The organism is Nocardioides palaemonis, assembly GCF_018275325.1.
Taxonomy (GTDB): Bacteria; Actinomycetota; Actinomycetes; order Propionibacteriales; family Nocardioidaceae; genus Nocardioides; species Nocardioides palaemonis.
In genome coordinates, this window is the sequence record NZ_JAGVQR010000001.1 from 562,596 (window position 1) to 619,080 (window position 56,485).

50 protein-coding genes, 1 tRNA gene and 1 pseudogene (2 of these 52 only partly in view) are annotated in these 56,485 nt (G+C 73.2%); 29 read left to right on the forward strand and 23 right to left on the reverse strand.

What is annotated here, in order from left to right; genetic code table 11:
- The 4 genes from KDN32_RS02660 to KDN32_RS02675 all read left to right on the forward strand — a co-directional run.
- A protein-coding gene (locus tag KDN32_RS02660) for a serine hydrolase domain-containing protein (protein WP_211730568.1) crosses the window boundary here: on the forward strand, positions 1-605 show its 3' portion. The gene continues 436 nt to the left of window position 1, outside the view; 605 of the gene's 1,041 nt are visible here — the last part of the coding sequence; the start codon falls outside the window, past its left edge; its stop codon occupies positions 603-605.
- A complete protein-coding gene (locus KDN32_RS02665) occupies positions 602-1,198 on the forward strand; it encodes a hypothetical protein (RefSeq protein ID WP_307853642.1) in 597 nt (198 codons plus the stop codon). Before KDN32_RS02660 ends, KDN32_RS02665 begins: the two co-directional genes overlap by 4 nt.
- Before the next feature lie 133 nt (positions 1,199-1,331).
- Complete coding sequence (locus KDN32_RS02670; RefSeq protein ID WP_211730569.1) at positions 1,332-1,775, forward strand: type II toxin-antitoxin system PemK/MazF family toxin; 444 nt, start codon at positions 1,332-1,334, stop codon at positions 1,773-1,775.
- A gap of 9 nt (positions 1,776-1,784) precedes the next feature.
- Positions 1,785-3,182: an ABC transporter substrate-binding protein gene (locus KDN32_RS02675; RefSeq protein ID WP_211730570.1), complete on the forward strand. Its 1,398-nt coding sequence runs from the start codon at positions 1,785-1,787 to the stop codon at positions 3,180-3,182.
- Between the two features lie 3 nt (positions 3,183-3,185).
- Here the strand turns inward: KDN32_RS02675 and KDN32_RS02680 are convergent, their stop codons facing one another.
- Together KDN32_RS02680 and KDN32_RS02685 are read right to left on the reverse strand one after the other, a co-directional pair.
- On the reverse strand, positions 3,186-4,487 hold the full coding sequence (locus KDN32_RS02680; RefSeq protein ID WP_211730571.1) for an HRDC domain-containing protein: 1,302 nt from the start codon (positions 4,485-4,487) through the stop codon (positions 3,186-3,188).
- Positions 4,488-4,490: 3 nt separating this feature from the next.
- The gene (locus tag KDN32_RS02685) at positions 4,491-5,111 is read right to left on the reverse strand and encodes a DUF3000 domain-containing protein (RefSeq protein ID WP_211730572.1); all 621 of its coding nucleotides are present in this window, start codon (positions 5,109-5,111) and stop codon (positions 4,491-4,493) included.
- Positions 5,112-5,281: 170 nt separating this feature from the next.
- Between KDN32_RS02685 and hemE the strand changes: the two genes are divergently transcribed.
- Positions 5,282-6,238, forward strand: coding sequence for a uroporphyrinogen decarboxylase (gene hemE / locus KDN32_RS02690; protein ID WP_249216545.1), 957 nt, complete (start codon positions 5,282-5,284; stop codon positions 6,236-6,238).
- On the opposite strand, the gene KDN32_RS02695 is transcribed toward hemE, so the two are convergent.
- Positions 6,204-7,238 (reverse strand): LysR family transcriptional regulator, encoded by a 1,035-nt coding sequence (locus KDN32_RS02695; RefSeq protein ID WP_211730574.1) that lies wholly within the window; start codon positions 7,236-7,238, stop codon positions 6,204-6,206. The genes hemE and KDN32_RS02695 overlap by 35 nt on opposite strands.
- A gap of 155 nt (positions 7,239-7,393) precedes the next feature.
- Here KDN32_RS02695 and KDN32_RS02700 point away from each other — a divergent pair, with 155 nt between their 5' ends.
- From KDN32_RS02700 to KDN32_RS02730, 8 genes and pseudogenes are all read left to right on the forward strand, one after another.
- Complete coding sequence (locus KDN32_RS02700; RefSeq protein WP_211730575.1) at positions 7,394-8,740, forward strand: acyl-CoA dehydrogenase family protein; 1,347 nt, start codon at positions 7,394-7,396, stop codon at positions 8,738-8,740.
- A 222-nt stretch (positions 8,741-8,962) separates the two neighbouring features.
- Positions 8,963-9,220: pseudogene (locus KDN32_RS23165) on the forward strand (dimethylsulfone monooxygenase SfnG); the annotation flags it as partial.
- 109 nt (positions 9,221-9,329) lie between these two features.
- On the forward strand, positions 9,330-10,076 hold the full coding sequence (locus KDN32_RS02705) for an LLM class flavin-dependent oxidoreductase (RefSeq protein ID WP_307853645.1): 747 nt from the start codon (positions 9,330-9,332) through the stop codon (positions 10,074-10,076).
- Entirely contained in the window at positions 10,073-11,293 is a 1,221-nt protein-coding gene (locus KDN32_RS02710) for an SfnB family sulfur acquisition oxidoreductase (protein ID WP_307853647.1), read from the forward strand. The genes KDN32_RS02705 and KDN32_RS02710 overlap by 4 nt, the downstream gene beginning before the upstream one ends.
- Before the next feature lie 28 nt (positions 11,294-11,321).
- On the forward strand, positions 11,322-12,464 hold the full coding sequence (locus KDN32_RS02715; protein ID WP_211730576.1) for an LLM class flavin-dependent oxidoreductase: 1,143 nt from the start codon (positions 11,322-11,324) through the stop codon (positions 12,462-12,464).
- Entirely contained in the window at positions 12,461-12,976 is a 516-nt protein-coding gene (locus KDN32_RS02720) for an NADPH-dependent FMN reductase (protein ID WP_211730577.1), read from the forward strand. The genes KDN32_RS02715 and KDN32_RS02720 overlap by 4 nt, the downstream gene beginning before the upstream one ends.
- Positions 12,973-13,575 carry a flavin reductase family protein gene (locus tag KDN32_RS02725; protein WP_211730578.1) on the forward strand — a complete coding sequence of 201 codons (603 nt, stop codon included), beginning with the start codon at positions 12,973-12,975 and terminating at the stop codon, positions 13,573-13,575. The genes KDN32_RS02720 and KDN32_RS02725 overlap by 4 nt, the downstream gene beginning before the upstream one ends.
- A complete protein-coding gene (locus KDN32_RS02730) occupies positions 13,572-14,912 on the forward strand; it encodes an MFS transporter (protein ID WP_211730579.1) in 1,341 nt (446 codons plus the stop codon). The genes KDN32_RS02725 and KDN32_RS02730 overlap by 4 nt, the downstream gene beginning before the upstream one ends.
- Before the next feature lie 84 nt (positions 14,913-14,996).
- On the opposite strand, the gene KDN32_RS02735 is transcribed toward KDN32_RS02730, so the two are convergent.
- Positions 14,997-15,956 carry a DUF4349 domain-containing protein gene (locus KDN32_RS02735; protein ID WP_211730580.1) on the reverse strand — a complete coding sequence of 320 codons (960 nt, stop codon included), beginning with the start codon at positions 15,954-15,956 and terminating at the stop codon, positions 14,997-14,999.
- A 60-nt stretch (positions 15,957-16,016) separates the two neighbouring features.
- Positions 16,017-17,042 (reverse strand): NYN domain-containing protein, encoded by a 1,026-nt coding sequence (locus tag KDN32_RS02740; protein ID WP_211730581.1) that lies wholly within the window; start codon positions 17,040-17,042, stop codon positions 16,017-16,019.
- A 55-nt stretch (positions 17,043-17,097) separates the two neighbouring features.
- Between KDN32_RS02740 and KDN32_RS02745 the strand changes: the two genes are divergently transcribed.
- The 3 genes from KDN32_RS02745 (at position 17,098) to KDN32_RS02755 (ending at position 20,060) form a co-directional block, all read left to right on the forward strand.
- Complete coding sequence (locus KDN32_RS02745) at positions 17,098-18,447, forward strand: protoporphyrinogen/coproporphyrinogen oxidase (RefSeq protein WP_211730582.1); 1,350 nt, start codon at positions 17,098-17,100, stop codon at positions 18,445-18,447.
- 4 nt (positions 18,448-18,451) lie between these two features.
- The gene (gene hemQ / locus KDN32_RS02750; RefSeq protein ID WP_211730583.1) at positions 18,452-19,171 is read left to right on the forward strand and encodes a hydrogen peroxide-dependent heme synthase; all 720 of its coding nucleotides are present in this window, start codon (positions 18,452-18,454) and stop codon (positions 19,169-19,171) included.
- Positions 19,172-19,235: 64 nt separating this feature from the next.
- Complete coding sequence (locus tag KDN32_RS02755; protein WP_211730584.1) at positions 19,236-20,060, forward strand: hypothetical protein; 825 nt, start codon at positions 19,236-19,238, stop codon at positions 20,058-20,060.
- 94 nt (positions 20,061-20,154) lie between these two features.
- On the opposite strand, the gene msrB is transcribed toward KDN32_RS02755, so the two are convergent.
- Positions 20,155-20,553, reverse strand: a complete 399-nt coding sequence (gene msrB, locus KDN32_RS02760; RefSeq protein WP_211730585.1) for a peptide-methionine (R)-S-oxide reductase MsrB — start codon at positions 20,551-20,553, stop codon at positions 20,155-20,157.
- 59 nt (positions 20,554-20,612) lie between these two features.
- Here msrB and curA point away from each other — a divergent pair, with 59 nt between their 5' ends.
- Complete coding sequence (gene curA, locus KDN32_RS02765) at positions 20,613-21,629, forward strand: NADPH-dependent curcumin/dihydrocurcumin reductase (RefSeq protein WP_211730586.1); 1,017 nt, start codon at positions 20,613-20,615, stop codon at positions 21,627-21,629.
- A gap of 20 nt (positions 21,630-21,649) precedes the next feature.
- Positions 21,650-22,735 carry a DNA polymerase domain-containing protein gene (locus KDN32_RS02770; RefSeq protein WP_211730587.1) on the forward strand — a complete coding sequence of 362 codons (1,086 nt, stop codon included), beginning with the start codon at positions 21,650-21,652 and terminating at the stop codon, positions 22,733-22,735.
- A 136-nt stretch (positions 22,736-22,871) separates the two neighbouring features.
- Here the strand turns inward: KDN32_RS02770 and KDN32_RS02775 are convergent, their stop codons facing one another.
- On the reverse strand, positions 22,872-25,625 hold the full coding sequence (locus KDN32_RS02775; RefSeq protein WP_211730588.1) for a stealth family protein: 2,754 nt from the start codon (positions 25,623-25,625) through the stop codon (positions 22,872-22,874).
- An 87-nt stretch (positions 25,626-25,712) separates the two neighbouring features.
- Here KDN32_RS02775 and KDN32_RS02780 point away from each other — a divergent pair, with 87 nt between their 5' ends.
- Positions 25,713-26,798 carry a sulfotransferase family protein gene (locus KDN32_RS02780; RefSeq protein ID WP_211730589.1) on the forward strand — a complete coding sequence of 362 codons (1,086 nt, stop codon included), beginning with the start codon at positions 25,713-25,715 and terminating at the stop codon, positions 26,796-26,798.
- A gap of 417 nt (positions 26,799-27,215) precedes the next feature.
- Here the strand turns inward: KDN32_RS02780 and KDN32_RS02785 are convergent, their stop codons facing one another.
- From KDN32_RS02785 to KDN32_RS02800, 4 genes are read right to left on the reverse strand one after another with little or no spacing between them, the layout of a single operon-like run.
- Positions 27,216-27,788 (reverse strand): hypothetical protein, encoded by a 573-nt coding sequence (locus KDN32_RS02785; RefSeq protein WP_211730590.1) that lies wholly within the window; start codon positions 27,786-27,788, stop codon positions 27,216-27,218.
- On the reverse strand, positions 27,785-28,918 hold the full coding sequence (locus KDN32_RS02790) for an ATP-dependent DNA ligase (protein ID WP_211730591.1): 1,134 nt from the start codon (positions 28,916-28,918) through the stop codon (positions 27,785-27,787). Before KDN32_RS02790 ends, KDN32_RS02785 begins: the two co-directional genes overlap by 4 nt.
- Before the next feature lie 35 nt (positions 28,919-28,953).
- A complete protein-coding gene (codB, locus tag KDN32_RS02795; protein WP_211730592.1) occupies positions 28,954-30,231 on the reverse strand; it encodes a cytosine permease in 1,278 nt (425 codons plus the stop codon).
- The gene (locus KDN32_RS02800) at positions 30,228-30,686 is read right to left on the reverse strand and encodes a nucleoside deaminase (RefSeq protein ID WP_211730593.1); all 459 of its coding nucleotides are present in this window, start codon (positions 30,684-30,686) and stop codon (positions 30,228-30,230) included. Before KDN32_RS02800 ends, codB begins: the two co-directional genes overlap by 4 nt.
- Positions 30,687-30,836: 150 nt before the next feature.
- Here KDN32_RS02800 and KDN32_RS02805 point away from each other — a divergent pair, with 150 nt between their 5' ends.
- A complete protein-coding gene (locus tag KDN32_RS02805) occupies positions 30,837-32,363 on the forward strand; it encodes a PucR family transcriptional regulator (RefSeq protein WP_211730594.1) in 1,527 nt (508 codons plus the stop codon).
- A 6-nt stretch (positions 32,364-32,369) separates the two neighbouring features.
- Here the strand turns inward: KDN32_RS02805 and KDN32_RS02810 are convergent, their stop codons facing one another.
- From KDN32_RS02810 to KDN32_RS02825, 4 genes are read right to left on the reverse strand one after another with little or no spacing between them, the layout of a single operon-like run.
- The gene (locus tag KDN32_RS02810) at positions 32,370-33,071 is read right to left on the reverse strand and encodes an ABC transporter permease (RefSeq protein ID WP_211730595.1); all 702 of its coding nucleotides are present in this window, start codon (positions 33,069-33,071) and stop codon (positions 32,370-32,372) included.
- Positions 33,068-33,979 (reverse strand): ABC transporter ATP-binding protein, encoded by a 912-nt coding sequence (locus KDN32_RS02815; protein WP_211730596.1) that lies wholly within the window; start codon positions 33,977-33,979, stop codon positions 33,068-33,070. Before KDN32_RS02815 ends, KDN32_RS02810 begins: the two co-directional genes overlap by 4 nt.
- Complete coding sequence (locus tag KDN32_RS02820; RefSeq protein WP_211730597.1) at positions 33,976-34,857, reverse strand: ABC transporter permease; 882 nt, start codon at positions 34,855-34,857, stop codon at positions 33,976-33,978. Before KDN32_RS02820 ends, KDN32_RS02815 begins: the two co-directional genes overlap by 4 nt.
- Complete coding sequence (locus KDN32_RS02825; protein ID WP_211732338.1) at positions 34,850-35,788, reverse strand: ABC transporter ATP-binding protein; 939 nt, start codon at positions 35,786-35,788, stop codon at positions 34,850-34,852. The genes KDN32_RS02820 and KDN32_RS02825 overlap by 8 nt, the downstream gene beginning before the upstream one ends.
- Positions 35,789-35,971: 183 nt before the next feature.
- Here KDN32_RS02825 and KDN32_RS02830 point away from each other — a divergent pair, with 183 nt between their 5' ends.
- The 5 genes from KDN32_RS02830 to KDN32_RS02850 all read left to right on the forward strand — a co-directional run bounded on the left by KDN32_RS02830 (position 35,972) and on the right by KDN32_RS02850 (position 38,448).
- Complete coding sequence (locus KDN32_RS02830) at positions 35,972-36,700, forward strand: hypothetical protein (RefSeq protein ID WP_211730598.1); 729 nt, start codon at positions 35,972-35,974, stop codon at positions 36,698-36,700.
- Positions 36,701-36,794: 94 nt separating this feature from the next.
- Positions 36,795-36,873: transfer RNA gene (locus tag KDN32_RS02835), tRNA-Gln, on the forward strand.
- 108 nt (positions 36,874-36,981) lie between these two features.
- Entirely contained in the window at positions 36,982-37,281 is a 300-nt protein-coding gene (locus tag KDN32_RS02840; protein WP_211730599.1) for a hypothetical protein, read from the forward strand.
- Positions 37,278-37,760, forward strand: a complete 483-nt coding sequence (locus tag KDN32_RS02845; protein WP_211730600.1) for a TspO/MBR family protein — start codon at positions 37,278-37,280, stop codon at positions 37,758-37,760. The genes KDN32_RS02840 and KDN32_RS02845 overlap by 4 nt, the downstream gene beginning before the upstream one ends.
- A 91-nt stretch (positions 37,761-37,851) precedes the next feature.
- Complete coding sequence (locus KDN32_RS02850; protein WP_211730601.1) at positions 37,852-38,448, forward strand: nucleoside/nucleotide kinase family protein; 597 nt, start codon at positions 37,852-37,854, stop codon at positions 38,446-38,448.
- On the opposite strand, the gene KDN32_RS02855 is transcribed toward KDN32_RS02850, so the two are convergent.
- The 4 genes from KDN32_RS02855 to KDN32_RS02870 form a co-directional block, all read right to left on the reverse strand.
- Positions 38,432-39,328 carry an alpha/beta fold hydrolase gene (locus KDN32_RS02855; RefSeq protein WP_211730602.1) on the reverse strand — a complete coding sequence of 299 codons (897 nt, stop codon included), beginning with the start codon at positions 39,326-39,328 and terminating at the stop codon, positions 38,432-38,434. The genes KDN32_RS02850 and KDN32_RS02855 overlap by 17 nt on opposite strands.
- Positions 39,325-40,164, reverse strand: a complete 840-nt coding sequence (locus tag KDN32_RS02860; protein WP_211730603.1) for an SDR family NAD(P)-dependent oxidoreductase — start codon at positions 40,162-40,164, stop codon at positions 39,325-39,327. The genes KDN32_RS02855 and KDN32_RS02860 overlap by 4 nt, the downstream gene beginning before the upstream one ends.
- On the reverse strand, positions 40,161-41,645 hold the full coding sequence (locus KDN32_RS02865) for a flavin-containing monooxygenase (protein ID WP_211730604.1): 1,485 nt from the start codon (positions 41,643-41,645) through the stop codon (positions 40,161-40,163). Before KDN32_RS02865 ends, KDN32_RS02860 begins: the two co-directional genes overlap by 4 nt.
- A 79-nt stretch (positions 41,646-41,724) precedes the next feature.
- The gene (locus tag KDN32_RS02870) at positions 41,725-42,363 is read right to left on the reverse strand and encodes a TetR/AcrR family transcriptional regulator (protein WP_211730605.1); all 639 of its coding nucleotides are present in this window, start codon (positions 42,361-42,363) and stop codon (positions 41,725-41,727) included.
- 62 nt (positions 42,364-42,425) lie between these two features.
- On the opposite strand from KDN32_RS02870, the gene glmU reads away from it, so the two are divergent.
- Together glmU and KDN32_RS02880 are read left to right on the forward strand one after the other, a co-directional pair.
- Positions 42,426-43,871, forward strand: a complete 1,446-nt coding sequence (gene glmU, locus KDN32_RS02875) for a bifunctional UDP-N-acetylglucosamine diphosphorylase/glucosamine-1-phosphate N-acetyltransferase GlmU (protein WP_211730606.1) — start codon at positions 42,426-42,428, stop codon at positions 43,869-43,871.
- Between the two features lie 120 nt (positions 43,872-43,991).
- Complete coding sequence (locus KDN32_RS02880; protein WP_211730607.1) at positions 43,992-44,963, forward strand: ribose-phosphate diphosphokinase; 972 nt, start codon at positions 43,992-43,994, stop codon at positions 44,961-44,963.
- Positions 44,964-45,147: 184 nt separating this feature from the next.
- Here KDN32_RS02880 and pepN read toward each other — a convergent pair whose 3' ends face one another.
- Positions 45,148-47,556, reverse strand: coding sequence for an aminopeptidase N (gene pepN, locus KDN32_RS02885; protein WP_211730608.1), 2,409 nt, complete (start codon positions 47,554-47,556; stop codon positions 45,148-45,150).
- Between the two features lie 289 nt (positions 47,557-47,845).
- Between pepN and KDN32_RS02890 the strand changes: the two genes are divergently transcribed.
- Both KDN32_RS02890 and pth read left to right on the forward strand, forming a co-directional pair.
- Positions 47,846-48,538 (forward strand): 50S ribosomal protein L25/general stress protein Ctc, encoded by a 693-nt coding sequence (locus KDN32_RS02890; RefSeq protein WP_211730609.1) that lies wholly within the window; start codon positions 47,846-47,848, stop codon positions 48,536-48,538.
- Between the two features lie 103 nt (positions 48,539-48,641).
- The gene (gene pth / locus KDN32_RS02895; RefSeq protein WP_307853652.1) at positions 48,642-49,244 is read left to right on the forward strand and encodes an aminoacyl-tRNA hydrolase; all 603 of its coding nucleotides are present in this window, start codon (positions 48,642-48,644) and stop codon (positions 49,242-49,244) included.
- A 10-nt stretch (positions 49,245-49,254) separates the two neighbouring features.
- On the opposite strand, the gene KDN32_RS02900 is transcribed toward pth, so the two are convergent.
- The 3 genes from KDN32_RS02900 to KDN32_RS02910 form a co-directional block, all read right to left on the reverse strand.
- Positions 49,255-51,318 carry an RCC1 domain-containing protein gene (locus tag KDN32_RS02900; protein WP_211730611.1) on the reverse strand — a complete coding sequence of 688 codons (2,064 nt, stop codon included), beginning with the start codon at positions 51,316-51,318 and terminating at the stop codon, positions 49,255-49,257.
- 1 nt (position 51,319) lies between these two features.
- Positions 51,320-56,137, reverse strand: a complete 4,818-nt coding sequence (locus tag KDN32_RS02905) for a PKD domain-containing protein (protein WP_211730612.1) — start codon at positions 56,135-56,137, stop codon at positions 51,320-51,322.
- A gap of 118 nt (positions 56,138-56,255) precedes the next feature.
- Positions 56,256-56,485, reverse strand: partial view of a sulfite exporter TauE/SafE family protein gene (locus tag KDN32_RS02910; RefSeq protein WP_211730613.1) — the 3' portion only. The gene runs 802 nt beyond the window's last position; only the last 230 of its 1,032 coding nucleotides appear in the window; its start codon lies beyond the right edge, outside the window — the gene reads right to left on this strand; its stop codon occupies positions 56,256-56,258.

The following is a 56,485-nucleotide window of genomic DNA, read 5'->3' on the forward strand; positions in this document are numbered from 1 at the left end:
GTCGGGCCCAGAAGTTCGCGCCGGGCACGGCGTTCTCCTACTGCAACCAGGGCTTCGTCGTGCTCGCGCTGCTCGCCGAGCGTTCGTCGGGGACCGCCTTCCACGACCTGGTCCGGGACCGCGTGCTCGAGCCCGCCGGCCTCGCGGCGACCGCGTACCTCCGCTCGGACGCCCTCCCCGCGGACGCCGTCCTAGGCAGGGTCCTGCTCGACGGCGAGGAGCGGTCCAACGTCTTCCACCTGCCGGTGCGCGGTGGCGGCGACGGCGGGGCCTTCACCACCGTCGACGACGTGCACGCACTCTGGGCGGCGCTCCACGCGGGCCGGGTCGTCCCGCCCGCGACGGTCGACGACATGCTCCGCCCGCGCACGGCGCCCGACGGCAACGGGAGGTCCTACGGCCTCGGCGTCTGGCTGTGGCCCGCCGACGGCATGGCCCAGCTGGTCGGGCAGGACGCCGGGGTCTCGTTCACCTCCGTCCACGATCCCCGCCGTGACGCGGTGTGGACCGTCATCGCCGACCGGTCCGGGGCGGCCTGGCCGGTCCAGGAGATCGTCATGGATCACGTCGAGACGATGGTCGGGCCGCCTAGGCTGGACGGGTGACCGGACGCCAGCACCACCGCCCGATGACCCCCGGGGACGCCTTCTTCGACGAGATCGTCGGCGGGGCCGACCCCGCCCAGCTGCGCGAGGCCGGCGACCTCGCCGCCACGGTGCTGGTGCGCGGGGCGCGGGAGGCCCACGACCCCGCGCTGGTCGAGCGGGTCGTCCACCTCGCCGAGACCGAGGGCCTCGAGACGCTCGCCGAGGTCTGGTCGGGCGCGCCCGCGGACACGCTGGCGGGCAGCCTGTGGCGGCTGTTCCTGCTGCGCTCGTGGGTCCACGCCGACCCCGAGCGGGTGTCACGGGAGTACGAGGCCGGCCAGCGCCGGGTCGACGTCGCGCGCGTCGTCGCGGGCGTCGCCGACCCGCCCGGACCGGCCGAGCTCCGCCAGATGGTCGACCAGGTGCTGCGCGGGATCGCCACCGGCGACTTCGCCGTGACGCTGTTCCGCGCGGCGGCGTTCGCACGCATCGTCGCGGCCGGCCGCGCAGCCCTCGGGCAGGCCAGCCACGAGGAGATCTCCCGGATGCTGGTGCTCTCCGAGCAGCTCGAGGCGGCCGGGCACGGGGAAATCGCGGACACGCTCGCGTGAGTGATTAAAATGCTCACGTGCGCCGGGCCGTGGCAGCCCCGGGTTCCAAGATCAGCCGCTACGAGCGGCCACGCGCCGTGAGGCGCTCCCGGTCCGGCGCACTTCACCCCTCCCGGGCACATAGGCTCGGAGCATGAGCCTCCGTCGACGCGTCACGCGGCTGCTGTCGCCCGCCCGCCGCTCGTCCGTGCCGGACGAGGTGAGCGCCCGCTACGCCCCCGAGGCCGACGGCGAGCCGGACCCGGGCGAGGTCGTCTGGGCCTGGGTGCCCTACGAGGACGACCCCCGGCAGGGCAAGGACCGCCCGGTGCTGGTGCTCGACACCGCGGGCGACGGCTGGACCGGCCTGATGCTCACCAGCAAGGACCACGACCGCGACGCCGCCGACGAGGCCCGGTGGGGCCGGCACTGGATGGACGTCGGCACCGGCGGGTGGGACCGGCAGCGCCGGCCCAGCGAGGTCCGGCTCGACCGGCTGGTCTACCTCGAGCGCGACGGCGTACGCCGCGAGGGAGCGGCCCTGGACCGGGACGTGTTCGAGGCGGTCGTCGAGGCGGTGCGTGGACTGCCCCGTTAGGGTTCGTCCGTGCGTCCCGCGTCTCCCCGTCGTGCTGCCCTGGCCTGCTGTGCCCTGATCGTCGCCGCGGCCACCGCTGCCTGCTCCGGTGCGGACGAGCCGCAGCCCCAGCCGACGAAGCCGCCGACCCAGACCGGCAAGCCGTCGGACAAGCCGCGCCAGATCACCTTCGGTGCCTACGGCACCAAGGAGGAGGTCGCCGCGTTCCAGAGCGTCGTCGACTCCTTCAACGCCGCCTCCAGCACCCGCGAGGTGACGCTGCAGTCGTGGCCCGACCACGAGTCGGCGCTCAAGGACGTGCTGGCCGGCAACGCCCCGGACGCGTTCCTCACCTCCCGCATCGACCTCGACCAGCTGGTGGAGGCGCAGGCGATCAAGCCGGTCAGCCTGCTGCTCGACGAGCGCGGCGTCGACTTCGGTGACCGGTTCTCCCGCGACGCCGTCGACGCCTTCGCGATGGACTCCGAGCTGCAGTGCATGGCCTACTCGGTGTCCCCGATGGTCATCTACTACAACACCGACCTCGTCGACTTCGACAAGATGGAGCGGCGCGACTACGACGTCCCGACGCCCAACAGCGAGGGCGTGCGCGAGCGGTGGACCCTCGCGGAGTTCGGTGCGGCGGCCCGGTTCGCCTCGCGCCGCGGCGACAAGCGCGGCGTGTGGATCGACCCGACGCTGCAGGGTCTCGCGCCCTTCATCTACTCCGGCGACGGCCAGGTCTTCGACGACGACCGCGAGCCCACGTCGCTGGCGTTCTCCGACGACTCGACCCGCGCGGCGCTCGACCAGACGCTCCAGATCCTGCGCGACCCGACCCTGACGCCGACCAACGCCCAGCTCGCGCGCGCGACCCCCGTGCAGCTGTTCAAGCGCGGCGAGCTCGCGATGATCGCTGGCTTCCGCAACCTCGTCCCCGAGCTGCGCGACGCCGAGGACCTCGACTTCGACGTCCTCCCGATGCCGACCATCGACAGCCGCGCGACCGTCGGCGACATCAGTGGGCTGTGCCTGTCCGCGGACTCCAAGGTCCAGGGCGACGCGGCCGACTTCATCGCCTACGCCGTCTCCGACTCGGCCATCTCGACGGTCGCCTCCACCGGCTACATCGTCCCGGCCAACACCGAGGTCGCCTCCTCCTCGGAGTTCCTCGCGCCCCAGCTCGAGCCGGCCCACGCCGGCATCTACAACGACTCCATCCGCTACATGGTGGTGCCGCCGTTCATCGACCAGCGCGAGGAGCTCGTCGAGGCGGTCACGCCGCTGCTCGAGCGGCTGGTCACCGCGCCCGGCACCCTCGACCTCGACGAGACGACCCAGGAGATCGACGACGCGTCGCGGCTGATCCTGTCGCCGGAGGAGACCGAGTCCCCGACCGAGTCGCCGACGGAGTCTCCCTCGGAGTGAGGTTCAGCCGTCGGCCGGGTCGGCGTCCGCGCCGAGGATCGCGCCGACGAGCGCGCCGGTGACCAGGCCGGTCTGCCACTGCCGGGCGCCGTACGAGGCGAGCTGGGCGCGGACGGCGTCGGCGAGGGCGGCCGGCTCGCGGGTGGCGGGCGGGGTCCACATGAGGCGGCGCAGGAAGTCGGGGGTCAGCAGGTTCTCGACCGGGAGGTGGTGGACCTCGGCGAGGTTGAGCATCGACTCGCGCGCCGCCTTGAACCGGCGGTCGGCGACGGGCTCGCGGTCGGCCCACGTGCGGGGGTGCGGGGGTCCGTCGCCGCGCGGGGCGCGCGCCGGCAGGTCGGCCTCCGGCATCTCCCGGACCCGCTGGAGGGCGTCGACCCAGGTCGAGGCGTAGCGGCTCGCCCCGCGGCCGTGGAAGCCCTGCGTGGCGAGGAGCGAACGCCGGTCGGTGGGCATCGCGGTCGCCGCGACGACGATCGCCGAGTCGGGGAGGATCCGTCCGGGCGTGACGTCGCGTTCGGCGGCGATCGCGTCGCGGGCCTCCCAGAGCGCGCGGGCCGCGCCGAGCGAGCGGCGCCCGCGCAGGCGGTGCACCCCGGACGTGCGTCGCCACGCCTCCTGGCGGACGGCGGGCTCGAAGCCGAGCAGGTGGTCGAACTCCTGGCGCGCCCACTCGGCCTTGCCGGCCTCCTCGAGCTCGGCGGCCATGTGGTCGCGGAGCTCGACCAGCACCTCGACGTCGAGCGCGGCGTACTCCAGCCACGGCTTGGGCAGCGGGCGCGTCGACCAGTCGGCGGCGGAGTGCTCCTTGCGCATCCGCTGGCCGAGGACGGTCTCGACGAGGGTGGCGAGCCCGACGCGGGGGTAGCCCAGCAGTCGGCCCGCGAGCTCGGTGTCGAACAGGCTGGTCGGGACCAGGCCGACCTCGCGCAGGCAGGGGAGGTCCTGGGTCGCGGCGTGCAGGATCCACTCGGTGCCCTCGAGCGCCTCCTGGAGGGGGACGAGCGTGGTGAGCGGGATCGGGTCGACCAGCCAGGTGCCGGCGCCCTCACGGCGCAGCTGGATCAGGTAGGCCCGGTTGGAGTAGCGGTAGCCCGAGGCGCGCTCGGCGTCGATCGCGACCGGCCCGGTCGCGCCGGCCAGGGCGGCGCACGCCTCGGCGAGCGCGGCGTCGGTCTCGACCACCTCGGGCAGGCCGTCGCGCAGCTCGAGCAGCGGCGCGGGGGGCGCCTCCTCGGTGGCGCCGTCCCCGGGCTGGGCCTCGGGCTGGTCCTCGGGGGTGGGGGAGTCGTCGGTGAGGGCCATCGCTCAGGTGCCGCGCTGTCCGCGTCGGCTCGGGATGGCCGTGACGCCCTCGGGCACGGGCGGCAGGCCGACCGCGGTGCACATCAGCTCGCCCCACGCCTCGACGTGGGCGGTCATGTCGACGCCGCCGTCATCGTCGACCTCCGGGGTCCACGAGGCCCGGATCTCGACCTGGGCGCTGCGCGGCTCGTCGGCCATCCCGCCGAAGCTCTCGGTGGTCACGCAGGTGACGCTGCCCGAGGCGGTGTGGAACGACGCGCCGTGGGCGTCGAGGGCCTCGGTCAGCCAGGACCAGCCGACCGCGGCGAGCATCGGGTCGGCGCCGAGCTCGGGGTCGATGTCGGCGCGGGCGTAGGCGACGCAGCGGAACGTGCCGTCCCAGGCGTCGTTGCCGGCGGGGTCGTGCAGCAGGATCAGCCGGCCGGTCCCGACGTCGTCCTCGTCGACGGTGACGTCACCGCTCAGCGCGGACGACCAGGGGGCGATCCGCTGCGGTGCCGGCATCTCCTCGCAGAAGACCTCGGGGCGCAGGGCAGCCCGCCGCATCGACTCCACAGCCGCGCGGAACTCCGCAGGCCCAGCCCCGGCAGACGTGCCCGGGTGGGTCTCGTGACGGGCCACCATGGCCCCAGAGTAGGTCAGCGGGCCGCGATGCCGATGTGTCGCCACGCCGTCTGACCTGCGAGGATTCGACCGTGACCGACGCCGTTCCCGCCCCCCGTCCCGGCCTCGAGACGAGCCCCTTCCTCGCCGCCGCGCGCGGCGAGGAGCCGTCGCACACCCCCGTGTGGTTCATGCGGCAGGCCGGTCGGTCGCTGCCGGAGTACCTCGAGGTCCGCGAGGGCATCGGCATGCTGGAGTCCTGCATGGACGCCGACCTGGTCACCGAGATCACCCTCCAGCCGGTGCGCCGCTACGGCGTCGACGCGGCGATCTTCTTCTCCGACATCGTGCTGCCGCTCAAGGCGGTCGGCGTCGACCTCGACATCAAGCCGGGTGTCGGTCCGGTCGTCGCGTCCCCGGTCCGGACGCTGGCGGACGTCGAGGCGATCCCCGACCTGACCCCCGAGCACGTCCCCTACATCACGCAGGCCGTGCGCCAGCTCGTCGCCGAGCTCGGCGCGACGCCCCTGATCGGCTTCGCCGGCGCGCCCTTCACGGTCGCGTCCTACCTCGTCGAGGGCGGTCCCTCCAAGGAGCACGCGAGGACGAAGGCGATGATGTTCGGCGCCCCCGAGGTCTGGGACGCGCTGATGCGCAAGATCGCGGGCATCGCCGCGGCCTACCTCCGGATCCAGGTCGAGGCCGGCGCGTCAGCGGTCCAGCTGTTCGACTCGTGGGCCGGCGCGCTCACCCCGGCCGACTACCGCGCCTCGGTCATGCCCCACTCCGCGCGCGTGCTGGCCGCGGCCGGCGAGCTCGGTGTGCCGCGCATCCACTTCGGCGTCGGCACCACCAACCTGCTCGGCCTGATGGGCGAGGCGGGTGCCGACGTGGTCGGCGTCGACTGGCGTACGCCGCTCGAGCACGCGATCCCGCTCGTCGGCGACCGGGTGGTGCAGGGCAACCTCGACCCGACGCTCGTCTTCGCGCCCACCGAGGTGATGACCGCCCGCGCGGCCGAGGTGATCGAGGCGGGTCGCGCCGCGAAGGGTCACATCTTCAACCTCGGCCACGGCGTGATCCCCTCGACCGACCCCGGTCAGCTCGAGGCGCTCACCGACTTCGTGCACGGCTACCGATCGGCGTGACCGTCGGCAGGTCGCCGGTCGCCGTCGGCGCGGCGGCCACCGCGTCCTCGAGCCGGTCGTCGATCCGCTCGTCGGGCAGGTCCGCGGCCAGGTCGACCCCCGCGAGGTAGGCCCGCGCCCGCCGCACGAGCGCGGTCTGCAGGTCGCGCACGGCCTCGGGGGTCCGGTCGGAGCGGCGGCGCAGCATCACCAGGGTGACCGTGGTGTGGTCGGTGCTGATCGGGCGGGTGGTGAGCACGCCCGCCTTCACCAGCGGGTCGGCGGTGATCGAGAAGTCCGGCAGGACCGAGATCCCGAGGCCCGCCGCCACCATCGCCTTGCCCATCTCCGCGCCGTCGGTGGCGTAGGTCGTCGCGGGCAGGTCGGAGCCGAAGAGGCGCAGGGCGTGGCGGTGCATGACGTAGCCGGGTCGCATCAGGACGTGGGGCTCCGCGCGCAGCTCGTCGACGCTGACCACCGAGCGGGTGGCGAGCGGGTGGTCGGCGCGCAGGCAGGCGACCGGGGTCCCCTCGATGAGGCGGTCGGCGACCAGGGTGGTCTCCACCTCGTCGCCGGGGAGCAGGTTGACCAGGCCGAGGTCGAGCACGCACTCGGTGAGGCCCTGCGCGATGTCGGCCTGGCGGCTGTTGACGACCTCGACGCCGCCCGACCCGTGACGCGCGTGCAGGTCGCGCAGGGCCGGGGCGAGCAGGCTGGACGACGCGGTGCTGACGGTGCCGATGCGCAGGTCGCGACGGCGTACGGACTGCTGGCCGGCGGCCTCGCGCAGCCGGTCGACGGCGCCGAGCACCTCGGTCATGAACTCCTGCAGGTCGAGACCCTGCCGGCTGATCCGCGACCCCGTGCGACGCCGGTCGAGCAGCGTCGTGCCGAGCTCCTTCTCGAGCTTGGTCACCGCCTCGCTGAGCGCGGGCTGGGAGATGTGCATGGCCTCGCTCGCCCGCCGCAGTGATCCGTGCTCGGTCACCGCCGCGAGGTACTCCAGCTGTTCGATCCGCACCGTGGGCTCCTGGTCTCTCGCTGTCCCCGCCCGCGCAGCGGCGCACGGGGTGAAGGTCGGGTGGTCGGTAGAACCTGTCGCCGCGGATACCGGTGCGACGACGCCGACCACTTAAAGTCTACAAAGTCACTATACAAACCGGGAGGATTTCCACCATGACCACCCTGCGTGTCCGGCCCACCTTCGGCCGGACCGAGACCCCGTCCGCCGCTGCCGACCACCCCACGGCTGCCGGTCCGGGCGGCACCGATCACCTCCTCGCCGAGTGGCGCCCCGTCCTCGACGCCGTCGCCGAGGGCGCCGTCCAGCGCGAGGTCGACGGGACGCTGCCGTTCGAGGCCGTGGCGCTGCTCAAGCGCGAGGGCTTCGGCGCCGTGCGGGTCCCCGTCTCCCACGGCGGCGCCGGCCTCGGGCTCGTCGACGTCGCGCGGCTGTGGATCGAGCTGGCCGCCGTCGACGCCAACCTCCCGCAGGCCTTCCGCGGCCACTTCGCCCTCGTCGAGGACCGGCTGTGGCACCACGCGCGCACCAGTGACCAGCGCACCTGGTTCGACCGGTTCGTGCGCGGCGAGATGGTCGGCAACGCCTGGTCCGAGGTCGGCTCGGACATCGACCTGCCGCGCACCGTGCTGTCGCCGCGGGCCGACGGCTCCTACCGCCTCGACGGCACGAAGTACTACACGACCGGCAGCATCTACGCCGAGTGGGCCGACGTCCACGCCCGCCTGCGCGAGCCCGGCCGGCCCGACGAGGTCGAGGACGCCACCGCGATCGCGATGGTCGACCTCCGCGACCCGGGCGTCCGGGTCAGCGACGACTGGAACGGCTTCGGCCAGAAGGGCACCGGCAGCGGCACCGCCACCTTCGACGCCGTGGGCGTCCCCGCCGACCACGTGCTGCCCTTCGAGGAGCGCTTCCCCTACCAGACCGCGTTCTACCAGCTCAACCTGCTCGCGACCCTGACCGGCATCGCGAGGTCGGCGCTGGCCGACGTCGTCGAGGCCGTGCAGAAGCGGACCCGGAACTTCTCCCACGCCAACGCCCCGCGGGTGCGCGACGACGCGCAGGTCCTCGCCCGTGTCGGCGAGATCGCCGCGGCGGTCTACGCCGCCGAGGCCGCGACGCTCCGGGTCGCGGCCAGCATCCAGGCCGTCGCCGACGCCGTACTGGCCGACGCCGGTGAGATCGCGCGCCTCGTCGAGGTCAGCGAGATCGAGTCGTCGACCGCCCAGGTCGTCGTGTCCGAGCTGGTGCTGCGCGCCACGTCCGACCTCTTCGACGCGCTCGGCGCCTCGGCGACCGCGCGCCCGCTCGCGCTCGACCGCCACTGGCGCAACGCGCGCACCGTCGCCTCGCACAACCCGCGCATCCTCAAGGCGCGCGTCGTCGGTGCGTACGTCGTCAACGGCACGCCGCCGCCCTACGCCTGGTCGATCGGCGGCACCCGCCGTCGCCAGGACTGGGACGGGACGACGCCGCCGGCGAGCGGCAGCGACACCTGATCCGACCCTGGTCCGACCGGTCACGCACCGGCTCCGCAAGGAGGGGGTGGGAGGCGCCGCCTGTCCGAGACCTGTCACCGGGGGGTGACAGGTCAGGGCTGCAGGCTCTGCCTCCCACCCCCTCGACATGTCCGGTGGGCCGCGTGCCGAGATCTCGGTTCGGCTCCTGCTACCTTTGTCTACAAGATCGATAGAGATTAAAGATCACTCCGAGGAGAACCCATGAGCACGTCCCCCTCCGCCACCCGCGAGCCGCTGCAGTTCGCCTACTGGGTGCCCAACGTCTCGGGCGGCCTCGTCATCTCCGACATCGAGCAGCGCACGAGCTGGGACTACGACTACAACAAGCGCCTGGCCCGCACCGCGGAGCAGAACGGCTTCGACTACGCCCTCACCCAGGTCCGCTACACCGCCTCCTACGGCGCCGCCAACCAGCACGAGGCGACCAGCTTCAGCCTCGCCCTGCTGCTCGCCACCGAGCGGCTCAAGGTGATCTCGGCCGTCCACCCCTACATGTGGCACCCCGGCGTGCTCGCGAATCATCGCCACCGCCGACCACCTGAGCAACGGCCGCGCCGCGATCAACGTCGTGTCGGGCTGGTTCAAGGACGAGGCCACCAGCATGGGCGTGCGCTGGCTCGAGCACGGCGAGCGCTACCGGATGGCCGAGGAGTTCATCTCCTACGTCCGCGAGATCTGGTCGCGCGACGGGGCCGAGCTCCACGGCGACTTCTTCCAGCTGCGCGACTTCTCGATGAACCCCAAGCCGCTCGACCTCCCCGGCCGACCGCTGCCGGAGATCTTCCAGGGCGGCAACTCCACCGTCGCCCAGGGCGTCGCCGGCCGCGTGTCGGACTGGTACTTCGCCAACGGCAACACGCCCGACGGCATCGCCGAGCAGGTCGAGGGTGTCGGCGCCTCCGCCGCGGCCGCGGGCCGCACCGTGAAGATCGGCGTCAACGGCTTCATGGTCGCCCGCGACACCGAGGCCGAGGCGCACGCGACCCTCGAGGAGATCATCGCCAAGGCCAACCCCGAGGCGGTCCAGGGCTTCGGCGACGCCGTCCGGCAGGCCGGCCAGTCCACCGGTGACAAGAAGGGGATGTGGCAGGACTCCGACTTCCGCGACCTCGTCCAGTACAACGACGGCTTCCGCACCGGCCTGGTCGGCACGCCGGAGCAGGTCGCCCACCGGATGATGGAGTTCAAGCGCCGCGGCGTCGACCTCTTCCTCCTCGGCTTCCTCCACTTCCAGGAGGAGATCGAGCACTTCGGCCGCGAGGTCCTCCCGATCGTCCGCGAGCTCGAGGCTGCCGAGCAGGAGTCTGCCGCGTGAGTGTGCTCGCCCACCACACGACGGTCCCCGTCCTGTCGGCCAGCGAGGCCGTCGCGGTCGCCACCGAGATCGCGGCCGAGCTGGCGGCGACCTCCTCCGAGCGCGACCGCGACCGGCTCCTGCCCGGGCGCGAGCTCGAGCGGCTGTCGGCGTCGGGGCTGCTCGCCGTGACCGTGCCGAAGGAGGACGGCGGCGCCGAGCTGTCCGTAAAGGCGCTGGTCGAGGTCTTCCGCATCCTCGCGACCGGCGACCCGAGCGTGGCGCAGGTGCCGCACAGCCACTTCGTCTACGTCAACGCGATGCGCCACCAGGGGACCCTCGAGCAGCAGCGCTACTTCTTCGGCGAGGTCCTCGCCGGCAAGCGCTTCGGCAACGCCCAGTCCGAGGTCGGCACCCGCCACGTCCGCGACATCCGCACCGCGCTGACGCCGGTCGGCCACGGACGCTGGCTGCTCAACGGCACCAAGGGCTACAGCACCGGCGCCCTCTTCGCCGACTGGATCCCGGTGCTCGCCCACCTCGACACCCTCGCGGCGCCCGGGACCGGGCCGCTCCACGTGGCGTGGGTCGAGCGCAACGCCCCCGGCGTCACGGTCACCGACGACTGGGCCGGCATGGGCCAGCGGACCACCGCCAGCGGCACCGTCGACCTGGTCGACGTCGAGGTCGACGACGCCCGCATCACGCCCTACCACCTGACCTTCGAGGGACCGCAGACCTACGGCGCCTTCGCCCAGGTCCTGCACGCCGCGCTCGACGTCGGCATCGCCCGCGCCGCGCTGCGTGACGCCGCCGACTTCGTCCGCACGTCCTCGCGCCCCTACCCGGACGCCGGCGTCGACCGTGCTGCCGACGACCCGCTGGTGGTCCAGGCGCTCGGACGGATGGAGGTCGACGTACGCGCCTCGGAGGCGCTGCTGCGCGAGGCCGGTCGCGCCGTGGACGCCGCGAACGCCCACCTCACTGCCGACTCGGCCGCGGACGCCAGCCTCGCGGTCGCGGCGGTACGCGCCCACTCCGCGCAGGTCGCGGTCGACGTCGCCAGCCGCCTCTTCGAGGTCTGCGGCACGCGCTCGGCGCTCGACCGGCTCAACCTCAACCGGCACTGGCGCAACGCCCGCACGCACACCCTGCACGACCCGGCCGCCTGGAAGGTCCAGCACCTCGGCCGTCACGTCGTCGACGGCACCCCGCCGCCCAACCACGGCCAGCTCTGACCCCGAGTCCGTCCATGAAAGGACTGCAATGAAGTTCCACTGGTTCCTGCCCACCAACGGGGGCGACGGCCGCCACGTCGTCAGCGGAGGCCACGGCGTCGAGCACGGCAGCGCCGGCCGCCCGGCGAGCGTGCCCTACCTCGGCCAGGTCGCCCGCAGCGCCGAGCAGCTCGGCTTCGAGGCCGCGCTGACGCCGACCGGCGCGTGGTGCGAGGACGCGTGGCTGGCCACCGCCATGCTGGCCCCGCTCTCGGAGCGGCTGAAGTTCCTCGTCGCGTTCCGGCCCGGCATGACCTCGCCGACGCTCGCCGCCCAGATGGCCGCGACCTTCCAGAACCTCACCGGCGGCCGGCTGCTGCTCAACGTCGTCACCGGCGGCGAGTCGCACGAGCAGCGCGCCTACGGCGACTTCCTCGACAAGGACGAGCGCTACGAGCGCTGCGGGGAGTTCCTCTCGATCGTGCGCCGGCTGTGGACCGGCGAGGAGGTCACCTACACCGGCAAGCACCTGCGTGTCGAGAAGGCCCAGCTCCAGCAGCTGCCCGACCCGGTCCCGGCCATCTACTTCGGCGGCTCCTCGCCCGCAGCCGGCCAGGTCGCCGCGGAGCACGCCGACGTCTACCTCACCTGGGGCGAGCCGCCGGCCGCCGTCGCGAAGAAGATCGCCTGGATCCGCGAGCTGGCCGAGAAGGAGGGCCGCGAGCTCACCTACGGCATCCGGCTGCACACCATTGCCCGCGACACGTCCGAGGAGGCGTGGCACGAGGCCGACCGGCTGCTGTCCGGGATCTCCGACGAGGACATCCGCCGCGTCCAGGACGGCCTCAAGCGCTCGGAGTCGGTGGGCCAGCAGAACATGCTCGCGCTCAACAACGGCAGCCGCGACGGGCTCGAGATCCACCCGAACCTCTGGGCCGGCGTCGGCCTCGTCCGCGGCGGCGCCGGCACCGCGATGGTCGGCAGCCACGAGGAGGTCGCCGACCTCGTCGAGCAGTACGCCGCGGTCGGCATCGAGGAGTTCGTCCTGTCCGCCTACCCGCACCTCGAGGGCGCCTACCACTTCGGCGAGGGCGTCCTCCCGGTCCTCGAGAAGCGCGGCCTGTGGACCAACCCCGCGCCGGTCACCTCCCGGGCGTCCGTGCCCTTCGGCTCGCAGCGGGCCGCGTCATGAGCCACCGCGTCGCCGTCGTCGTCGGCAACCCCAAGCCGCGCTCGCGGACCTACGAGGCCGCGCTCGCGCTGGCCGACCGGATCGGCGGCGCCGACCTGGTGGTCGACCTCGCCGACCACGCGGGTGAGCTGTTCGACTGGGGCTCCGAGACCGTGTCCGACCTCGTCGAGCAGGTCTCCGGCAGCCTGGTCGTGGTCGTCGCCAGCCCCACCTACAAGGCGACCTACACCGGCCTGCTCAAGGCGTTCCTCGACCGGTTCCCGCACCAGGGGCTCGGCGGCGTCACGGCGGTGCCGCTGATGCTCGGCGCCTCCTCGGCCCACTCGCTGGCGCCCGAGCACGGCCTGCGCCAGGTGCTCGTCGAGCTCGGCGCCTCCGTGCCGACGCGTGCGCTCTATGTCCTCGACGCCGAGCACGCCGACCCCGCGGCGTACGACGCGTGGCTCGCCTCCGCAGCCCCGTTCCTGCCTGCCCTCCCGACCGTCACCCAGACCGAGGTGGTCCCCGCATGAGCCTCCAGCCCACTCCCGCCCCGCACCTCGACCAGCGCACCCTGCGCGACGCGTTCGGCGCCTTCCCGTCCGGCGTCGTCGCCGTGGCCGCGTCGGTCAAGGGACAGCTCACCGGCATCGCGGCGTCGTCGTTCACCTCGGTGAGCATCGACCCGCCGCTGGTCTCGTTCTCGATCGCGACGTCGAGCTCGACCTGGCCCGCCCTGCGCGAGGCCGGCCACCTCGGCATCAGCGTGCTCGCCGACCACCACGACGCCGTGTGCCGCCAGCTCGCCGGTCCGCGCGAGCAGCGCTTCGACGGCCTGCCCTTCAAGGTCACCGGCAACGGCGCGGTGCTGCTCGACGAGGCGGTCGCGACCTACGACTGCTCGATCCACGAGGAGGTCGTCGCCGGCGACCACGTGATCGTGCTGCTCGAGGTGCACGAGGTCGGCGCCGGCGACGGCGAGCACCCGCTCGTGTTCCACCGCTCGGCCTTCGCCAAGCTGCACCGCGACGACCTCGACCCCTCGCGCCTCGACGGTCGGATCAACGGCGCCGAGGTGGACCGGGGCGAGGCCGAGCACGACGAGGCCAAGCGCGACGAGCACGCCGCATGAGCGGGACGCACCTCGCCCAGGCCCCGCCGACGCCGCGCCGGGTTGCGCTCGCGTCGGCGGTCGGCGCGACCATCGAGTGGTACGACTTCTTCCTCTACGGCACCGCCGCGGCGGTCGTCTTCGACAAGCTCTACTTCAACGGCCTCGACGGGCCGGCCGCGCAGTTCGCCGCCTTCGCGACCTTCGCGGTGGGCTTCCTCGCGCGCCCGGTCGGCGGAATCGTGTTCGGCCACTTCGGTGACCGGATCGGCCGCAAGCAGATGCTGCTGCTGACGCTGGTCATCATGGGCGTCGGCACCGCGCTGATCGGCCTGCTCCCGACCTACGACCAGATCGGCGTCTGGGCGCCGGTCGCGCTCGTCGTGCTGCGGGTGCTGCAGGGCATCGGCGTGGGCGGTGAGTACGGCGGCGCCGTGCTGCTCGCCGTCGAGTACGCCCCGGCGGAGCGCCGCGGCTTCTACGGCAGCTTCGCCCACATCGGCGTGCCGGGCGGTCTGGTCCTCGCGGCCGGCGCCTTCTCGGTCGCCGGTCTGCTCCCGGACGAGGCGTTCCTCGCCTGGGGCTGGCGCGCCTGCTTCCTCGTCAGCATCGTGCTGCTCGGCATCGGCGCCTACATCCGGCTGTCGGTGATGGAGACCCCGGAGTTCGCCAAGGTCCAGGAGCGCAAGGAGGTCTCGCGGCTCCCGCTGCGCGACCTGCTCGCGGAGCAGAAGCGCCCGCTGCTGCTCGGCATGGGCACCCGGTTCGTCGAGGGCTTCACCTTCAACCTGTTCTCGGTCTACCTGCTGGCCTACGTCGCGACCAACCTCGAGCTGCCACGCAGCTGGGCGCTCGACGCGATCCTCGTCGGCGCCGCGCTCGGCGTGGTGCTGGTGCCGCTCGCCGGCGCGCTCTCGGACCGGGTCGGCCGCAAGCCGGTCTACCGGGTCGGTGCGTGGGTGGGGCTGCTGTTCGCCTTCCCTGCGGCGTACCTCGTCCAGACCGAGAACCGGTGGGCGATCTGGGCAGTGTTCGTCGTCGGCCTCGGCGTCGTCTACGGCACGGTCTACGGCCCGCTCGCGGCGTTCTGGTCCGAGCTGTTCGACACCCGCTACCGCTACACCGCGCTCAGCACGCTCTACCAGGTCTCGGGCATCCTCGCCTCCGGCCTGACGCCGCTGATCGCGGCCTGGCTGGTCACCCGCGGCGACGGCACCCTGTGGTGGGTCGCGGGCTACAACGTGGCGGTCGCCGCCCTGTCGCTGGCCTGCGCCCGCTTCCTCCCCGAGACCCGGGGCCGGAGCCTGGACCGCGAGGCGGTGGCGCCGGAGGCCGAGCGGGAGCCCGTCCCCGCCTGACACGGAGACGCGCAGGCATTGGTCCCCTGTCGCCGCCCGTCCACGCACGGACAGGCCGGACCGACTGGACCAATGCCTGCGCGTCTACGCCGGCTCGGCGGGCGCCGGGACCGGGGCCGCGCTCCGCCGACGGCGACGCAGGACCAGCCAGAGCGGTGCGCCGAGCACACCGGCCACGACGGCGAAGGGGAGCAGTGCGCCCACGATCGTCGCCACCACCGTCGCCGTCGCCCCCAGCGCACCCGTCCCGCCGCGCAGCCCGGCGAGGAAGCCGGCCGGCTCGTCGCGCTCCTGCGGCTTCGGCGCCGCCTTCGTCTGCGCCGCGATGTCGACGGTGATGGTCGCCAGCGTGGTCTGGTCGGAGAGGTAGGCCTGCTGCGACTTCAGCGAGTCGAGCTCGGCCTGCCGGCTGGTCAGCTGGGACTCGATCCAGATCACGTCCTTGAGGTCGCGGGCATCGGCGAGCAGCAGCTCGACCCGCTCGAGGCTCGCCTCCTGCGCCCGCACCCGGGCGCCGGTGTCGATGACCTCGGTCGACACGTCGTCCGAGCCGCGGGTCGAGGACCGCAGCGTCGCGACGTCCTCGAGCGCGGTCATGGTGGCGCCGAACTTCGCGCTCGGCACCCGCACCACCAGCCGGGCGTAGGACGCCTCGCCGTCGTCGTCGGTGCGGGTGTCCTCCTCGGTGACGTCGCCGCCCTGCGCGTCGACCACCCGCTGCACGTCCTGGCGGGCGGTGCCCACGTCCTTGCTGGTCAGCGACACCGAGCCGGTCGACACGAGCGCGCGCTGCATCGTCGCCGTCGTCGGGCCCGCGCCGTCCTGACCCGGCGCCGCGGCCTTGCTGCCAGCGCCACCCGAGTCGCCGCCGGAGGAGTCCGCCGCCTCGTCGGGCAGGGACGAGGCGACCTCGCCGCTGTTGCCGGCGGAGGCCGAGTCGGAGCTGCCGCCGTCGGAGGCGGAGCAGGCGGCCAGCAGGGCCGTCATGGAGAGCGCGGCCACGAGGGCGGCGGTACGCGAGCGGAGCAGGTGGGCGGTCGTCATGGCCCTCCGACGACGCGCGCGGCGGTCGGGGTTCCGGTCGTGACCGAACCGTGACGCTCCTCAGCTGCTGGGCGTGACAGGAGCGGGCGTGACCGGACGACCGGACCGGGTCCGGGTCGTCACCCGGACGACCGGCTTCTCCTCCGCGGGCGGCTGCTCGACCTGGGGCGCTGCCTTCTCCGCTGGAGCCTTCTTCGCGGGGGCCTTCTTCGCCGGGGCCTTCTTCGCCGCCTTCTTCGCGGGGGACTTCCTGGCAGCCTTCTTCGCGGGCGCTGCCTTCTTCGCAGGCGCCTCGGCGTCCACCTGCGCCGGCTGCTCGGGCTTCTCAGTGGCGACCTTCCTCGCCCCGCGCTTCGCGGCCGGCGCGCCCTTGAGGCGTACGCGCATCGCGTTGCCGGTGCCGGACGTCTCGAGATAGCCCTGCTCGAGGACCAGCGTGCTCAGCCGGGCACCCGCGCCGGCGAACGCGCGCGGGTCGAAGGACGGGTGGGTGCGGACCAGCTGGTTGCCGAGGCTGGGCAGGCTCGCCCACCCGTCGTCGTCGGACACCGCGTTGAGTGCACGGGTCAGTGCGCTCTGCAGGTTGATGGCCGGTGCGGCGTCGCCGGCCTCGTCGCCGTCGTCGGAGCCGTCGTCCTCGGTGTCGGCGAGCACGTCGAGGTCGATGAACTTGTCGCACGCGTTGCGCAGCGACGTCGGCGCCTTCTGGGTGCCCAGGACGTAGACCGCCTTGCCAGACTCCCGCAGCCGGTGGGTCAGCGCGGTGAAGTCGCTGTCGCTGGTGACGAGCGCGAACGACTCGACGTTGCCGTCGTAGAGCAGGTCCATCGCGTCGATGACCAGCGCCATGTCGGTGGAGTTCTTGCCCTTGGTGAAGGCGTTCTGGTGCACCGCGCGCAGGCCGAGGCTGTTGAGCTTGGGCGCCCAGTTGCTCAGCCGGTCGCTGGTCCAGTCGCCGTAGACGCGCTTGATCGTGGGGTTGCCGTACTTCGCGACCTCGCCCAGCACGACCTGCACCTGGCGGTGGCTCGCGTTGTCGGCGTCGATCAGCACGGCGATCCGGTCGGGGGTCTCGTTGGCGTCCACGTGGGCAGCCTAGAGCGCCGACGGGTCGCGGCGGACCGTCTGGCAGGGTGGTGGTGTGAAGCGTGACGTGGTCGTCGTCGGTGGTGGTGTCGCCGGGCTGGTCGCGGCGCGCGGCCTCGCTGCGCTGGGGCGCGACGTGCTGCTGCTGGAGGGCTCGCCCGTCCTCGGCGGCAAGCTCCGCGGGGCGGAGGTCGCCGGGCAGACCGTCGACGTCGGCGCCGAGGCGATGATCGCCCGCCGCCCCGAGGGCCTCGAGCTCGCGGCCGAGGTCGGCGCCGAGCTGGTCCACCCGACCCCCGCCACCTCCGGCGTGCTCTCCCGCGGCGCGATCCGCTCCCTGCCGCGCTCGCTGATGGGCGTCCCGTTCGACCTCGACCAGCTCGCCGCCAGCGGCGTGCTCAGCCCCGAGGGCGTGGCCCGCGCCGGGCAGGAGACCGACGTCGCGTTCGACGGCGACGTCTCGGTCGGCGACCTGGTCGCTGCCCGCCTCGGCGACGAGCTCGTCGACCGCCTGGTCGAGCCGCTGCTGGGCGGTGTCTACGCGGGCCACGCGCGCCGGATCTCCGCGGCCGCCGCGGTGCCCCAGCTGCTCGCGATGGCGCAGCGGGGGAGCCTGCTCGAGCAGGCCGCCGCCGTGCCGCTCGCCACCGGCCCCGTCTTCGCGACGCTGCCCGGCGGGATGGGCCGGCTGCCCGGCCTGCTGGTCGACGGCGGCGGGTTCGAGCTCCGGACGTCGGCGACCGTGCGCGCGCTGCGGCGTACGCCGTCGGGCTGGGCGCTCACCGTCGGCCCGACCACCGCCGCGGAGACCGTCGAGGCCGACGCGGTCGTGCTCGCCACCCCCGCGTCGCCCGCCGCGCGCCTGCTCGCCGACGTCGCGCCCGACGCCGCCGCCGAGCTGGCCGCGGTCGAGGCCGCCAGCGTGGCCGTGGTGACCCTCGCCTTCCGGGCCGCCGACGTGCCGGAGGCCCTCTTCGACCGCTCGGGCGTGCTGGTGCCGCCGGTGGAGCGCCGGACGATCAAGGCGACCACCTTCTCCTTCGGCAAGTGGGCGTGGGTGCGCGAGCTCGACCCCGACCTGGTCTTCCTGCGCACCTCGCTCGGCCGGCACCGCGAGGAGGCGACCCTGCAGGCCGACGACGACGCGCTGGTCCGGGTGTCGCTGGTCGACCTCGCCGCGATCGCCGGCATCACCGCACCGCCGGTCGACACCCACGTGCAGCGCTGGGGCGGCTCGCTCCCGCAGTACGCCGTCGGGCACCTCGACCGGGTCGCGCGGGTCCGGGCCGCCGTGGCGGCGCAGCCCGGGCTGGCGGTGTGCGGCGCGACCTACGACGGGGTGGGCATCCCGGCCGTGATCGGCTCGGCCCGGCGCGCTGTGGCCTCGGTCACCCGGGCAGAATGAGGCCATGAGCACCGAGTCGCACCCCGAGAAGACCAACGCCGCGCGCACGCGCGAGCTCAACGACACCATCCGCTACGCGATGTGGTCGGTCTTCAAGCTCCGCGACGTCCTCGGCGACGCCGACCGGGACGCCGAGGCCACCGACCTCGAGGCGCTCCTCGAGGTGCTCGCCGAGCAGGACGTGAAGGTCCGCGGCCTCTACGACGTCAGCGGCCTGCGCGCCGACGCCGACCTGATGGTCTGGTGGCACGCGCCCGACTCGGAGCAGCTCCAGGCGGCCTACAACGCCTTCCGCCGCACCGACTTCGGTCGCCGCCTCGACCCGGTGTGGTCGCAGATGGCGCTCCACCGGCCCGCGGAGTTCAACAAGTCGCACATCCCGGCGTTCCTCGCCGACGAGGAGCCCCGCGCCCACGTCTGCGTCTACCCCTTCGTCCGCTCCTACGAGTGGTACCTCCTCGAGGACTCCGAGCGCCGCGCGATGCTCGCCGAGCACGGTCAGATGGCCCGCGGCTACGCCGACGTCCGCGCCAACACCGTCGCCTCGTTCGCCCTCGGCGACTACGAGTGGATGCTCGCCTTCGAGGCCGACGAGCTGCACCGCATCGTCGACCTGATGCGCGACCTGCGCGCGTCGACGGCTCGCCGGCACGTGCGCGAGGAGGTGCCGTTCTACACCGGCTCCCGCGTCACCCCGGCGGAGCTGCTCGCGCGCCTGCCCTGACGCGGGAACCTCGACCGGGCGGGTAACGTCCCAGAGGCATGAGGACCCCCTGCTGACCCTGGCCGTGGCCGCGACGCTCGCCCTGTCGGCGTGCTCGACCGAGCAGGACATGCGCGCGGTCGACCCCGCCGCCGACGAGGTGTCCGGCAGCGAGACGCTGGCGCCCGACCCCGGATCGGCGCCCGACCCGATGCCCGACGGTCCCGTCCGGACCGACCTGGTGACCGTGCTCGACAACGGCAGCGGCCCTCAGCTCTGCCTCGGCGCGGTCGCCGAGTCGTACCCGCCGCAGTGCGGTGGGCCGGCGGTCGAGGACTTCGAGTGGGGTGACGTGGGGTCCGAGACGGCCGCCGGCGTGACCTGGGGACAGTACGCCCTCACCGGCACCTTCGACGGCTCGACGTTCACCGTCACCGACGCGATCCCGGCCGCGCTCTACGACACGATGGGCGAGCCGGCGGCCGGCGGCCTCGAGCCCGCGTGCGACGACGCAGAGGCCACCGACCAGGCGAAGGCGACGCCCGAGGACATGGACGCGACCCTCCAGGCAGCCTCCGCGCTCCCGACGTACGCCACCGCGTGGCTCAGCGGCGGCACGATCAGCGTGGCCGTCACCGGCGACGCCGATGCTGCCGAGGAGACGCTGCGCCAGACCTGGGGCGGCCTGCTGTGCGTGACCACGGTCGAGAAGACCGACGCCGACCTCAACGAGGTCAACACCGCGCTGCAGCAGGCCCTCGGCGACCGGCTGCTCACCAGCGGCTCGTCGGCGCCCGACTCCCTCGATGCCCGCGTCGTCTTCGACGACGGGTCGATCCAGGAGTGGGCCGACGCCACCTACGGCGCGGGGCTCGTACGGGTGACCTCGGCACTCACGCCGGCCTCCTGACCGCCCGTCCCCCGAAGCATCTGAGGACGTGGTGCAGGCAGATCCGGGGGATCGGCCTGCACCACGTCCTCAGATGCTTCGGGTGAGGTGGGGACTACTTCTTCTCGTTGAGCGTGATGCTGATCGAGTTGATGCAGTAGCGGTCGCCGGTGGGCGTGCCGAAGCCGTCGGGGAAGACGTGGCCCAGGTGCGAGCCGCAGCTCGCGCAGCGCACCTCGACGCGCTTCATGCCGTGGCTGTTGTCCTCGATGTACTCCACGGTGTCGGTCATCGGCTGGTAGAAGCTCGGCCAGCCGCAGCCGGAGTGGAACTTGGTGTCGCTGGTGAACAGCTCCGACCCGCAGGCCTTGCACGAGTACGTGCCCTCGGTCTCGGTGTCGGTGTACTCGCCGGTGAAGGCGCGCTCGGTGCCGGCCTGGCGGAGCACGGCGTACTCCTCCGGGCTGAGCTGCTCGCGCCACTCCTCGTCGGTCTTCTGAACGTCGTAGGCCATGGCCCCAGAGTAGTCGCCCGGTGGCTGTCGCCCCTGCGGTGGCTGGCACTCTGGAGGGCATGGAAAGCACCCAGCTCCGCCTCGCCCGTCGTCCCGAGGGCGAGCCCGACGACACCACGTTCAGCACCACCACCGAGACCCTGCCCGAGCTGCAGGACGGGCAGGTCGCGCTCGCCATCCGCTACCTCTCGCTCGACCCCTACATGCGCGGTCGGCTGAGCACCGCCAAGTCCTACGCCGCGCCCGTCGAGATCGGCGACGTGATGGTCGGCGGCACCGTCGGCGAGGTCGTCGAGTCCCGCTTCGACGGCCTCGCGCCGGGTGACTTCGTCCTGTCCTACTCGGGCTGGCAGAGCGCCGCGGTCGTCGACGGCAGCCAGGTCCGCAAGCTCGACCCGTCGGTCGCGCCGGTGACCACCGCGCTCGGCGTGCTCGGCATGCCCGGCTTCACGGCGTACGCCGGGCTGCTGGAGATCGGCAAGCCGCAGGAGGGCGAGACCGTCGTCGTCGCCGCGGCCACCGGCCCGGTCGGCAGCGCGGTCGGCCAGATCGCCAATCTCAAGGGCGCCCGCTCCGTCGGCATCGCCGGCGGACCCGACAAGGTGCGCGCGCTGACCGAGGAGTTCGGCTTCGACGCCGCCCTCGACCACCGCAGCCCCGACTTCCGCGACCAGCTCGCCGAGGCCACGCCCGACGGCATCGACGTCTACTTCGAGAACGTCGGCGGCGCGGTCTTCGACGCCGTCCGCCGCCGCTTCAACACCTACGCCCGGATCCCGGTCTGCGGGCTCGTCGCCAACTACAACGCGGTCGGCCAGCCCGAGGGCCCGGACCGGATGCCCGGCCTGATGGGCCAGGTGCTCTCGCAGAGCCTGACCGTGCGCGGCTTCATCCAGAGCGAGTTCCAGAAGTCCCACGGCCGCGACTTCGTGCGCGACATGGGTCAGTGGGTGTCCGAGGGCAAGGTGCGCTACCGCGAGGACGTCGTCGACGGCCTCGAGAACGCGCCCGCCGCGTTCGCCGGCATGCTGCGCGGGGAGAACTTCGGCAAGCTCGTGGTCCGCGTCGGCGGCTGACCCCGGCTAGGGTCGACGCCATGGCGAAGGCGTCGGAGGCGTACGTCCGGGCGGGGGAGCGCGAGGTCAGGATCTCGTCCCCCGACCGGGTCATCTACGAGGCGACGGAGACGACGCCCGCAGTCACCAAGCTGATGGTGGCGGAGTACGTCACCAGCGTCGAGGAGGGCCTGATGCGGGCGCTCCGCGACCGGCCGACGGCGCTCGAGCGGTGGACCTCCGGCGTGCGGCCGGGCATGAAGCTGGCCACCGGCCCGCAGGACCGCAACGCCGACGCGTTCTACCAGAAGCGCGTGCCCAAGGGCGCGCCCGACTACCTCGAGTCGGTGCAGATCACCTTCCCGTCAGGACGGACCGCGGAGGAGATCTGCCCGACCGAGATCGCGGTGCCGGTGTGGTGCGCCCAGATGGGCACGCTCACCTTCCACCCGTGGCCGGTGCGGCGCGGCGACGTGGACCACCCCGACGAGCTCCGCATCGACCTCGACCCGCCGCCCGGCACGACCTTCGCCGATGCCGTACGCGTCGCGGGGGTGGCGCGCGAGCTGCTCGCCGACCTCGGGATGACCGGCTTCGCGAAGACGTCGGGCAACCGCGGCATCCACGTCTACGTCCGCATCGAGCCGCGCTGGGACTTCGGCGAGGTGCGGCACGCCGCGATCGCGTTCGGCCGCGAGCTGGAGAAGCGCGACGACGGCGTGACCACCGCGTGGTGGAAGGAGGAGCGCGGGGAGCGGATCTTCGTCGACTTCAACCAGAACACCCGCGACCGCACGATCGCGTCGGCGTACTCGCTGCGCCCGCTGCCCGGAGCGCCGGTCTCGACGCCGCTGGCCTGGGACGACCTCGCCGGGCTGACCGACCCGCACCAGCTCAACCTGTTCTCGGTGCCGTCGCGCCTGGCCGTCGACGGCGACCCGTGGGAGACGATCGACGACGTCCACCACTCCCTCCAGCCGCTGCTGGAGCTCTGGGAGGAGCACCCGGTCGAGCTCAACTACCCGCCCGACCACCCCAAGATGCCGGGCGAGCCGCCCCGCGTGCAGCCCTCGAAGAAGGTCGAGTCGCACTGGGACGCCGAGGGCAACCGGGTCGAGGGCACGTGACGGGCTGACCGCTCGAACGGCCCTCGCTCGATGGTTGAGGTGCGAGCGGAGCGAGCCTCGAAACCACGCACGGGACCGAGGTCTCGAGGCTCGTCGCCGAGGGCTCCTCGCACCTCGACCGACGATGAGGTGGACCTCAGCGCTCCCAGGGCGCCGCGACCGGGAAGTACTCCCGCAGGAAGTCCATCAGCAGCCGGTCCGCCCGCTCGGAGTCGAAGGCCGAGACGTGGTTGTCGGCCACGCAGAAGAAGTCGCGGTCGCGCTTGAGCATCGAGCGCAGCTGCACCGGCAGCTGCTGGTGGCCGAGGTCGACGTAGCCGTGGTGCGCGCCGGCGCGGAAGGCCTGGCCGGTGACGAGCCCGTAGTTCTGCGCGAACGACGACAGCAGCGACAGGTCGGTCGGCGAGCGGAACGGCGCGTGCGTGGTCGCGTCCACCTCGGCCGGGAAGCGGGCCGCGACCTCCTCCAGCGTCGTACGCCGCTGCGGGTGCGGGCTGTGCATCATCGTCTGGGTGATCGCCACGCCGAAGGCGTCCTCGAGCACGCGGCGGTTGTTCTGCGCGGCGGAGAGGTAGGGCCGGTCGTCGGTGCCGGGGAGCCCGACCGCGCGGTGGTCGGCGACGAACGCGGCGTACTGCCCGCCGGGGGTGAAGAAGTGCTCCTTGCGGCGGGGTCGGCCGAGGAAGACGTCGTCGTTGACGTAGACGAAGTGGTCGGCGAGGTCCGGGACGCGGTGCAGCGCCGTCTCGATCGCGTGCGAGCTGAAGGTGGGCAGCGCGGATGCGGGGAGGATGTCGCGGTGGTCGACGACCCGGATCTTGTCGTGCCGGCGGTCGAGCCACGACGGCACCTGGCCGGCGGTGACGAGGTGGATGCGGCGCACCCACGGGGCGAAGAGGTGGATGCTGCGCATCGAGTAGCGCAGCTCGTCGCGGCTGCGGTAGCGCGCGGCCCCGCTGGCCCGCTTGTCGGGTGTGCCGCCCAGGGACCGGATCCGCTCGTCGCGCGCGGCGAGCCAGTCCTCGTCGTCGCCGTCGACCCAGGTGTAGACGACGTCGACCTCGAAGCGGCAGTCGTCGACGGTCGGCAGCGCCATCGTGGCCAGCGTCGGCACCTCGACGTCGTCGACGACGGTCGTGGTGCGCTCGGCCCCCGCGGGCACGCGGTCGCCGTAGCGGTTGAGCCCCGGCGCCAGCAGGTCGCCCTCGGGCGACTCCTCCCAGAGCTGCACGCCGACCTCGACGCCCTCGCCCAGCAGGCCGTCGTGGCCGCCGCGCATCGGCCACGGCTCGAGGAAGAGCGTCGCCGTTCGAGTCCCGGCGAGCTCGGCAGTCATCGCCGCGACGGTCCCGCGACGCTCGGGCCACCCGCGCTCGGCGGGATCGCGGACCGACAGCCAGTCGGGGACGTCGGCCGCCGCGAGGGCGGTCAGGAACGCCTCCCGGCGTGACGACGGCACCACGACGACGGGGTACGGGTCGAGGCCGCGGGCCGGCACGACGAACCACCCGTCGCCGGTCGACGCAGCGACGGACGCCAGGACCCGGAGCGTCTTCGTACGCGCCTCGGCGGGGGTGAGCCCGCGCGCGGTCGTCGTCTCGGGAAGGTCGCCGAGGGGGCCCGGGCGCAGGCCGTGGAGGACCCGGCGCGGGGCGAGCGGGTCGTGGTGCCGCTCGATCGCGGTGCGGAAGGTGTCGACCCAGCGTCGGGCGAGCGCCCCGCCCTCCCACCGGGCCGAGCGCTCCAGCGCAGCCGCCCCGAGGCGGGTGCGCAGGTCGTCGTCGGTGGCGACGCGGAGCATCGCGGCGGCCAGCGCGGCCTTCGAGGCGGGCGGGACGAGGAGCCCGTCGACGTCGGGTGTGATGATCTCGCGCGGCCCCGACGGGCAGTCGTACGAGATCGCGGGCACGCCGGCGGACATCGCCTCCTGCAGGACGAGCGGGTAGCCCTCGCCGCGCGAGGCGAGCACCGCGACGCTCGCACGGGCCCACTCGCTGGCCAGGTCGTCGACCGCGCCGGGCAGCTCGACGCGGTCCTCGAGACCGAGCTTGCGGACCTGGGCGCGGAGGTTGTCGCCGCGCGGGCCGTCGCCGAAGATCCGCAGCGTCCAGCCCGGCAGCTGCTCGTGGATGCGCCAGAACGCGTCGACCACGTGCTCGAACTGCTTCTCCGGCGCCAGCCGGCCCGCCGTCACGAACGTCTTCTGGTCCAGCGCGGAGCGCGCCTGCGCGTGCGCGGGCAGCGGGTTCGGGATGACCTGGAGCTCGGGCGCGGCGCCGCCGAGGCGGCCGGCCAGCCAGCGCGACATCGACTCGGTCAGCGACACCACGACGTCCGCGCGGGGCGCGAACTGCAGCAGCGCGCCGAGGTCGTTGACCCGGCTGGAGGACGCGCGGTGCTCCTGGTGGACCAGCGCGACGCCGGGCGGCGCGAGCTGGGCGACGACGGCGAGCAGCTCGGGAGTGGTGGTGACGAGCACGTCGGCGTCGATCGCGCCCAGCGCCTCGCGCAGCGTCGCGTCGGTCAGGCCGTTGAAGAGCGCGTCCCAGCTGCGCGGCACGATCACCGACTCGCGGTCGGCCAGCTCTGCCGGATGGCGGCCGGACACCGCGGCGGGGCGCTCCCCGCGTACGTCGACGAGGTAGGTGACCTCGAGCCCGTCGGCGAGGCGGTAGTGGGTCGAGGCGCCGCTGCGCGTCACGCTGAGGATCCGCACGCGGTGGCCCTCGCCGAGGCCGAGCAGCGCGTTGGCCTGCTCGATGCCCGAGCGTGCGGTGCCGCCCATCCCGTCGGCGTTGAAGAGGACGAAGACGACGTCGAGCGGGCCGTCGCGGCGGGTCCGGCGCATCGCGGAACGCACCTTGCCCCCCAGTCGGTCGGTCAGTGCCACGTGTCCTCAGTCCTGTCCCACAGCTGCGCTCGCCGAGCCGGTCGGCACGATCCTAGGGCCCGGCGCACGGCCGATAGGGTGACCCGCATGCCGACGACCTCCACCCCGCTCGTCCTCGTGTCCGGGTCCGGCCGCAGCGGCACCAGCTCGCTCGCCGGCACCCTGAAGCGGCTCGGGCTGCACGTGCCCCAGCCGGAGGTCGAGGCGTCGGAGACCAACCCGCGCGGGTTCTACGAGCCGCGCTGGGTGATCGACTTCCACAAGCGGCACCTGCGCGAGCTCGCGCTGTTCAACATCGACAGCCGTCCCGCGGCCGTCGGCCTGGTCGCCGACTACCTCGCGTCCGGCGAGCCGACCGCGGAGCTGCGCGAGTGGCTGGCCGGCCAGCTGGCGGCGCCGGAGCGTGGCGACGCGCAGATCGTGGTCAAGGACCCGCACGCCTTCTGGTTCGCGTCCGCCTGGGAGTCCGCGAGCGCCGACGCGGGCGCCGACCTGCGCTGGCTCACCGCCCTGCGGCACCCCGCCGAGGTGGTCGGATCGCGCGACATCGCCTACCTCTCCAGCCAGTCCGACGAGCTCCGCCTGACGAAGGAGACGTCCAACGTCGCCGGCTGGGTGCACGCCGCCCTGCTGACGGAGCAGGCCGGGCGCGGCGGTCGCCGCTCGTTCGTGCGCTACGTCGACCTGCTCGCCGACTGGCGCGCGGCGCTCGCGCCCGTCCAGCAGCAGCTCGAGATCGAGCTGAACACCGACCTCACCTCCACCGAGCACCACGCGGTCGACGACTTCATCGAGCCGTCGATGCGCAAGTCGCAGCTCACCTGGGACGACGTGCGCACCCCCGACTGGTTGCGCGACATGGCCGAGGAGGTCTGGCGGCTCCTCGGCGTGCTGACGACCGCGCCGCACGACGCCGAGACGCTGGCCGCGCTCGACCGGATCCACGCGGACTACGACGCGCGCTACGCCGACGCCGTCGCCCTGACCTTCGACCACACCAAGGCCGAGTCCACCCTCGCCGCCCGCGAGGCGCGCGACGCCCAGCGCGCGACCGTCCAGCAGTTGCGGCGCGAGCTCGACGTCGTACGCCACGCCCAGCCGCCCGCCGTCGGCGGGCGCGAGGCGGCCGGCATCCTGCGCCGCGCCGTCGTGCGCCGCCTCACCCGCCGCTGAGTCGGCGTGAGTGTCACGCCAGATGACGCCGAGTCGGCGTGAATGTCCCGCCGGAGGACGCTGAGCCGGCGTGAATGTTCCACCGATGGACGCTGAGCCGGCGTGAAGGTTCGGACGAGTGACGGCGAGTCGGCGTGAACGCCGACGCGGCGCCGGGCGCGGGGACATTCGCGCCGACTCAGCGCGCTGCGCGTGATCATTCGCGCCGACTCGGCGCGCTGCGCGTGATCATTCGCGCCGACTCAGCGCGCTACGCGTGATCATTCGCGCCGACTCGGCGCGCTGCGCGTGATCATTCGCGCCGACTCGGCGCGCTGCGCGGGGACATTCGCGCCGACTCAGCGCATTGCGCGTGAACATTCGCGCCGACTCGGCGCGCTACGCGGGGACATTCGCGCCGACTCGGCGCCGGGGCGGTCAGAGGCCGGTGACGCCCTCGCCGGAGCCGGAGGCCTGCTCGTCGAAGTTCTCGTGCTCGATGAGGTGGAGGACCGGTACGCCGAGCTTGCGGCGGGCGCGGGAGGTCCAGTCGAGGTGGAAGAACTCGGCGACGACGTGGGAGCGGGTGAGGATGATCGCCTCGCGGGCGTCGACCTTGGCGACCATCGCGGCCAGCGCGTCGACGGGCGGCTCGGAGGTGACGAGGCCGCGGGCGGTGCCGCCGGCCGCCTCGAGCGCCGCGAGGGTCGTGGCGAGGTCGCTGGAGGAGTGCTCCTCGCACTCGCGGCGCAGCGCCTCGAGGTCGACGTCGTTCATCGCGAGCGCCGGGGCGGCCATCAGGTCACCGGCGCCGAGCGTGCCGAGGGACGCCTCCACCCGGGCGGCGGCGTCCTCGAGCGGGAGGAGGACGTGGTAGACGACCGCGTCCTCGATCTCCTCGTGCAGCGAGCGCACCTGCGCGGCGTCGGCGGCGCTGAGGGCCTGCTCGACGAGCAGCACCACGTCGTAGGTGCCCTGCCCGTCGTGGATGCTGTCGTTGGTCTCGCTCATCGTGCGCCTCCGGTGGTGGGTGCGGTGTCGGTGCTCAGGATCCGGGTCAGGTCGTAGCCGGCGGGCTCCTCGAGCTGACCGTAGCCGCAGCTCTCGGGGTCGCGGTCGTCGCGCCAGCGCTTGAAGTGGGCGGTGTGCCGGAACCGCCGTCCCTCCATGTGGTCGTACTTCACCTCGAGCACCCGCTCGGGGCGCAGCGCGGTGAAGCCGAGGTCCTTGCCCGCGCTCCAGCGGCTCTGGGTGCCGGGGACGCGGTCGGGGTTGGCGGTGAGGAACTCCTGCCAGCGACCCCACGGGTGGTCCGCGACGTCGCAGACCAGCGGCTGGAGCTCGTGCCACAGCGAGGCCCGCTTCGCGGCGGTGAAGCTGGCGGAGACGCCGATGTGCTGGAGCTCGCCGTCCTCGTCGTAGAGGCCGAGCAGCAGCGAGCCGATGAGCGGCTCCTCCGGGGTGGAGGTCTTGTGCTCGCGGTAGCCGGCCAGCACCACGTCGGCGGTCCGCTCGTGCTTGATCTTGAGCATCGTGCGCTTGTTGGGCTCGTACGCCGCCCCGAGCGGCTTGGCGACCACCCCGTCGAGCCCGGCGCCCTCGAACTCGGAGAACCAGCGCTCGGCCTCGGCGGGGTCCTCGGTGGTGCGGGTGAGGAAGCACGGGCCGGTGCCGTCGAGGTCGGCCAGGGCTGCGACCAGCGCGGCGCGGCGCTCGGCGAACGGGCGGTCCAGGAACGACTCGTCGCCCAGCGCGAGCAGGTCGAAGGCCACGAAGCCGGCCGGCGTCTCGACCGCGAGCTTGTCGACGCGGCTGGCGGCCGGGTGGATCCGCTCCTGCAGCGTCTCGAACTCCAGCCGCCAGCCGTCGGGGCCCTGGAGTCCGACGAACACCTCGCCGTCGAGCACCACCCGGTCGGGGAGCTGGCGCCGGCACGCCTCGACGACCTCGGGGAAGTAGCGGGTGAGCGGCTTGGTGTTGCGGCTGGCCAGCTCGACCTCGTCGCCGTCCTTGAAGACCAGGCAGCGGAAGCCGTCCCACTTGGGCTCGAAGCTGAGGCCTCCGTGCTTCGCCGGATCGGGCACGCCGCTCACGCTCTTCGCGAGCATCGGCTGCACGGGCGGCATCACGGGGAGGTCCACGTCGTCGAGCCTAGACCGCGGCGACGCGCCGGGCCTCAGGCGACGCGCCCCGCCCCGCGTCGCCCGGCGACGAGCGTCAGCACGAGCGCGACCAGCACGCCGATCACCGGCGGGACGAAGAAACCGGTCTCGTTGGCGAGCCACGCGAGGGCGCTGGCCACGGCGTAGATGCCGAGGTTGACCCAGTGGAACGCCGGGACCGGGTGCGCCTCGGGCATGCCGGCGCGCCAGCGGGCGAGGAAGTCCCCGATGATCACGCCGCCGAGCGGCGGCACGAAGACCCCGAGCAGGACGAGGTAGTCGACGAGGTGGTTCTGCACGCCCACCAGGGCCAGGACGGTGCCGACGACCGAGCCGCCCACGACGAACGGCAGCTTGGACGGCTTCTCGAACAGCTCGGCGCCTGCGACACCGAACGCGTAGGCCGTGTCGGCATTGGACTTCCACAGGTTGCCGAACAGCAGGAACAACCCCCACCCGACCAGGCCGAGGTTGTAGAGCACGAGGACGAAGTCGCCCTCCCCGAAGGTCATCGCACCCGTCGCACCGAAGAAGATCATCAGGCCGTTGCCGACCAGGAAGCCGATCGCGCAGGCGAGGACGGCCTGGCCACCCGTGCGGGCGAAGCGCGTCCAGTTCGGTGCCTGCGTGCCGGCGGAGACGAACGTCCCCACGACCGTCGTGATCGCGACCGACCAGGTCATCGACGTGCTCGGGTCGACGTCGGCGAGACCGGACCAGCCGCCCACCTCCTCCAGCGAGCGCAGCAGCACCCAGAACGCGAGGACGAGGATCAGGGGCGTCGAGATCGCCGACACCCAGAACATGCCGCGGTAGCCGTAGCAGGCGGTGAGGCACATCAGCACGCTCGCCAGGATCATCACCGCGGCACGCGACGGGTACGACTCCCAGTCGAGCGCCTGCGCGGTGAGGTCGCCGATCGTGCCGATCACGACGCCGTACCAGCCGATCTGGGTGCCGCCGAGCAGGACCGAGGCGAGCTTGGCGCCGCGCTGGCCCAGCACGTAGCGCGACATCACGACCGTGGTCAGGCCGGTGCGCGCGCCGATCCAGCCGAGCACCGCGACGTAGACGCCGAGGACGAGGGAGCCGAGCAGGATGACCTGCAGCAGCTCGGAGAGGGAGAACGCGGCGCCGAGCTGGGCGCCGGCGAGCATGGTCGGGGTGAAGACCGTGAAGCCGAGCAGCACCACGGCGAGGGAGAGGAACGTCTTGCGGGCGTGCGCCGGGACGGGCGTGACCGGGTAGTCCGGGTCGACGACCTGGTCCGTGGCGGTGGTCGGGGCGCTCATGCCTCCTCCCCGATGTCCTCGGCCCACAGCTGGGGCTTCTCGGCGATCATCGTGTCCATCAGCGCCTTGCAGTCGGCGTCGTCGGCGACCACGAGCTCCACGCCGCGCGATGCCAGCCACGACTCCGACGCCTCGAAGGTGCGGTTCTCGCCGATGACGATGCGCGGGATGTCGTAGAGCACCGAGGTCCCCGCGCACATGAAGCAGGGCGAGAGGGTGGTGTAGAGGGTGCTGGCGCGGTAGACCCGGGCGGACAGCCGGCCGGCGTTCTCGATGCAGTCGGTCTCGCCGTGCCGGATCGCCGATCCCAGCTGGACGCGCCGGTTGCGGCCCACCGCCAGCACCTCGCCGTCGTGCACCAGGGCCGCCCCGATGGGGATGCCGCCCTCCTGCCACCCGATCCTGGCCTGCTCGATCGCCAGGTCGAGGAACTCCCGGTCCGCCGCTTCGATCATCGTTCCCGCTCCTTGTCCGGTCACGCCACCCGCCGCCTGCGGGTGTGTGCCCCCTCACACCACCAGACGTCCGCGGACGTGACAACGGACGTCGTGGACGGTTGAGAGCGCTAGTCTCCTGACACAACGTCCGGTGAGTGAGGAGGTCCCGTGCTGATCCCGCTCCCCGAGGTGCTGGCCCTGCCGTCCTTCCGCGCGGCCGGCACGCGCGTGCTCGCCGGCGACCCGCAGGCGGCGACGGTGCGGTGGGTCCACTCCTCCGAGGTCTTCGAGATGGGCGGCCTGCTCGCCGGGGGAGAGGTCCTGCTGACCACGGGGCTGGGCCTGCACGGTCGCACGTCGGAGCACATGGCGGCCTACGTCGAGCAGCTCGCCGACGCCGGGCTGACCGCCCTCGCGCTGGAGCTCGGCCGCACCTTCTTCGAGGTCCCCGGCCCGATCCTGGACGCCGCGCGGCGGCGCGGGCTGGTGGTGCTGGGCCTGACCCACGTGGTGCCGTTCGAGCGGATGGTGGAGGACTTCCACGAGCTGGTCGTCCGCCGCCGCACGCACGCGGCGGGCGGCGCCGGCTGGGGCGACCTGGCGCAGGTGGTCGTCGACGGGCGCGGTCTGCGGGCGTTGCTCGACGAGGTGTCGCGCGCCGCCGGCTGCGAGGTCGAGCTGCGCGACCGCGACGACCAGGTCGTCGAGCGGAGCTCGATCGCGTCGGTCGTGGAGGAGGAGCGCGTCTCCGAGCCCGTACGCGGACCGGCCGGGGTGGTCGGCACGCTCCACCTGCTCGGCGGGCCGACGCGCCGGCGACGTCGTACGGCCGGACAGGCGGCCGTGGCGGTGGCGCTCGAGCTGGGGCGGGCCGGCTCGCTGGGCCAGCGTCCGAGCCCTGCCCAGTCGCTGGTCGCGGACCTCTGCGCGGCCACCCCCATGGCCGGCACGGAGGTGACCGATCGGCTCGCCGAGCTGGGCTGGCCGGCGCCCGACGGACGCGGGTGGCAGCCGGTGGCGCTGGCCGTCGAGCCGGGCGCGGCGCTGACCGACGTCGTGCCCGCGCTCGAGCAGGCGCTGAGGTCCGCCACCAGTCCGGTGCTGGCAGGCATCGCCGGCAGCCGGGCGGTGGCGGTGGTGCGCGGCTGGTCGAGACCGGGCGCCGCACGCGACGGCCTGGTCGCGGTCCACGAGTCGTTGCGCCGGGCCCGGGTGACGGTCGCCCCGGCGCCGGCCCTGCTGGTCGCCGGACCGCCGGTCACGGACCCGGCCGAGCTCGGCCCCGCCCTCGGGAGGACACGCGAGCTGCTGGAGCTCGCCCGGCGCACGGGGCGCCGCGACGGGGTGCTGCTCGCCCGCGACCTCGCCGCACCCCACCTGCTCGCGAGCGCCGGATCCGCGGCGTGGGCCGGGCTGGCCGAGGAGCAGGTGGGCCCGCTGATCGCGCACGACAGCCGGCACCGCACCGAGCTGCTGCGCACCCTCGACACGTACCTGACGAGCGGCACGTCGAAGGCCGCGGCCGCGACGGCCCTGGGGATCCGCCGTCAGTCGCTCTACGACCGCCTGCAGCGGATCGAGCGGCTGCTGGGCGTCGAGCTCGACGATCCCGACCAGCAGCTCGGGCTGCAGCTGGGCGTGCTCGCCTGGCGGCTGCGCACCGGCATCGACCCGCGGGTGGGCTTCGGGGGCTGAGCCGCGTCAGTCCTCGCCCTTGAGCGAGAACGACCGGAGCCGGTCGCCGGCGAACCACACGCCCACGACCGTGACCAGCGCGCTGGCGACGATCGCGTAGGGCAGGCTCGCGGGGTCGGGGAGCTCGGTGGAGATCGCGTGGCCGACCCGCAGGCCCCACTGGCCGATGCTCAGCCAGGCGATGCCGGTGAAGAGGTTGCCGAGCAGGCTCTCCCAGATCAGCACGAACATCAGCGACGCGATCACGGCGTGGCGGGTCACGGCGGAGATCGCGACGAAGAGCGCGGAGTACGCCGTCCCGGCGACCACGGCGCCGACGAACAGCGCGACGGCCCGCGTGGTGTCGCCGGTGATGAGCGCGGCGACGAGGATCGACAGCGCCCCGGCGGTGAGGGTCGCGGCGAGCGCGACCAGCCACTTGCTCAGCGCCACGCCGTAGCGGTTCACCGGCTTGGCGAGGAGGTAGACGATCGAGCCGTCGTCGACCTCCGGGCCGAGCACCGACGAGGCCGCGAGGATCGCGACGAGCGGCAGCACGAGCGGGTAGCCCAGGCTGGGCAGGATGTCGTAGGCGGCGTCGCCGTCGGCGAGCGAGGCGATGAGGGCCACGAGCCCGATCAGCAGCACCGGGAAGGCGAGCAGCAGGAAGAAGCGCCGCCGGCCGAGCAGGGCCTGCCCGGCGAGCTTGGCGATCGTGAGGTTGATCATCGGGCCACCAGGTAGGCGAACACGCTCTCCAGCGACTCGTCGCGCGGGGAGAGCTCGTAGACGGACAGGTCGTGCCGGCGCGCCCAGCCGGGCAGGCCGAGGGCGAAGCTGCCGAGGTCGGTCACCTGCACCTCGAGCTCGTCCTCGCGGAGGCTGACGGCGGCCACGGAGGGCTGGGCGATGAGGATCCCGGCCAGCGCGCGGTCGTCGCTGGAGCGCACGGCATATTGGACCGGGCGGTCGGTCATCAGCCGCCGGATCGCGCCGAAGTCGCCGGACGCGGCGTGCCGCCCGGAGACGACCACCTCGATGTGCCGGGCGAGCCGCTCCACCTCCTCGAGGATGTGGGAGCTGAACAGCACGGTGCGGCCCTCGTCGCCGAGGCGGCGCAGCAGGTCCATCAGGTGCATGCGCTGGCGCGGGTCGACGCCGTTGAACGGCTCGTCGAGCAGCAGCACGGCCGGGTCGTGGACGAGCGCGGCGGCGATCTTGACCCGCTGCCGCATGCCCTTGGAGTACGTGTCGAGGCGGCGCGCGGCCGGCTCGACCATGTCGACGACCTCGAGGATCCGCTCGGTGGCTGCGCCCGCGTCGGACAGGCCGTGCAGGTCGGCGTTGGCGCGGACGAACTGCCGGCCCGTGAGGTAGCCGAAGCTGAGCTCGCGCTCGGGGACCAGCCCGATCTGCCGGTAGGTCTCGGTGTTGCGCCAGACCGGCTGCCCGTCGAGCGTGACGTGCCCGGCAGACGGGGCGAGGAACCCCGACATCATCGCCATCAGGGTGGTCTTGCCCGCACCGTTGGGGCCGAGCAGGCCGGTCACGCCGGGCCCGATCGACAGTGACACGTCGTTGACGGCGACCACGTTGCCGAACCAGCGCGACGCCTTGTCGAGGACGAGCGTGCTCATCGCGACCCCACCTTCCGGAACCGGGCGACCAGGCCGAGCACGCACGCGCCGGCGAGCACGACGGCCACCAGGGCGTAGACCGGGACCCACGCCCCCTCGGGCGGCGTGAAGACCGCGATCCCTGCGTCCCACGCGTCGCCCAGCCCGCCGTAGAGCGACCACGGCGAGAACAGGCCGGCCGCGACCCCGACGCCGTCGGAGTCGCGGGCCGACGAGATCGCCTGGATCGACGTCACCACGCCGGCGAGCACGACGAGCACGAGGATCGACCCCACCACGGCGAAGCCGCGGCGCAGCGAGACCGACGAGATCAGGCCGGTCACGCCCGCGAGCAGCAGCGCCAGCAGGACCTGGAGGACGAGCGCCTTGAGGAGGTCCTCCGTCTCGTCGCTGCGGTCCAGCCCGGACAGCAGCGCACCGACGTAGAGGACGAACGTCGAGAGCCACATGAAGAGCAGCAGCGAGGCGGTGAGCGAGAGCCAGCGCACCAGCGCGAAGACCGGCGCTGACAACGGCCTGGCGAGGTAGAGCACGATCGAGCGGTGCCGCAGGTCGCGGGAGAACAGCACCGGCGCCTGGGCGGCGGCGAAGAGGCTGATCAGCAGCTGGACCTGCGAGGTGTAGCTCGCGTAGGACACCGGGAGGTTGCCGAGGCCCGTCAGCACGACCACGCCGACGACGATCAGAGCCGGCAGGGTCGCCATCGCGAGCAGGAGGAACGGCATCACCTTCGACTTGCCGGAGCGGCCGAGGCCGTAGGTGTGGCGCAGGCCGGTGACGAAGAGGGTCCGGGCGATGGTGGCGGTGCCCTCGCGGGTGCCGTCGAAGTGGCGGTAGCCGAGGTCGTGGATGACCCCGCGGGTGGTCGACTCAGGCACGGGCCCCGCCCTCCATGAAGACGTCCTCGAGGTGGCCGCGGTCGGGCTCGAGCCGCATCAGGCCCAGACCGAGCTCGTCGGCGACGTCGCGGATCAGGTCGTGGGCGGCGACGTCGGGCGGTGGCGGGTCGACGGCGACCATCGTGCCGCGCGGGCGGCAGCTGAGGCCGCGCTGGGCGAGCGCCTCGCCGAGCTGGTCGCGCTGGGTCTCGGTGCCGACGACCTCGACCAGCAGGCTGCCGGTGCGGCGCAGGAAGTCGCCGGTGGCGCTGGAGCGCAGCAGGTGGCCGCCGTCGAGAACGATGACGTGGTCGCTGACCCGCTCGAGCTCGCCGAGGAGGTGGGAGGTGACGAGGACCGCGATGCCGAAGTCGCTGCCGATCCGCTTGACCAGGCGCAGCATGTCGGAGCGTGCCGCCGGGTCGAGGCCGTTGGTGGGCTCGTCGAGGAAGACCAGCCGCGGGTCGTGCACGAGCGCCTGGGCGAGCTTGGCGCGCTGCTTCATGCCGGTGGAGTAGCCGCCCATCGGGCGGTAGCGCTCCTCCTCGAGCCCGACGTGGCGCAGCACGTCGGCGGCCCGCTCGCGGGCCGGAGAGGCGCCCAGGCCGGACATCCGGGCCATGTGGACGACGAACTCGCTCGCGCTCACGTCGGGCGGCAGGCAGTCGTGCTCGGGCATGTAGCCGACGAGCCGGCGGATCTCCTGGCTCTCGTGCTCGATGTCGTGGCCGAGCACGGTGGCCTGCCCGTGCGTCGGCTCGAGCAGCCCGAGCAGGATCTTGATCAGCGTCGACTTGCCGGCGCCGTTGGCGCCGACGAGGCCGGTCACGCCCGCGCCGACCTCGACGGTCAGGTCGGTCAGGGCGTGCACCGACCCGAAGTGCTTGGTGAGCTCTGCGGTCGACACGACCGGTCCGGCGAAGTCCCCCATCACGACGATCACGCTAGCGGTCGGCACCGACCGCGTGCATCAGGGATCGCCCGGAGCCGTGTGAAGAACCGGTGCAGGTCCGGCTCCGGTGCCATCACCACGAGTGGGTACGTCCCTGCGGACGGCGTTGCTCGCGACCCCGGCCGTGCTACGCCGGTCTGATCTCGACCTGAGGGGGACGCCATGCGCAGGATCGTCGTCGTCTCGTTGCTCACCGCTCTCGCGGCCCTCCTGCTCGGTCCGGGGGCGGCCGTCGCGCAGACGCCTCCGGGGGAGGTGCGGGTCCAGGGCCGGGCCTACGAGGGCCAGTTCGACACGTTCCGGGGGACGCTGCGGGTGACCTGCCGTCCCGGTCTGCGCGTCTCCGAGCTCGGCCTCACCTTCGTCCAGGACTTCACCTCGCCCGAGAGCCTGATCCCGACCGTGCCCACCTGCGACGGTCGGTGGCACGTCGTCTCCTTCTCCAGCTACGAGGGGTTCCACCCGGGCCGTGCGACGGTGCGGGTGCGGATGGCGCTCGTCGACGCCACGACCGCGGCCCCCGCCGGCGAGGTCGCGACCGAGGGGAGCGTCTACGTCCGTCCCGGTGCCCGGGTGCTGCTCCCGCGGCGCGTCGACCTGCGCCGCGACGGTGGCCTGCGCGCCACCGTCTGGGGGCGCTGCGACGAGCCGTGGGTGCTGCAGGGCTTCTCCGTCTCGGCCAGCCAGGACGAGGGCTTCGTCTTCGGCTCGACGCTCCTCGACATCCCGTGCGACGGCGCGTGGCACGCGCGTACGGCCGTGATCCGGTCGGCCGGCGACCCGTTCCACCGCGGACCGGTCCGTCTCGATGCCAGCATCACCACGCTCGACGGCGTGAACTTCGACCCCGCGGTCTCCGCTGGGGCGAGCCGGTGGGTGCGGACGAGCTGACCCGCCCTCCCGGACGTCATGGAGATCGGCGGTCCGAACCGCCGGTTCCCATGACGTACCGGGGAGAGGCGGGCCCTAGGCTGGGCGCGAACATTCCCCGGTTGGTCTGCCGGTAGGGCCCGCCTGACTTTGAATCAGGACTAGCGACGTAGGTTCGACTCCTACCCGGGGAGCTCAGTGCCATCGCGGAGTAGCGTCGGACCATGGCCGTCACCGAGATCGTGGGTGTCTACGACGCGGACGGCAGCCTGCTCGGGGAGCTGTCCTAGGCCTGGGGCAAGGTGCGCGGGACCCGCCACTGCGGGCTCTGCGACATCACGCACGCCACCGTGCGGCGCAAGCCCGCCTGGGACGCGATGGTCGCGCGGGTGCCCGTGCCGGTCCGGCTGCTGCACCTCGACGAGATCGACGACGACCTGCGCGTGGCCGTGGCCGCCGCCGGCGCACCCGTCGTGCTCGTCCGCGACGGGGCGCAGTGGCGCGAGGTGGTCGACGCGGACGCGCTCGACGCGATGGACGGGTCGGTGGACGCGTTCGAGGCCGCCGTGCGCGAGGTCCTGCGGCGCGAGGGGGCGGCATGAGCCTCGCAGCGTCGCTCACGTGGACCGGCGTCGTCGTGGCGTACGCCGTGCTCGCCAACGCGTGGAACAACCGTGACCCCGGGTGGTACGACCACCTCGACAAGCCGTCGTTCCAGCCGCCCACGCTCGTCTTCGCCCTCGTGTGGCCGCTCAACTTCGCCCTGCTCGTGCTCGTCGGGCTGGCCGTCGTCCGCACCGCCGAGCCCGGCGCCGCGTGGGCGGCGACCGGGGTGCTCGCGGTGTCGGTCGCGTGCGCGCTGACGTGGGCGCGGCTGTTCTACGTGCCGCCGCACCGGCTCACGGCGGCCGCCCGCTGGCTCACCGCGGCCGCCGTCCTGACCTGGCTGCTCGCGGTGGTCGTCGGCGCGATGGAGGTCTGGGGCGGGCTCGTCCTGCTGCCGTACGCGCTCTGGCTCAGCTTCGCGACCGCGCTGGCGCACGCCTACGCGCGCGGGCCCCGGTCGGTGCCGGGCCGGTAGGCGAACCACTTCGCGCCCGGAACGAGCGCACCGACCGCGCGCGAGGCAAATGCGGTGCGGCGACCGGCGGCCGCTGCCACGATGGCGCGCGATGGCCAACCACACGACGTACGACGACCTGCTGGCGCGGGTGCGCGCCCTCGCCGACCAGCTCGACCGGCCGCCGGTGGTCGGGATCTGCGGCCACGGGGGAGCCGGGAAGTCCACGCTGGCGAGCCTGCTCGCCGCCGACCTGGGCGTGGCCGAGGAGCAGGTCGTGCGGCTCGACCGGCTCAAGGCCGAGGGCGCGGAGGAACAGCGCGGGATCCTCGACCTGCACGACTGGCCCGTCCTGCGCGACCTGCTCGACCGGGTCCGCACGGCGCCGGCGCCGACCCGGCTGGCCTACCCCACCCGCGTGTGGGGCGGGGCGACAGGTCACCGCGACACCGCGATGCCGCCGGTCGTGCTGGTCGAGGGCATCCGGCTGCTCCACGACGGCACCCGCCGGCTGCTCGACCTCGCGGTCTGGATCGAGATGACCCCCGAGGCAGCCGGCGCCCGCGCGGTCGCCCGCAACACCGAGCAGGGCGACGACGAGGCCGAGCTCGACCTGTGGCGCACGCGCTGGATCCCCGAGGGGCACGCGTACGCCGCGGAGCACGCGCCGGCCGACCTCGCCGACCTCGTGCTCAGCCCGCTCGGCTGACCCGCGGGAGGCCCGACAGGAAGGCCCGGTAGTCGGCGACGCTCAGCGCCGGGGCCTCCAGCATCGGCATGTGCCCGACGCCGGGATAGGTCACCGAGCGGGCGCCCGCGATGCCGGTCGTCCACACGCCCGCGGTGCTCGGGTGGACCAGCCGGTCCTCCTCGCCCCACATGACCAGGGTCGGGACCCGGACCTCGCCGAGCCGGTCGTCGAGCGTCGCCACCCCGTAGAAGTCGCGGAAGACCTCCTCGAGCTGGTGGCGCCGCGCGACGTAGTCGGCTGCGATCGCCGCGCGGAGGAACGCCGGCAGGAACGGCGGGCGGGCCATCGTCATGGCGTAGAAGTCGGGGAAGTCGGCCACGCTCTCGAGCAGGAACGGGTTGCGCCCCTGGCGGAAGAGCAGCTCGGCGTCGCTCGGCTCCGGCTGCGTCACGCCGACGGCGTCGCTCAGCAGCAGCGACCGCACCCGGTCGGGGTGGTCGACGGCGAGCGTCGCGGCGACGAAGCCGCCCATCGAGTTGCCGGCGACGTGGGCGCGGTCGATGCCGAGGTGGTCGAGGACCGCGACGACGCGCCGCGCCTGCGCGGGAGCGGAGTAGCCGATGCCGGTGGTGAAGCCGGACGCGCCGTGGCCGGCGAGGTCGGGCACCACGACCCGGTGGTCCTCGAGCAGGTGGCGGGCGAAGCGCACCCAGACCACGCGGTCCGCGGAGTAGCCGTGCAGCAGCACGACCGGCGGCGCGTCGACCGGCCCACCCTCGAGGACGGCGAGGCGCGCGTCGCCGACGTCGACGGTGCGCTCGCGCAGGCCGTACGCCCGCGCCTCGGCGCTGGTGGCCGCCGCGAGGAGGCGTGCTGCGACGGCGGTGCGGCGGCTCACCTGCCGCCCCGCGACCGCACGACGCCGGTGATCAGCCGCTGGTACCCGGTCGGCGCCAGCCGTGCCATCGCGTCGAACACCCGCGCGTCAGGCCCGATGAGCACCCGACGCCTGTTCTTCCGCACCCCCTCGACGATCACCTCGGCCGCCTTCGCGGGGGTCGTGATGAACGACTTCTCGAACTCGCTGGTCGCGGCGTCGGCGGGCTTCCCGGTGGCGCCGGCCACGCTCCCGTCCACCCGGGCGGAGCGGGCGATGTTGGTCTTGATGCCGCCGGGGTGGACGCACGTGGCGCTCACGCACGACCGGGTCAGCTCGAGGTCCTGGCGCAGCGACTCGGTGAACCCGCGCACCGCGTACTTGCTGGCGTTGTAGCCGCTCATCAGCGGCTGCGCGGTGAGCCCGAAGACGCTGGAGATGTTGACGACGTGGCCCTCGCCGGACGCCTCGAGGTGGGGGAGGAACGCCTTCGTGCCGTGGACGACGCCCCAGAAGTTGATGCCCATGATCCACCGGTAGTCGTCGGTCGACAGCGACATCACGGTGCCGGAGAGCGCGACGCCGGCGTTGTTGACCACCAGGTTGGCGCGGCCGTGGTCGGCGACGACGGCGTCCGCCCAGGAGCGGACCGCGGCCTCGTCGGCCACGTCGACGACCGCGGTCGTGACGGCCCGCGCCCGGCCGGCGAGCAGCCGCTCGGTCCCGGCGAGCCCGTCGGCCGAGACGTCCGAGAGGGCCAGTCGGCAGCCCTGGTCGGCGAGGTGCAGCGCGAGGGCGCGGCCGATCCCGGAGCCCGCGCCGGTGACGGCGGCGACCTTGTCGTCGAGCTGCTTCATGCGGGGATCCTCTCGTCGGCGGTGCTGGTGACGGTGCTGATGACGTGGTGCTCGGGGCGGAAGCGCCGCGCGAGGCGGCGGAAGGAGAAGGAGAAGCCGGGGAACATCGCGACCACGCGGCCCGAGCGCGACTGGTACCACGACGTGCAGCCGCCGTCGTGCCACACCGTGTGCTCCATCTCGCGGTGGATCATCGCCGTGTAGTCGTCCTCGGCGCCGGCGGTGACCTCGATGCTCGCCTCGGGGGAGTCGACGACCGCGCCGATCGCGCGCTCGAGGTAGGCCATCTGCGACTCGATGACGAAGATCGCGCTCGTGTGGCCGATGCCGGTGTTGGGGCCGGTGACGACGAAGAAGTTGGGGAAGCCCGGGACGGCCGTGCCGAGGTAGGCCCGCGGGAAGTCGTGCCACACGTCGGCCAGGCGTACGCCGTCGCGACCGCGCACGTCGTGGGCGACGAGGCCGTCGGTGGCGTCGTAGCCGGTGGAGAAGACCACGACGTCGAGGTCGAGGTGCTCGCCCGAGGCGGTCACGACACCCGTCGCGTCGAAGTGGTCGATGGCGTCGTGGCGGTCGTGCAGCGTGGTGTTCGCGGCCGACAGCGCGGGGTAGAGCGTGTCGGACAGGATCACCCGCTTGCAGCCCAGCGTGTAGTCGGGCGTGACCTTCGCCCGCAGCTCCGGGTCGGGCACCTGCGCTTCGATGTGCTGCAGCGCGGCACGCTGGGCCGCGCGACGCAGCAGGAAGCGGCTGTGCTTGAAGCCGATCACGCGGGTCTCGAGCCGCCAGTAGATCCAGGTGCGCAACGCGCGCTGGAGAGGTCGCGCGCGCAGCAGGCGGCGCTGCCACGGCGTGAAGACGTGGTCGCGGCGCGGCATCACCCAGTGCGGGCTGCGCTGGAAGACGTGCAGGCGACCGGCCTCCGGCTGGATCGCCGGGATCACCTGGGCGGCGCTCGCGCCCGAGCCGACCACCGCGACCCGCGCGCCGGCGAGGTCGACGTCGTGGTCCCAGCCGTTGGTGTGGAAGGAGGCGCCCTCGAAGTCGGCGAGCCCGGGGAAGTCCGGCACGACCGGCGTGCTCAGCGGACCGGTCGCGTTGACCAGGAAGCGGGCCCGGTGCTCAGCACCGTCGCTGGTGCGCACGCACCACTGCGTCCCGTCCCACTCCGCCGCCGTCACGTCGGCCCCGAGGACCGTGCGCTCGCGGAGCCGGTGGGCGTCGATGACGTGCTCGGTGTAGGCGCGGAGCTCGGCCTGGTCGGCGTACATCTGGGTCCAGGGCCACGGCTCCGAGGCGATCGAGTAGAGCGGCGACGGGACGTCGACCGCCGCGCCGGGGTAGGAGTTCTGGCACCAGGTGCCGCCCATGAAGTCGCGGCGTTCGAGGATCGTCACGTCGAGGCCGCGGCGGAGCAGGGTCATCGCCGCGAGCTGGCCGCCGAAGCCGCTGCCGATCACGAGCACGGTGCTGGTCGCCACGTCGTCGCCTCCCCGTCAGGAATCCGGTGTCGTCACACTAAGTGGAGACGCCTGATTCCGCATTGACGAGTGACCCACGTCACGCCGGGTGGACCGGGTCGACCAGCGCGGTCGACGCGCCGGCGAGGAACCGCGCGAGGGTCTCCGCGACCTGCGCGCGGGAGGTGGAGCGGCCGGCGCTCGTCCACGTCACGACCGCGTGGCTGACCGCCCCGACCGCGGCGCTCGCGAGGAGCTCGCGGGTCGCGGGCGACAGCCCGGCGACGCCGTCGCGACCGGAGGCCACGTCGAGCATGAGGTGGCCGAAGGCCTGCATCCGCGCGAGGTAGGCCGCCTCCACCCGCGGGCTCACGCCGAGCACCTCGAACCACACCACGCGGGTCAGCCGCGGGTCGTCCTCGACGACCGCGAGGAAGGCGTCGAGGCCGCGTCGGGCGACGTCGGTGACCTCGTCGGACGGGCCGTCCAGCGCGGCGACCGCCGCCGCCTCGAGCCGGTCGGTGCCCTCGGCGTAGACCGCGAGGAGGAGGTCCTCGGTGGAGTCGAACTGCTCGTAGAAGTAGCGGTCGCTGACCTTCGCCGCCCGGCACAGCTGCCGCACGGTGGTCGCGCGGTAGCCGGCGGTGCCGAAGAGCTCGAGCCCGGCGTCGAGGAGCTGGCGGCGCCGGCGGGCCAGCCGGTCGTCGGCCGACTCCCCGGCGTACGTGCGACCACTCACGCGGCCATCAGACCACAGCCGACCTCGGCCGGCGCGGCGCGCAGGTGGCAGACTCGCCCGCCATGGAGAACCTCACCGTCATCGTCCTCGCCGCGGGCGGCGGCACCCGGATGAAGTCGAAGACCATGAAGGTGCTGCACCCGGTCGCGGGCCGCTCGATGATCGGCCACGTGCTGCGTGCCGTGCAGGCCGTCGAGCCCACGAGCGTCGTCGCGGTCGTCGGCCACCAGCGCGAGCAGGTCGGCCCGCACATCACCTCGCTGCTGCCCGACGCGGTGCTCGCGGTGCAGGAGACCCAGGAGGGCACCGGCCACGCCGTACGGATCGCGATGGAGGCGTGCGGCGCCACCACCGGCACGGTGATCGTCGCCGCGGGCGACACCCCGATGCTGGAGGGCGAGTCGCTGCGGGCCTTCGCCGAGGAGCACGAGGCCGCCCAGCGCGCGGTCAGCATCCTCACCGGCAAGGTGGCGAACCCGTTCGGCTACGGCCGCATCCTGCGCAACCACGAGGGTGACGTCGAGGGGATCGTGGAGGAGAAGGAGGCGACGCCGGAGCAGCGCGAGATCGACGAGATCAACTCCGGCATCCTCGCCTTCGACGCCGCGTTCCTGGTGTCCGCGCTGCCGCGGATCACCAACGACAACGCCAAGGGCGAGTACTACCTCACCGATGCCGTCGGCCTGGCCCGCGAGGACGGCCTGACCGTCGGCGCGCACCTCGTCGACGACGTCGCCCAGACCGAGGGGGCCAACGACCGCGCCCAGCTCGCCGAGCTCGGTCGCGAGATGAACCGCCGGATCGTGACCCGCTGGATGAAGGACGGCGTCACCGTCATGGACCCCGCCACCACGTGGATCGAGGCCGACGTCGTCCTCGAGCCGGACGTGACGATCCTCCCCGGCACCCAGCTCCTCGGCGCCACCGTCGTCCGTGAGGACGCCGTCGTCGGCCCCGACACCACGCTCAAGGACTGCGAGGTGGGCGTCGGCGCCCGCGTCGTGCGCACCCACGGCGAGCTCGCCGAGATCGGCGACGCCGCGACGGTCGGTCCGTTCGCCTACCTCCGCCCCGGCACCCGGCTCGGGACCGGCGGCAAGATCGGCACCTTCGTCGAGACGAAGAACTCCGAGATCGGCGACGGCGCCAAGGTGCCGCACCTGTCCTACGTCGGCGACGCCGAGATCGGCGAGGGCACCAACATCGGCGCCGGCACGATCTTCGCCAACTACGACGGGGTCGCCAAGCACCGCACCGTGATCGGCAGGCAGGCCCGCACCGGGTCCAACAACACCTTCGTCGCGCCGGTGCAGGTCGGCGACGGCGCGGGCACCGCCGGCGGCACCGTCGTACGCCGCAACGTCCCCGCCGGAGCGCTCGCGGTGAGCAGCGGTCCGCAGCGCAACCTCGAGGGCTGGACCGAGTCGAAGCGGGCCGGGACGGCGCAGGCCGAGGCGGCGGCCGCGGCGCGAACGGCCGGTGAACGTGAGGCGGCCCACGAGGAGTGAACCCCGCGCGACCCCGGGGTTGGGCGGACCACCCTTCGTGGTGAACAATCCAGTGAGCACCTCCGACCAAGCCACCCCCGAGGCTGACCACACAGCGAGGAGTCGCGTCGCGTGACCGGAATGAAGCGGACCACCGAGAAGAACCTGATGGTCTTCAGTGGTCGGGCCCACCCCGATCTCTCCCGGGAGGTCGCCGACCTCCTCGAGACCGGGCTGGTGCCGCAGAGTGCCTACGAGTTCGCCAACGGCGAGCTCTACGTCCGCTACGAGGAGTCGGTCCGGGGGTGCGACGCCTTCGTGATCCAGAGCCACACCGCTCCGATCAACGAGTGGATCATGGAGCACCTGATCATGGTCGACGCGCTCAAGCGCGCCTCGGCCAAGCGGATCACGGTGGTGATGCCGTTCTACGGCTACGGCCGCCAGGACAAGAAGCACCGCGGCCGCGAGCCGATCTCCGCGCGGCTGATGGCCGACCTGTTCAAGACCGCCGGCGCCGACCGGCTGATCACCGTCGACCTGCACGCCGACCAGATCCAGGGCTTCTTCAACGGCCCCGTCGACCACCTGATGGCGCTGCCGATCCTCACCGACTACGTCAAGGAGAAGTACGGCGACCAGGAGCTCGCCGTCGTCTCGCCCGACGCCGGCCGGATCAAGGTCGCCGAGCGCTGGTCGGCCCGCCTCGGCGGCGCGCCGCTGGCCTTCATCCACAAGAGCCGCCGCACCGACGTGGCCAACGAGGTCGTCGCCAACCGGGTCGTGGGTGACGTCAAGGGCAAGATCTGCGTCCTCACCGATGACATGGTCGACACCGGCGGCACCATCGTGAAGGCCGCGGAGGCCTGCATGGCCGACGGCGCGGCCGGCGTGGTGATCGCCGCGACCCACCCGATCCTCTCCGACCCCGCCGTCGACCGGCTGAAGAACTCCTCGGCCCTCGAGGTCGTCGTCACCAACACCCTCCCGGTGCCGGCCGACAAGCAGTTCGACAAGCTCACCACGCTCTCGATCGCCCCGCTGATCGCCCGCGCGATCCGCGAGGTCTTCGAGGACGGCTCGGTGACGTCGATGTTCGAGGGTCACGCGTAGGCACCCTGCGAGGAACGAGCAGGGGTGCCGCGACGCGGGAGATCGAGCAAGCCCCGCGGGTGAGCTCGCGAACCCCCGACGGGAGCGTCGAGATCCGCGTCTGACCCACGCCTGACCTCATTTCAGCGATCCCCGGTCAGCCGGGGATCGCTGAAGGGGACGCCGGCGGCCCCCGGATCCGCGCTCAGAGCGTCCGGTCGAGGTCGTCGAGGTGGTCGTTCCACGACCGCGCGAGGACGGTGGGGACGTCGCCCGCGGCGAGGGCGGCGGCGACCTCGTCGCGCAGCTCACGGCGTACGGCCACCGGCAGCGGCAGGCGGGGGAACGCGTCGCCGATGCTGTCGGCCATCGCCTGGCCCGACTGCTTCGCCAGCGTGAGGCCGTCGGTGACGTAGCGCGAGAGGTAGGGGCGCAGCAGGTCGGCCTGCTCCCAGCCCCAGAAGCCGGCGGCGGTCGCGTCGAGCTCGTGGGTGCTCAGCTCGCCGCTCGTCAGTCGCTCCCAGGTCGCGGCCTTGGCCTCCTCGGTCGGCACCGCGGCGCGCGCGGACAGCGAGGCGTGGTGCCCCGAGACGGACCGGTCGCGCTCGACCTCGGCGTCGACGTACGACGGGTCGCCGAGCTCGGCGAGCCGGTGGACGGCGGCCCAGCGCACGCTCGGGTCGACGTCGTCGCGTCCGAGCCAGTCGGCGAGGAAGTCCCGATCGGCGCTCAGCCGGGCCAGCACGCGGGCGGCGCCGGGGGCGAGGAGCGGGTCGCCGCCGTCGACGGCCCCCTTCGCGATGTCCGCCACGACCGCGAGGTGGCCCGCGACCGCAGCCGGCTCGTCATAGCGGCGCACCACGAGCTGGAGCGCGCGCATCACGCCCTCGAAGACGAGCGGGTGCCGCTCGAGGCGCAGGTGACGGTCGGCCAGCGCCACGAAGTCGGCGACGGGGACGACCTGGGACTCGGTGAGGTCGGCCGCGGTCCACCACAGCATCGCCCGGGTCAGCTGCGACTCGACCGACGACAGGCCCGCGGTGATCGCGGTCCACGACTGCTCGTCGGGCCGGACCACGGCGAAGGTCTCGTCGCCCGAGTTGGGCACGACGACCCGCCCGGCGAACTCCTCGAGCCGGACCGGCTCGTCGCCGACCTGCACGTCGCGCGAGCCCACCAGCCGCATCGCGTCGTCGTACGCCGAGACCGTGATCCGGTGCGAGCGCGAGCCCTCCCGGGCCAGGACGGGCACGCCCTCCTCGCGGGTCACCCTCAGGGTGTCGAAGCCGGTGCTGCGCAGCCAGTCCTCCGCCCAGCCGCGCACGTCCTTGTCGGTCGCGGCGTCGAGCGAGTCGAGGAAGTCGGCCAGGGTCGCGTTGCCGAACGCGTGGGTGGTGAGGTGGCGGTTGACGCCGGCGAGGAAGTCGTCCTGGCCGAGCCAGTGGCCGAGCTGCGCGAGCGCCGCGTTGCCCTTGGCATAGGTGATCATGTCGAAGTTCGCGAACGCCGTGTCGACGTCGACGATCTTCTCGGTGTCCTCCGCGATCGGGTGGGTCGAGCGACGCCGGTCGGCGCGGTAGCCGGTGGGCTTGCGGGTGATCGCCGCGGACGTCCAGGCGTCGGTGTAGCCGGCCGCGACGCCGGCGACGTCGTAGCCCATGAAGTCGGCGAACGACTCGTTGAGCCACGAGTCCTCCCACCACTTCATGGTCACCAGGTCGCCGAACCACATGTGCGCCATCTCGTGGGCGATCGTCGAGGCCACCCACTCCTTCTCCAGCTCGGTGGGGGCGCCCTGGGTGAGGTAGGAGTCACGGAAGACGACGCAGCCGGGGAACTCCATCGCGCCCCAGTTGAGGCCGGGCGCGAAGACCTGCTGGTAGTCGGCGTAGGGGTACTCCGGCTCGAAGACGGTCGTGTAGTGCTGGAAGCACGCGCTCGTGATGCGCTTCAGCTCCTCCGCGTCGCGGCGCAGCTCGCGCTCCTGCGAGGCGCGCGCGTGCCAGCCGAAGGGCAGCGTGCCGCCCGGGGCCGGGGCGTACGGCTCGTCCCAGGTGACCGACACCCACGGGCCGCCGACGAGGGTGAACAGGTAGGAGGAGAACGGCGGCGTCGTCGCGAAGGTCCACGTGTCGCCCTCGCGCGAGGAGAGCGCGCCGTTGGCGAGGACCGTCCAGTGCGCCGGCGCCGTGACGCGGACGTCGAAGGTCGACTTGATGTCCGGCTGGTCGAAGCAGGGGATGACCTTCTGGGTGATGTCCATCGAGGTGTGCGCGCAGACGTAGCGCTCGCCGTCGGCCGGGTCGACGGTCACGGTCATGCCGTCGCCGTCGGTGACATAGGGCATCCGGGCGGTGACCACGACCGTGGTGTCCTCGGCGAGGTCGGTGAGCGCGATCCGGCCGTCCTCGTACGCCGCGGGCGCGCCGTCGAGGGTCACGTCGGTGGCCCCGGTCAGCTCGAGGAACGTCGAGGCTCCCGGCTCGGTGCACCGGAAGGCGATCCGCGCCTCGACCGTGAAGTGCTCGGTCGAGGTGAGGTCGAGGTGCAGGTCGGTGCGGACGTCGGTCACGAGGAGGGCGCGCTCACGCGCCTCGGGCAGCAGGAGGGGCACCCGGTCACACTAGAGGCACGGTCCAGTCCGCCGCCTCCGGGATTCGACCCGGCGCGGGGGCGGGGTCTAGAGTTCTCGGGTTGCCTCGGCGAGGGAGCCGGTCGAACGACCAGGACTCCGTGATCGACAGGGCCGGACCAGCCACGCTGCGCCGCGCTCACGATCCGGAGCGCGGCGTTCGTCGTCTCCGGACCCGCCGAGCCGGCCGCACCGGCCCCCTCACGTACGGGGTCACTCGAACCCCGAAGCACCACCCCCGCCACCGTCCCGCCACCCTCCAGGAGGACCCATGTCTGCCCCCGAGAAGATCGCCGCCGAGGCCCGCACCGAGTTCGGCAAGGGCGCCGCCCGCCGGATCCGCCGCGAGCACAAGATCCCGGCCGTCGTCTACGGCCACGGCAACGAGCCGACCCACCTCATCCTGCCCGGCCACCAGACCATGATGGCCCTCAAGCACGGCGGTGCGAACGCGCTCCTCGCGCTGCAGATCGACGGCAGCGAGCAGCTCGCCCTGACCAAGGACGTGCAGATCGACCCGATCCGCCGCGTCATCGAGCACATCGACTTCGTCTCCGTGAAGCGCGGCGAGAAGGTCACCGTCGACGTCCCCGTGCACGTCGTCGGCGAGGCCGGCCCGGACACGCTGGTCGTGACCGAGAACGCCGTCGTCTCCGTCGAGGCCGAGGCCACCCACATCCCGGAGGCCTTCGAGGTCTCCGTCGAGGGCGCCGAGGTCGGCACCCAGGTCCTCGCCAAGGACCTCGACCTCCCGTCCGGCGTCACCCTGCTCGCCGACGAGGAGCTGCTCATCGTCAACGTGACCGAGCAGATCTCCGCCGAGGCGCTCGAGGCCGAGCTGGCCGAGGCCGAGGCCGACGCCGGCATCGAGCACGACCCGTCCGACGAGGAGATCGCCGAGGCGCAGGAGGAGGCCAAGGCCGAGGACGCCGCCCAGGACGCCGAGGGCTCCGACTCCGAGTGACCCCCTGCTGACCGGGCAGTTCCTCGCGCCGCGACGCGAGGAACTGCCCGGTCAGCGCATTTCAGCGCGAGGAAGTGCCCGCTCGACTGATTGGATGCAGGACGTGACCCAGCAGCAGGACCCCGAGCAGAGCGGCGCCTGGCTCGTGGTCGGCCTCGGCAACCCGGGTCCGGCCTACGCCGGGCACCGCCACAACATCGGCTACCTGGTGGCCGACGAGCTGGCCTCCCGGATGGGCAGCCCGTTCCGGAGCCACAAGTCCGGGCGTGCCGACGTCGTCGAGGGACGGCTGTCGATCGGCGGACCGCGGGTCGTGCTGGCGCGCCCCCGGGCGTACATGAACGAGCTCGGTGGGCCGGTGAAGGCGCTGGCGACCTTCTACAAGGTGTCGCCCGACCACGTCATCGCGATCCACGACGAGCTCGACATCGCGTTCGGCACGCTGCGGATCAAGCTCGGCGGCGGCGACAACGGGCACAACGGGTTGCGGTCGATGCGCTCCTCGCTCGGCACCGGCGACTTCCACCGGGTACGCGCCGGCATCGGTCGCCCGCCCGGGCGTCAGGACGTCGCCGACTTCGTGCTGTCGAACTACTCGACCGTCGAGCGCAAGGAGCTGCCGTTCCAGGTCTCCGACGCCGCCGACGCGATCGAGACGCTGATCACCGACGGCCTCGAGAAGACCCAGCAGCGCTTCAACTCCTGAGCCCGGTCGGTCAGGCCGGCGGCAGCACCACCGTCCACATGAGCGCCCGGCCCGAGGCCAGCGACGAGGTCGCCGCCAGCGCGGGGACCGTCCCGGCCGGTACGTCGCCCTGGTCGCCCGCGACGGTGGTCAGCAGGCCGGTCCCGGTGCCGGTCGTCGACGCGCGGCCGGTGAGGGCGGGCGGGAGCGTCCAGCCGTGCACGCTGCCGGTCTTGTCGGCGTAGTGGCGCAGCACCCGCGAGCCCGGCAGCGCGACGCTGGCCGCGGGAGCGCCGTGGGTGGTGGTGAAGGCGGTCTCGGCTCGCCCGACCGCGGTCGGCGCGCCGGCCCCGGCGTAGGCCAGGAGCACCAGGCTCGCCTTGGACGTGGCGTCGAGGGTGAGCGTGAGGGTCGTGCCCGGGAGGGCCGCGCCGGCGGTGCGGGTCAGGATCCACGACCGCAGGTCGGTGCCGTCGGACACCGTCGACACGAGGGTCCAGCCCGTCGGCGTCGTCAGCGTCGCTGCCCGGTTGGTGGTCACCAGCAGCACCAGCCGGTCGGTGGCCTGCACGGTGGCGGGCACCGCGACCTGCGGCCGTGCGGTGCTCGAGTCGGAGGTGGACGACGCGCGCCAGACGGGGCCGGCGGGTGGCGGCGGTTCCTCGGCCACCGTGACCGTCCGGACCTGCGTGGCGCTCGCGCCCTCGTCGTCGGTGACCGTGAGCCTCACGTCGTAGGTGCCGGCCGCGGCGAAGGTGTGGGCGACGGTGGAGCCGGTGGCGGTGGCGCCGTCGCCGAAGGCCCAGTCGAGGGAGACGAGCGCGCCCCCGTCGGGGTCGTTCGACGCGGACGCGTCGAACGTGCACGACAACCCCTGGCAGGAGGACGTGAACGACGCGACCGGGTCGCTGGGCGGCGGGGGCCCGGTCGGGGACACCAGCACGACGGAGTACTCCTGCCCGCCGCCGCCCGCCAGCGTGGCGCCCGTGATGCCGGGGACCAGCACCGGGGTGGAGCGGTTGGTGGTGGTGCCGTCGCCGACCTGCCCGGCGTCGTTGGCGCCCCACGCCATCACGTGGCCGTCGGCGAGCACCGCGAGGCCGGTGTCGCGGCCGGAGCCGATCGACACCACGGACGACAGGGAGCGTACGGCGACGGGCCGCGACCGGTTGGTGGTCGTGCCGTCGCCGAGGTTGGCGCGGTAGTTGCGGCCCCAGGCGAGCACGGTGCCGTCGGTGCGCAGGGCGTAGGAGTGGTGGGCGCCCGCGATCACCTGGGTGATGCCGGTGGCGACCTGCACGGGCGAGGTCCGGTCGGTGAGGGTGCCGTCGCCGACCTGGCCGTAGTCGTTGGACCCCCACGCCCAGACGCTGCCGTCGGAGCGCAGCGCGAGCCCGTGGTCGCGGCCGCCGGCGATCCCGACGACCGACGTCAGGCTGCCGACGCGGACCGGGGTGGTGCGCCGCACCAGCGTGCCGTCGCCGAGCTGTCCCTCGTCGTTGCGGCCCCACCCGACGACCGTCCCGTCGGCGCGCAGGGCGTACGACATGTCACGACCGCCGGCCACGGCGACCGCGTCGCTGATCCCGCTGACCGTGACGGGCGAGCGGCGCAGCGTGGTGGTGCCGTCGCCGAGCTGGCCGTCGGCGTTGAGCCCGAAGGTGCGCACGGTGCCGTTCGCGAGCAGCACGACCGTGTGGTTGTGGCCGGTCTCGACGGCGCTCGCGCCGGTGATGCCGGGCACGCGGGTGGGGGAGGGCAGGTTGGCGGTGCCGCCCGTGCCGAGCTGACCCTGCTGGTTGCTGCCCCACGTCCACACGGTGCCGTCGGAGCGGAGCGCCGCGACGTGCTCGCGGCCGCCGTGGAGGTCGACGACGTCCGAGAGCCCCACCACGGGGCCGGGGGTCGTACGGGCGGTGGTGGTGCCGTCGCCGAGCTGGCCGAAGCCGTTGCCTCCCCAGGTCCAGGGGACGCCGGCCGGGACCGGCGCGGCAGGCGCAGGGGCGGCGGCGAGCAGCCCGAGCGCCAGGAGGGCCGCGGCCCCTCCGGCACCGGCGCGTCGGTGCAGGGTGGTCGCGGCCCTCCCGGTGGTCATCTCAGCGGTCCAGCCGGAGCAGGATCGTCCAGGCCGTCGCGCTGGCGGAGGCGCTGTCGGCCGTCGCGGTCAGCGGTCCGTAGGGTCCCTCGGCCAGTGGCCCGCCGGAATCGGCGAGCACGCTGCAGACCCGTCCGGCGTTGGCGCCGCAGATCGCCTGGCGCGCGGTGACCCCACCCGGCAGCGTGAAGCCGGTCGTGGCGGACGACTTGTCGGCCCAGTAGGACACCGCCCAGTCGCCGGCCCCGGCCTGCACCGTCGGCGCCGTGTGGCCGGCCCGGACGACCGTCTCGGCGCTCGGCACCACCTGCGGGGCGAGCATGTCGCCGCTGTAGGAGGCCACGGTGAGGGTGTACTTCGCGGCGGCGTCCATCGCGAACCGGACGGTCCGGCCGCCGTCGCCGGCGGCGGCGGTGCGGGTCCAGACGAACGTCTTCATCGTCCCGGAGGTGGCGGTGTCGGCCAGCGTCCAGCCGGTGACGCCGCTGCTGGGGTCGCCGGGGACGCGGGTCGCGTCGTTGAGCGAGAGGACCAGCACCATCCGGTCGCCGGCGGACGTGCCGGCCGGGACCACCACGTTGGGCGTGGAGACGTTGCCCTGGTTGGCGGTGCTGCCGACCAGCGCGATCGGCCGGATCGCGACCGGCGCGACCGAGCGGGTCGCCGACGCGGTGGCGAGGTCGTTGTCGCGGACCGTCAGCGCGGGCGTGTACGAGCCGCCCGCGGCGTAGGTGTGGGTCGTGGTCGCGGAGTCCGTGACGTCCACCGACCCGTCACCGAAGTCCCAGGCGTAGGACGAGACGAAGCCGTCGGTGTCGCCGGACCCGCTGGCGTCGAAGGTGCACACGAGGTAGCGGCAGGTCGTGGTGAACGCCGCGGTCGGCGGGGTGTTGGTGCGGGTGACCTGGACCGTCCGGACCAGCGACCCGGTCGCGCCCTCGTCGTCGGTGACGGTGAGGGTGACGTCCCACGTCCCGGAGCCCGCGAAGGTGTGGCTCGGGGTGCGACCGGTGGCCGTGGCGCCGTCGCCGAAGTCCCAGGCCCACGACGTGACGGACCCGTCGGCGTCGGTCGAGCCGGAGGCGTCGAAGTCGCAGGCGGTGCTCGTGCACGTGGAGGTGAAGGCAGCCGTCGGCGCCTGGTTGGCCTCGACGGTGCGCAGCACGACCGACCAGGCCGTCGCGGTGGCGTTGGCGGTGTCGGCCGTCGCGACCAGACCGCCGTACTGGCCGGTCGGGACCGCCCCGGCGGAGTCGGCCCACGAGCTGCAGACGTGGCCGGTGCCGGTGCTGCAGACGGCGTGGCGCCCGGTCACCGAGCCCGGCAGCGTGAAGCCGGTCGTGGCGGCGGACTTGTCGGCCCAGTAGGACACCACCCAGGCGCCGGCAGGGGCGTCGACGAGCGGAGTCGCGTGGCCCGCGCGGTTGACCGTCTCGGCCAGGTCGGCCACCACCAGCGCCCCGCTCCGGACGCCGGAGTAGTCGGCGACGGTCAGGGTGTACTTCGCGGCCGCGTCGAGCGGGACGGTCACCCGCCGGCTCGCGTCGCCCGCGACGGCGACCTTGCTGTAGAGGCGGGTCTGCATGCTGCCCGACGTGGTCGTGCCGAGCACGGTCCACCCGGTGATGCCGGTGGGGTCACCGATCACGCGGCTGCTGGAGTTGAGGGTCAGCGCCATCACCAGCCGGTCGCCGGCCGAGACGGTCGACGGCGTGGTGACGTTGGGCGTGGAGACGTTGCCCTGGTTGGTGGCACCGCCGACGTAGGACACGGTGCTCGCCGCCGGCGCACCGACCACGACCTTGACGGTCGACGCGTCGTCGGTGGCGCCCTGGTCGTCGGTGACGACGAGGGTGGCGGTGTAGGTGCCGGGGGAGGCGTAGGCGTGGCTGGTGGTGGCGCCCGAGCCGTGGGCGCCGTCGCCGAAGTCCCAGGCCCAGTCGGTGACGGTGCCGTCGGGGTCGCTCGAGGCGGTCGCGTCGAGGTCGCAGGCGAGGAACGCGCACGTCATCGTGAAGTCGGCCGTCGGGGCGACGTTGGGCTTGACCACGGTGACCTGCTTCGTGGTGCTGCTGGACAGCCCGCCGTCGTCGGTGACGGTGAGGGTCACGTCATAGGTGCCGGACGCCGCGAAGTCCTTCTGCGGGGTCGGGCCGCCGGCTTCGTCACCGTCGCTGAAGCTCCACTCGTAGGACGACACCGTGCCGTCACCGTCGCTCGACCCGGACGCGTCGAAGGTGCAGGAGACGCCGGTGCAGCTGGAGGTGAAGGCCGCCGTGGGCGCGGTGTTGGGCAGCACCGAGGCGAGGAAGACCGCCCGGCCGCGCCAGTCGATCGACGTGTCGGCGACCGACGAGGTGCCGGTCGGCGCCCCGCCGCTGAAGCCGATCTTGAGCAGCTGGCCGTTGGGGGCGTTGACGACGTAGAGCGTGCTCCCGTCGAGGAACATGCCGCGGGTCGAAGCCCAGGCGATGTTGCCGCCGGTGACCGTGTTCTCGACGCCGCCGATGATGCCGGCGTCGGGGTTGAACCAGCGCCAGAAGAGCGAGGTCTGGCCGCTGCGCGTGTAGTAGATCCGGCCGGCGGAGTAGAACATGCCGGTGACCGTGCTGAGCTGGGAGTACCACGTCGGCAGCACGCCGGCGTAGGTCTGGCCGACGGGGCCGCTGCCCGTCTCGACCGTGCTCCACAGCGGGTCGAGGTAGGGATTGATCGCGGTCGCCGCGCCGAAGCTGGTGCCGTCGAAGGACCGCTTGTAGAGCATGCCGTCGGTCTGGGCGTAGAACAGCGTGCGGCCGACCATCACGGCGTTGCGGACGTTGCTCCAGTCGAAGGACCCGGTGCTGACGGTGCCCTGCGAGGTGACCGACGTGCCGTCGAAGGCGATCACCTTCGCCAGGTTGGCGTTGGAGGCCGCAGCGGTGTTGACGATCTCGATCGCGTTGACCTCCGGGTTGCCGAAGGAGGTGTGGGTGAAGTCGATGTTGACCGTGCCGTCGCTGGTGATGTCGAACGACTTCATCGTGCCGCGGTTGACGCCCGGGTCGACGTTGGGGTCGTAGCTCGACAGCTTGCTCACCCCGTCGATGAGGACGTTGAAGCGGCGGGTGGCGACGGACCGGCTGGCGAAGTAGAGCCGCACCTGGGTGCTGGTGCCGGCCGGGACCGGGAACGTCCACTGCATCTCGTTGCCGCCGGCGGGGTCGTTGCGCTCCTGCGTCCAGATGCCGAGCGGCGTCGAGGCGGGGACGTTGACGAGGCTGGTCGAGGTCAGGGCGCTCCAGGTCGCGGTGGTGCTGCCGGTGTTGTGCACCGTGCTGGTGGTGCCGTTGTCGGCCGCCCAGTCGGGCCCGTTGTCGGTCGAGGCGATCGCCGCGCCGCCGGCGTTGACGCGGTAGAGCACGTTGGAGGCCGCGAGCGGGGCGCCGACGTAGACGTTGCCGGGCAGGGAGCCGGAGGCCGTCGACGCGGTGTCGTAGCCCTCGGAGTAGGGGAAGAACGCGATCCGCGGTCGCTGGTAGCGGCGGTTGCCGATCCAGTCGGTGTCGCTGACCACCCAGAGGCCGGCGTCGGTCTCGTAGATCTCGTAGGCCGCCTCACCACGCGGGTTGCGGCCCGGGTTCCACCGCAGTGGGATGCCGGTCTGCGGGTCGAGCGCCGAGAGGCCCGGGCGCGGGACGGCGCCCTGGGCGGCCCGGTCGGAGCCGTTGGGGTTGTTCATCCAGCGGTTGTGGCCGCCGACGTAGACCGCGGCGCGGGTGATCTCGACGCCCCACAGGGTGTCGCCGCCGGAGTTGGTGACCCACGTCGGCTGCAGGGCGGTGCCGACGGCGTAGGTCTCGAAGCGCGAGGCCGTGTCGCACAGGGTGCCGGTGTTGGGGCCGCCGGTCGTCGCCACCACGAAGAATGAGCCGTCGGGCGACATCTCGACGTCGCGCATGTAGCTGTCGAAGGCACGCGGAGAGCAGATCGGGGTGTAGCGGGTGGTGTACCAGTCGGGGGAGACGACCGCGTTCGCGCCGGTCAGGTCCAGCATCACGATCTGGTCGCGGGCGAGACCGCCCACGGTGCGGAAGTTGCCGACCACGACCAGGCGGTCGCCCGCCGGCGTCACGCCGGACTCGCGGATGCCGATCGGGGCCTGCGCGCCGGAGCCGCTGTTGTTGTGGTGGCCGTCGACGGTCAGGTCCATGAACGGGTCGAGCGCACCGGTGGTCGCGTTGAGCGTGCCGAGCTGGCCGTGGGTGACCCCGCCGATCTTGGTGAAGAAGCCGCCGATGAACAGCCGGTTGTTGGGCAGCAGCTCCATCGTCTCGATGCCGCCGTTGGTCGACGGCGCCTTGAACGAGGTCACCGCCTGCCCGGTGTTCACGTTCAGCAGCTGGATGTGGTTGGGGCCCTTGCCGTTGATCTTGGTGAAGTCGCCGGCGACGTAGACCGTGTCGGGCGTCGGGCCGGGCATCAGCTGCTGGACCTGGCCGTCGACGGTGGGGTTGAAGGTCTGGCTGACCAGCCCGGTGGTGGCGTCGAAGGCGAAGAGGTTCTGTCGCGCGTACGGCGTGCCGTTCATCGGGTCGGCGACCTGGGTGAACAGGCCGCCGGCGATCATCGTGTTGCCGACCTGGACGATCTTGGACACCTCGCCGTCGAGCACCCACGGCGTCTTCTTGCTCGGGACGTCACCGGGCATCCGGGTGGCCGCGGGCGGCGCGGCCGCGGCACCGCCGGCGGTGAGCACGGTGGTGAGCGCGGCCAGCGGCAGCGCGAGCGCGACGGCGGACACGAGGGCGGAGACGAGCGCGGTCAGGCGACGGAACACGGGGGTCCTCCTGGAGGTGCGGGAAGGGGCCGAGAGCCACGCGGCAGGTCCGTCGCCGGACCACCCCGGGCATCATTCGAGCGGCTCGACCGCCCGAACGGGTGGGCGGTCGGGGGACTTAGCCACCTTTGGGTAGGTGGCCGGACGCGGCGGTCTCCCGTGCCCGCCAGCCGCCGGGTCGGTAGTCGGGGTCCTCGACCTGCTCGGGGGACAGCGCACCGAAGACGGGCAGCCCGGAGGCGTGGCGCACGAGGCCCCACACGAGCGGCACCGCGGCGAGCATCACCAGCCCGACGACTGCGACCAGCACCGGGTGCACGTCGTCCTCGCCGGCGCCGAGCGGCGCCC

Bases quoted from the DNA above. Each gene is read 5' to 3' on its own strand.
- KDN32_RS02670 (WP_211730569.1), top strand. From the start codon at position 1,332: ATGAGCCTCCGTCGACGCGTCACGCGGCTGCTGTCGCCCGCCCGCCGC.
- KDN32_RS02680 (WP_211730571.1), bottom strand. From the start codon at position 4,487: ATGGCCCTCACCGACGACTCCCCCACCCCCGAGGACCAGCCCGAGGCC.
- KDN32_RS02685 (WP_211730572.1), bottom strand. From the start codon at position 5,111: ATGGTGGCCCGTCACGAGACCCACCCGGGCACGTCTGCCGGGGCTGGG.
- hemE (WP_249216545.1), top strand. From the start codon at position 5,282: ATGCGGCAGGCCGGTCGGTCGCTGCCGGAGTACCTCGAGGTCCGCGAG.
- KDN32_RS02700 (WP_211730575.1), top strand. From the start codon at position 7,394: ATGACCACCCTGCGTGTCCGGCCCACCTTCGGCCGGACCGAGACCCCG.
- KDN32_RS02715 (WP_211730576.1), top strand. From the start codon at position 11,322: ATGAAGTTCCACTGGTTCCTGCCCACCAACGGGGGCGACGGCCGCCAC.
- KDN32_RS02720 (WP_211730577.1), top strand. From the start codon at position 12,461: ATGAGCCACCGCGTCGCCGTCGTCGTCGGCAACCCCAAGCCGCGCTCG.
- KDN32_RS02725 (WP_211730578.1), top strand. From the start codon at position 12,973: ATGAGCCTCCAGCCCACTCCCGCCCCGCACCTCGACCAGCGCACCCTG.
- KDN32_RS02730 (WP_211730579.1), top strand. From the start codon at position 13,572: ATGAGCGGGACGCACCTCGCCCAGGCCCCGCCGACGCCGCGCCGGGTT.
- KDN32_RS02735 (WP_211730580.1), bottom strand. From the start codon at position 15,956: ATGACGACCGCCCACCTGCTCCGCTCGCGTACCGCCGCCCTCGTGGCC.
- hemQ (WP_211730583.1), top strand. From the start codon at position 18,452: ATGAGCACCGAGTCGCACCCCGAGAAGACCAACGCCGCGCGCACGCGC.
- msrB (WP_211730585.1), bottom strand. From the start codon at position 20,553: ATGGCCTACGACGTTCAGAAGACCGACGAGGAGTGGCGCGAGCAGCTC.
- curA (WP_211730586.1), top strand. From the start codon at position 20,613: ATGGAAAGCACCCAGCTCCGCCTCGCCCGTCGTCCCGAGGGCGAGCCC.
- KDN32_RS02770 (WP_211730587.1), top strand. From the start codon at position 21,650: ATGGCGAAGGCGTCGGAGGCGTACGTCCGGGCGGGGGAGCGCGAGGTC.
- KDN32_RS02780 (WP_211730589.1), top strand. From the start codon at position 25,713: ATGCCGACGACCTCCACCCCGCTCGTCCTCGTGTCCGGGTCCGGCCGC.
- KDN32_RS02785 (WP_211730590.1), bottom strand. From the start codon at position 27,788: ATGAGCGAGACCAACGACAGCATCCACGACGGGCAGGGCACCTACGAC.
- codB (WP_211730592.1), bottom strand. From the start codon at position 30,231: ATGAGCGCCCCGACCACCGCCACGGACCAGGTCGTCGACCCGGACTAC.
- KDN32_RS02800 (WP_211730593.1), bottom strand. From the start codon at position 30,686: ATGATCGAAGCGGCGGACCGGGAGTTCCTCGACCTGGCGATCGAGCAG.
- KDN32_RS02810 (WP_211730595.1), bottom strand. From the start codon at position 33,071: ATGATCAACCTCACGATCGCCAAGCTCGCCGGGCAGGCCCTGCTCGGC.
- KDN32_RS02815 (WP_211730596.1), bottom strand. From the start codon at position 33,979: ATGAGCACGCTCGTCCTCGACAAGGCGTCGCGCTGGTTCGGCAACGTG.
- KDN32_RS02825 (WP_211732338.1), bottom strand. From the start codon at position 35,788: ATGGGGGACTTCGCCGGACCGGTCGTGTCGACCGCAGAGCTCACCAAG.
- KDN32_RS02830 (WP_211730598.1), top strand. From the start codon at position 35,972: ATGCGCAGGATCGTCGTCGTCTCGTTGCTCACCGCTCTCGCGGCCCTC.
- KDN32_RS02845 (WP_211730600.1), top strand. From the start codon at position 37,278: ATGAGCCTCGCAGCGTCGCTCACGTGGACCGGCGTCGTCGTGGCGTAC.
- KDN32_RS02850 (WP_211730601.1), top strand. From the start codon at position 37,852: ATGGCCAACCACACGACGTACGACGACCTGCTGGCGCGGGTGCGCGCC.
- KDN32_RS02860 (WP_211730603.1), bottom strand. From the start codon at position 40,164: ATGAAGCAGCTCGACGACAAGGTCGCCGCCGTCACCGGCGCGGGCTCC.
- glmU (WP_211730606.1), top strand. From the start codon at position 42,426: ATGGAGAACCTCACCGTCATCGTCCTCGCCGCGGGCGGCGGCACCCGG.
- KDN32_RS02880 (WP_211730607.1), top strand. From the start codon at position 43,992: ATGAAGCGGACCACCGAGAAGAACCTGATGGTCTTCAGTGGTCGGGCC.
- KDN32_RS02890 (WP_211730609.1), top strand. From the start codon at position 47,846: ATGTCTGCCCCCGAGAAGATCGCCGCCGAGGCCCGCACCGAGTTCGGC.
- KDN32_RS02900 (WP_211730611.1), bottom strand. From the start codon at position 51,318: ATGACCACCGGGAGGGCCGCGACCACCCTGCACCGACGCGCCGGTGCC.